The sequence below is a fragment of the Paenibacillus sp. F024 genome (assembly GCF_057814255.1).
The window spans coordinates 1-53043 of sequence record NZ_JBVASZ010000014.1 but is presented as its reverse complement, the minus strand read 5'-3'; the positions used below and the strand labels follow the sequence as shown (position 1 = coordinate 53043).

Annotated in this window: 78 protein-coding genes and 2 pseudogenes (1 of these 80 only partly in view); 70 read left to right on the top strand and 10 right to left on the bottom strand. The window is 47.9% G+C overall.

All coding sequences use genetic code 11. From position 1 onward, the window contains the following. The 11 genes from ACZYR9_RS15795 to ACZYR9_RS15745 all read left to right on the top strand — a co-directional run. On the top strand, positions 1 to 8 hold the 3' end of the coding sequence (locus ACZYR9_RS15795; protein ID WP_488979453.1) for a phage tail tape measure protein. The gene continues 2986 nt to the left of window position 1, outside the view; only the last 8 of its 2994 coding nucleotides appear in the window; the start codon falls outside the window, past its left edge; the stop codon is at positions 6 to 8. Then, entirely contained in the window at positions 5 to 349 is a 345-nt protein-coding gene (locus tag ACZYR9_RS15790) for a hypothetical protein (RefSeq protein ID WP_488979452.1), read from the top strand. Before ACZYR9_RS15795 ends, ACZYR9_RS15790 begins: the two co-directional genes overlap by 4 nt. Before the next feature lie 72 nt (positions 350 to 421). After that, positions 422 to 1273, top strand: coding sequence for a DUF4352 domain-containing protein (locus tag ACZYR9_RS15785; RefSeq protein WP_488979451.1), 852 nt, complete (start codon positions 422 to 424; stop codon positions 1271 to 1273). Positions 1274 to 1324: 51 nt separating this feature from the next. After that, positions 1325 to 3172 (top strand): hypothetical protein, encoded by a 1848-nt coding sequence (locus ACZYR9_RS15780; protein WP_488979450.1) that lies wholly within the window; start codon positions 1325 to 1327, stop codon positions 3170 to 3172. An 11-nt stretch (positions 3173 to 3183) separates the two neighbouring features. Further along, a complete protein-coding gene (locus tag ACZYR9_RS15775; protein WP_488979449.1) occupies positions 3184 to 4542 on the top strand; it encodes a pyocin knob domain-containing protein in 1359 nt (452 codons plus the stop codon). Positions 4543 to 4562: 20 nt separating this feature from the next. Next, the gene (locus ACZYR9_RS15770) at positions 4563 to 4781 is read left to right on the top strand and encodes a hypothetical protein (RefSeq protein WP_488979448.1); all 219 of its coding nucleotides are present in this window, start codon (positions 4563 to 4565) and stop codon (positions 4779 to 4781) included. A 2-nt stretch (positions 4782 to 4783) separates the two neighbouring features. Then, entirely contained in the window at positions 4784 to 5005 is a 222-nt protein-coding gene (locus ACZYR9_RS15765; RefSeq protein WP_488979447.1) for a hypothetical protein, read from the top strand. Positions 5006 to 5053: 48 nt separating this feature from the next. Next, complete coding sequence (locus tag ACZYR9_RS15760) at positions 5054 to 5605, top strand: hypothetical protein (RefSeq protein ID WP_488979446.1); 552 nt, start codon at positions 5054 to 5056, stop codon at positions 5603 to 5605. Positions 5606 to 5609: 4 nt separating this feature from the next. Continuing rightward, complete coding sequence (locus ACZYR9_RS15755; RefSeq protein ID WP_488979445.1) at positions 5610 to 5798, top strand: hypothetical protein; 189 nt, start codon at positions 5610 to 5612, stop codon at positions 5796 to 5798. A gap of 78 nt (positions 5799 to 5876) precedes the next feature. Beyond that, entirely contained in the window at positions 5877 to 6077 is a 201-nt protein-coding gene (locus ACZYR9_RS15750) for a hypothetical protein (protein WP_488979444.1), read from the top strand. 81 nt (positions 6078 to 6158) lie between these two features. After that, positions 6159 to 6530: a hypothetical protein gene (locus ACZYR9_RS15745; protein ID WP_488979443.1), complete on the top strand. Its 372-nt coding sequence runs from the start codon at positions 6159 to 6161 to the stop codon at positions 6528 to 6530. Between the two features lie 192 nt (positions 6531 to 6722). Here the strand turns inward: ACZYR9_RS15745 and ACZYR9_RS15740 are convergent, their stop codons facing one another. Further along, entirely contained in the window at positions 6723 to 6950 is a 228-nt protein-coding gene (locus ACZYR9_RS15740) for a helix-turn-helix domain-containing protein (protein ID WP_488979442.1), read from the bottom strand. 106 nt (positions 6951 to 7056) lie between these two features. On the opposite strand from ACZYR9_RS15740, the gene ACZYR9_RS15735 reads away from it, so the two are divergent. From ACZYR9_RS15735 to ACZYR9_RS15720, 4 genes are all read left to right on the top strand, one after another. Continuing rightward, positions 7057 to 7896 carry a tyrosine-type recombinase/integrase gene (locus ACZYR9_RS15735; RefSeq protein ID WP_488979441.1) on the top strand — a complete coding sequence of 280 codons (840 nt, stop codon included), beginning with the start codon at positions 7057 to 7059 and terminating at the stop codon, positions 7894 to 7896. A gap of 64 nt (positions 7897 to 7960) precedes the next feature. Continuing rightward, the gene (locus tag ACZYR9_RS15730) at positions 7961 to 8422 is read left to right on the top strand and encodes a phage holin family protein (protein ID WP_488979440.1); all 462 of its coding nucleotides are present in this window, start codon (positions 7961 to 7963) and stop codon (positions 8420 to 8422) included. Beyond that, positions 8419 to 9081 (top strand): peptidoglycan recognition protein family protein, encoded by a 663-nt coding sequence (locus tag ACZYR9_RS15725; protein ID WP_488979439.1) that lies wholly within the window; start codon positions 8419 to 8421, stop codon positions 9079 to 9081. Before ACZYR9_RS15730 ends, ACZYR9_RS15725 begins: the two co-directional genes overlap by 4 nt. Before the next feature lie 112 nt (positions 9082 to 9193). Next, positions 9194 to 9538: a YolD-like family protein gene (locus ACZYR9_RS15720; RefSeq protein WP_488979438.1), complete on the top strand. Its 345-nt coding sequence runs from the start codon at positions 9194 to 9196 to the stop codon at positions 9536 to 9538. A gap of 214 nt (positions 9539 to 9752) precedes the next feature. Here ACZYR9_RS15720 and ACZYR9_RS15715 read toward each other — a convergent pair whose 3' ends face one another. Next, entirely contained in the window at positions 9753 to 9974 is a 222-nt protein-coding gene (locus tag ACZYR9_RS15715) for a transcriptional regulator (RefSeq protein WP_488979437.1), read from the bottom strand. A gap of 140 nt (positions 9975 to 10114) precedes the next feature. Here ACZYR9_RS15715 and ACZYR9_RS15710 point away from each other — a divergent pair, with 140 nt between their 5' ends. The 4 genes from ACZYR9_RS15710 (at position 10115) to ACZYR9_RS15695 (ending at position 14048) form a co-directional block, all read left to right on the top strand. Next, positions 10115 to 10384 carry a hypothetical protein gene (locus ACZYR9_RS15710; RefSeq protein WP_488979436.1) on the top strand — a complete coding sequence of 90 codons (270 nt, stop codon included), beginning with the start codon at positions 10115 to 10117 and terminating at the stop codon, positions 10382 to 10384. Between the two features lie 5 nt (positions 10385 to 10389). Continuing rightward, a complete protein-coding gene (locus tag ACZYR9_RS15705; protein ID WP_488979435.1) occupies positions 10390 to 10815 on the top strand; it encodes a hypothetical protein in 426 nt (141 codons plus the stop codon). A gap of 10 nt (positions 10816 to 10825) precedes the next feature. Continuing rightward, entirely contained in the window at positions 10826 to 11479 is a 654-nt protein-coding gene (locus ACZYR9_RS15700) for a M23 family metallopeptidase (RefSeq protein ID WP_488979434.1), read from the top strand. Positions 11480 to 11678: 199 nt separating this feature from the next. Next, positions 11679 to 14048, top strand: a complete 2370-nt coding sequence (locus ACZYR9_RS15695; protein WP_488979433.1) for a type IV secretory system conjugative DNA transfer family protein — start codon at positions 11679 to 11681, stop codon at positions 14046 to 14048. Between the two features lie 52 nt (positions 14049 to 14100). On the opposite strand, the gene ACZYR9_RS15690 is transcribed toward ACZYR9_RS15695, so the two are convergent. After that, complete coding sequence (locus ACZYR9_RS15690) at positions 14101 to 14784, bottom strand: CPBP family intramembrane glutamic endopeptidase (protein WP_488979432.1); 684 nt, start codon at positions 14782 to 14784, stop codon at positions 14101 to 14103. A 126-nt stretch (positions 14785 to 14910) separates the two neighbouring features. Here ACZYR9_RS15690 and ACZYR9_RS15685 point away from each other — a divergent pair, with 126 nt between their 5' ends. Genes ACZYR9_RS15685 through ACZYR9_RS15670 form a run of 4 tightly spaced genes read left to right on the top strand, consistent with a single transcriptional unit; the run spans position 14911 to position 16469 of the window. Further along, positions 14911 to 15075 carry a ribbon-helix-helix domain-containing protein gene (locus ACZYR9_RS15685; protein WP_488979431.1) on the top strand — a complete coding sequence of 55 codons (165 nt, stop codon included), beginning with the start codon at positions 14911 to 14913 and terminating at the stop codon, positions 15073 to 15075. 16 nt (positions 15076 to 15091) lie between these two features. Next, positions 15092 to 15769, top strand: coding sequence for a hypothetical protein (locus tag ACZYR9_RS15680; RefSeq protein ID WP_488979430.1), 678 nt, complete (start codon positions 15092 to 15094; stop codon positions 15767 to 15769). A 9-nt stretch (positions 15770 to 15778) separates the two neighbouring features. Beyond that, complete coding sequence (locus tag ACZYR9_RS15675; RefSeq protein WP_488979429.1) at positions 15779 to 16321, top strand: accessory gene regulator B family protein; 543 nt, start codon at positions 15779 to 15781, stop codon at positions 16319 to 16321. Between the two features lie 22 nt (positions 16322 to 16343). Further along, on the top strand, positions 16344 to 16469 hold the full coding sequence (locus ACZYR9_RS15670) for an AgrD family cyclic lactone autoinducer peptide (RefSeq protein WP_488979428.1): 126 nt from the start codon (positions 16344 to 16346) through the stop codon (positions 16467 to 16469). 48 nt (positions 16470 to 16517) lie between these two features. Here the strand turns inward: ACZYR9_RS15670 and ACZYR9_RS15665 are convergent, their stop codons facing one another. Further along, on the bottom strand, positions 16518 to 16892 hold the full coding sequence (locus ACZYR9_RS15665) for a hypothetical protein (protein WP_488979427.1): 375 nt from the start codon (positions 16890 to 16892) through the stop codon (positions 16518 to 16520). 388 nt (positions 16893 to 17280) lie between these two features. On the opposite strand from ACZYR9_RS15665, the gene ACZYR9_RS15660 reads away from it, so the two are divergent. Beyond that, on the top strand, positions 17281 to 17511 hold the full coding sequence (locus tag ACZYR9_RS15660) for an XRE family transcriptional regulator (RefSeq protein WP_488979426.1): 231 nt from the start codon (positions 17281 to 17283) through the stop codon (positions 17509 to 17511). Between the two features lie 249 nt (positions 17512 to 17760). On the opposite strand, the gene ACZYR9_RS15655 is transcribed toward ACZYR9_RS15660, so the two are convergent. Then, positions 17761 to 18132 carry a helix-turn-helix domain-containing protein gene (locus tag ACZYR9_RS15655; RefSeq protein ID WP_488979425.1) on the bottom strand — a complete coding sequence of 124 codons (372 nt, stop codon included), beginning with the start codon at positions 18130 to 18132 and terminating at the stop codon, positions 17761 to 17763. A 317-nt stretch (positions 18133 to 18449) separates the two neighbouring features. Between ACZYR9_RS15655 and ACZYR9_RS15650 the strand changes: the two genes are divergently transcribed. The 39 genes from ACZYR9_RS15650 to ACZYR9_RS15460 all read left to right on the top strand — a co-directional run bounded on the left by ACZYR9_RS15650 (position 18450) and on the right by ACZYR9_RS15460 (position 39649). Further along, a complete protein-coding gene (locus ACZYR9_RS15650) occupies positions 18450 to 18686 on the top strand; it encodes a helix-turn-helix domain-containing protein (RefSeq protein WP_488979424.1) in 237 nt (78 codons plus the stop codon). Next, positions 18683 to 18901: a hypothetical protein gene (locus ACZYR9_RS15645; protein ID WP_488979423.1), complete on the top strand. Its 219-nt coding sequence runs from the start codon at positions 18683 to 18685 to the stop codon at positions 18899 to 18901. The genes ACZYR9_RS15650 and ACZYR9_RS15645 overlap by 4 nt, the downstream gene beginning before the upstream one ends. Then, positions 18898 to 19647, top strand: a complete 750-nt coding sequence (locus ACZYR9_RS15640; protein WP_488979422.1) for a phage antirepressor KilAC domain-containing protein — start codon at positions 18898 to 18900, stop codon at positions 19645 to 19647. The genes ACZYR9_RS15645 and ACZYR9_RS15640 overlap by 4 nt, the downstream gene beginning before the upstream one ends. A gap of 6 nt (positions 19648 to 19653) precedes the next feature. After that, positions 19654 to 19806, top strand: coding sequence for a hypothetical protein (locus ACZYR9_RS15635; protein ID WP_488979421.1), 153 nt, complete (start codon positions 19654 to 19656; stop codon positions 19804 to 19806). Between the two features lie 90 nt (positions 19807 to 19896). Beyond that, the gene (locus ACZYR9_RS15630) at positions 19897 to 20148 is read left to right on the top strand and encodes a DUF7667 family protein (protein WP_488979420.1); all 252 of its coding nucleotides are present in this window, start codon (positions 19897 to 19899) and stop codon (positions 20146 to 20148) included. 17 nt (positions 20149 to 20165) lie between these two features. Continuing rightward, on the top strand, positions 20166 to 20378 hold the full coding sequence (locus ACZYR9_RS15625) for a hypothetical protein (protein ID WP_488979419.1): 213 nt from the start codon (positions 20166 to 20168) through the stop codon (positions 20376 to 20378). Positions 20379 to 20456: 78 nt separating this feature from the next. Beyond that, positions 20457 to 20699: a helix-turn-helix domain-containing protein gene (locus tag ACZYR9_RS15620; RefSeq protein ID WP_488979418.1), complete on the top strand. Its 243-nt coding sequence runs from the start codon at positions 20457 to 20459 to the stop codon at positions 20697 to 20699. Then, a complete protein-coding gene (locus ACZYR9_RS15615; RefSeq protein WP_488979417.1) occupies positions 20674 to 21207 on the top strand; it encodes a sigma-70 family RNA polymerase sigma factor in 534 nt (177 codons plus the stop codon). The genes ACZYR9_RS15620 and ACZYR9_RS15615 overlap by 26 nt, the downstream gene beginning before the upstream one ends. Before the next feature lie 164 nt (positions 21208 to 21371). Then, positions 21372 to 21569: a hypothetical protein gene (locus ACZYR9_RS15610; RefSeq protein ID WP_488979416.1), complete on the top strand. Its 198-nt coding sequence runs from the start codon at positions 21372 to 21374 to the stop codon at positions 21567 to 21569. 23 nt (positions 21570 to 21592) lie between these two features. Then, on the top strand, positions 21593 to 21859 hold the full coding sequence (locus ACZYR9_RS15605; RefSeq protein WP_488979415.1) for a hypothetical protein: 267 nt from the start codon (positions 21593 to 21595) through the stop codon (positions 21857 to 21859). Between the two features lie 7 nt (positions 21860 to 21866). Beyond that, the gene (locus ACZYR9_RS15600) at positions 21867 to 22388 is read left to right on the top strand and encodes a hypothetical protein (protein WP_488979414.1); all 522 of its coding nucleotides are present in this window, start codon (positions 21867 to 21869) and stop codon (positions 22386 to 22388) included. A gap of 168 nt (positions 22389 to 22556) precedes the next feature. After that, positions 22557 to 22808, top strand: a complete 252-nt coding sequence (locus ACZYR9_RS15595) for an AbrB/MazE/SpoVT family DNA-binding domain-containing protein (RefSeq protein ID WP_488979413.1) — start codon at positions 22557 to 22559, stop codon at positions 22806 to 22808. Then, the gene (locus ACZYR9_RS15590; RefSeq protein ID WP_488979412.1) at positions 22805 to 23062 is read left to right on the top strand and encodes a hypothetical protein; all 258 of its coding nucleotides are present in this window, start codon (positions 22805 to 22807) and stop codon (positions 23060 to 23062) included. Before ACZYR9_RS15595 ends, ACZYR9_RS15590 begins: the two co-directional genes overlap by 4 nt. A gap of 466 nt (positions 23063 to 23528) precedes the next feature. Continuing rightward, positions 23529 to 25100, top strand: a complete 1572-nt coding sequence (locus ACZYR9_RS15585; protein WP_488979411.1) for an AAA family ATPase — start codon at positions 23529 to 23531, stop codon at positions 25098 to 25100. Continuing rightward, on the top strand, positions 25090 to 26040 hold the full coding sequence (locus ACZYR9_RS15580; protein ID WP_488979410.1) for a RecT family recombinase: 951 nt from the start codon (positions 25090 to 25092) through the stop codon (positions 26038 to 26040). The genes ACZYR9_RS15585 and ACZYR9_RS15580 overlap by 11 nt, the downstream gene beginning before the upstream one ends. Positions 26041 to 26260: 220 nt before the next feature. Beyond that, entirely contained in the window at positions 26261 to 26710 is a 450-nt protein-coding gene (locus ACZYR9_RS15575; RefSeq protein WP_488979409.1) for a hypothetical protein, read from the top strand. Further along, positions 26707 to 26955: a hypothetical protein gene (locus ACZYR9_RS15570; RefSeq protein ID WP_488979408.1), complete on the top strand. Its 249-nt coding sequence runs from the start codon at positions 26707 to 26709 to the stop codon at positions 26953 to 26955. The genes ACZYR9_RS15575 and ACZYR9_RS15570 overlap by 4 nt, the downstream gene beginning before the upstream one ends. Then, positions 26952 to 27716 (top strand): MBL fold metallo-hydrolase, encoded by a 765-nt coding sequence (locus tag ACZYR9_RS15565; RefSeq protein WP_488979407.1) that lies wholly within the window; start codon positions 26952 to 26954, stop codon positions 27714 to 27716. The genes ACZYR9_RS15570 and ACZYR9_RS15565 overlap by 4 nt, the downstream gene beginning before the upstream one ends. Beyond that, complete coding sequence (locus ACZYR9_RS15560) at positions 27713 to 28303, top strand: DUF1642 domain-containing protein (RefSeq protein WP_488979406.1); 591 nt, start codon at positions 27713 to 27715, stop codon at positions 28301 to 28303. The genes ACZYR9_RS15565 and ACZYR9_RS15560 overlap by 4 nt, the downstream gene beginning before the upstream one ends. A gap of 14 nt (positions 28304 to 28317) precedes the next feature. Further along, complete coding sequence (locus ACZYR9_RS15555) at positions 28318 to 29256, top strand: conserved phage C-terminal domain-containing protein (protein WP_488979405.1); 939 nt, start codon at positions 28318 to 28320, stop codon at positions 29254 to 29256. Further along, positions 29201 to 29536: a replicative helicase loader/inhibitor gene (locus tag ACZYR9_RS15550; RefSeq protein WP_488979404.1), complete on the top strand. Its 336-nt coding sequence runs from the start codon at positions 29201 to 29203 to the stop codon at positions 29534 to 29536. The genes ACZYR9_RS15555 and ACZYR9_RS15550 overlap by 56 nt, the downstream gene beginning before the upstream one ends. After that, positions 29536 to 30918, top strand: coding sequence for a replicative DNA helicase (dnaB, locus tag ACZYR9_RS15545; protein WP_488979528.1), 1383 nt, complete (start codon positions 29536 to 29538; stop codon positions 30916 to 30918). Before ACZYR9_RS15550 ends, dnaB begins: the two co-directional genes overlap by 1 nt. Further along, positions 30872 to 31459 (top strand): hypothetical protein, encoded by a 588-nt coding sequence (locus tag ACZYR9_RS15540; protein WP_488979403.1) that lies wholly within the window; start codon positions 30872 to 30874, stop codon positions 31457 to 31459. The genes dnaB and ACZYR9_RS15540 overlap by 47 nt, the downstream gene beginning before the upstream one ends. After that, entirely contained in the window at positions 31456 to 31662 is a 207-nt protein-coding gene (locus tag ACZYR9_RS15535; protein WP_488979402.1) for a hypothetical protein, read from the top strand. Before ACZYR9_RS15540 ends, ACZYR9_RS15535 begins: the two co-directional genes overlap by 4 nt. Next, positions 31640 to 31966, top strand: a complete 327-nt coding sequence (locus ACZYR9_RS15530) for a hypothetical protein (protein WP_488979401.1) — start codon at positions 31640 to 31642, stop codon at positions 31964 to 31966. The genes ACZYR9_RS15535 and ACZYR9_RS15530 overlap by 23 nt, the downstream gene beginning before the upstream one ends. A 6-nt stretch (positions 31967 to 31972) precedes the next feature. Further along, positions 31973 to 33073: a DUF5131 family protein gene (locus tag ACZYR9_RS15525; protein WP_488979400.1), complete on the top strand. Its 1101-nt coding sequence runs from the start codon at positions 31973 to 31975 to the stop codon at positions 33071 to 33073. Beyond that, positions 33067 to 33705: a dUTP diphosphatase gene (locus tag ACZYR9_RS15520; protein ID WP_488979399.1), complete on the top strand. Its 639-nt coding sequence runs from the start codon at positions 33067 to 33069 to the stop codon at positions 33703 to 33705. The genes ACZYR9_RS15525 and ACZYR9_RS15520 overlap by 7 nt, the downstream gene beginning before the upstream one ends. Before the next feature lie 13 nt (positions 33706 to 33718). Further along, entirely contained in the window at positions 33719 to 33910 is a 192-nt protein-coding gene (locus tag ACZYR9_RS15515) for a hypothetical protein (protein ID WP_488979398.1), read from the top strand. Then, positions 33907 to 34476 (top strand): hypothetical protein, encoded by a 570-nt coding sequence (locus ACZYR9_RS15510; RefSeq protein WP_488979397.1) that lies wholly within the window; start codon positions 33907 to 33909, stop codon positions 34474 to 34476. The genes ACZYR9_RS15515 and ACZYR9_RS15510 overlap by 4 nt, the downstream gene beginning before the upstream one ends. Positions 34477 to 34568: 92 nt before the next feature. Beyond that, positions 34569 to 34853: a hypothetical protein gene (locus ACZYR9_RS15505; RefSeq protein ID WP_488979396.1), complete on the top strand. Its 285-nt coding sequence runs from the start codon at positions 34569 to 34571 to the stop codon at positions 34851 to 34853. A gap of 372 nt (positions 34854 to 35225) precedes the next feature. Continuing rightward, on the top strand, positions 35226 to 35705 hold the full coding sequence (locus ACZYR9_RS15500) for a hypothetical protein (RefSeq protein ID WP_488979395.1): 480 nt from the start codon (positions 35226 to 35228) through the stop codon (positions 35703 to 35705). A 130-nt stretch (positions 35706 to 35835) separates the two neighbouring features. Then, positions 35836 to 36354, top strand: coding sequence for a hypothetical protein (locus tag ACZYR9_RS15495; RefSeq protein ID WP_488979394.1), 519 nt, complete (start codon positions 35836 to 35838; stop codon positions 36352 to 36354). A 52-nt stretch (positions 36355 to 36406) separates the two neighbouring features. After that, positions 36407 to 36895, top strand: a complete 489-nt coding sequence (locus ACZYR9_RS15490; RefSeq protein WP_488979393.1) for a hypothetical protein — start codon at positions 36407 to 36409, stop codon at positions 36893 to 36895. After that, positions 36852 to 37529: a hypothetical protein gene (locus ACZYR9_RS15485; protein WP_488979392.1), complete on the top strand. Its 678-nt coding sequence runs from the start codon at positions 36852 to 36854 to the stop codon at positions 37527 to 37529. The genes ACZYR9_RS15490 and ACZYR9_RS15485 overlap by 44 nt, the downstream gene beginning before the upstream one ends. Beyond that, a complete protein-coding gene (locus ACZYR9_RS15480; protein WP_488979391.1) occupies positions 37529 to 37921 on the top strand; it encodes a DUF1360 domain-containing protein in 393 nt (130 codons plus the stop codon). The genes ACZYR9_RS15485 and ACZYR9_RS15480 overlap by 1 nt, the downstream gene beginning before the upstream one ends. After that, positions 37918 to 38364: a hypothetical protein gene (locus ACZYR9_RS15475; RefSeq protein WP_488979390.1), complete on the top strand. Its 447-nt coding sequence runs from the start codon at positions 37918 to 37920 to the stop codon at positions 38362 to 38364. The genes ACZYR9_RS15480 and ACZYR9_RS15475 overlap by 4 nt, the downstream gene beginning before the upstream one ends. After that, entirely contained in the window at positions 38342 to 38773 is a 432-nt protein-coding gene (locus ACZYR9_RS15470) for a hypothetical protein (protein WP_488979389.1), read from the top strand. Before ACZYR9_RS15475 ends, ACZYR9_RS15470 begins: the two co-directional genes overlap by 23 nt. A 145-nt stretch (positions 38774 to 38918) precedes the next feature. Continuing rightward, positions 38919 to 39278: a hypothetical protein gene (locus ACZYR9_RS15465; protein ID WP_488979388.1), complete on the top strand. Its 360-nt coding sequence runs from the start codon at positions 38919 to 38921 to the stop codon at positions 39276 to 39278. Between the two features lie 149 nt (positions 39279 to 39427). Beyond that, positions 39428 to 39649: a hypothetical protein gene (locus ACZYR9_RS15460; protein WP_488979387.1), complete on the top strand. Its 222-nt coding sequence runs from the start codon at positions 39428 to 39430 to the stop codon at positions 39647 to 39649. Positions 39650 to 39660: 11 nt separating this feature from the next. Here ACZYR9_RS15460 and ACZYR9_RS15455 read toward each other — a convergent pair whose 3' ends face one another. Then, positions 39661 to 40368 carry a hypothetical protein gene (locus ACZYR9_RS15455; protein ID WP_488979386.1) on the bottom strand — a complete coding sequence of 236 codons (708 nt, stop codon included), beginning with the start codon at positions 40366 to 40368 and terminating at the stop codon, positions 39661 to 39663. 53 nt (positions 40369 to 40421) lie between these two features. On the opposite strand from ACZYR9_RS15455, the pseudogene ACZYR9_RS15450 reads away from it, so the two are divergent. Further along, a pseudogene (locus ACZYR9_RS15450) lies at positions 40422 to 41459 on the top strand (protein prkA); the annotation flags it as partial. 60 nt (positions 41460 to 41519) lie between these two features. Here the strand turns inward: ACZYR9_RS15450 and ACZYR9_RS15445 are convergent. Beyond that, the gene (locus ACZYR9_RS15445) at positions 41520 to 43106 is read right to left on the bottom strand and encodes an ATP-binding protein (RefSeq protein WP_488979385.1); all 1587 of its coding nucleotides are present in this window, start codon (positions 43104 to 43106) and stop codon (positions 41520 to 41522) included. 326 nt (positions 43107 to 43432) lie between these two features. Here ACZYR9_RS15445 and ACZYR9_RS15440 point away from each other — a divergent pair, with 326 nt between their 5' ends. Beyond that, entirely contained in the window at positions 43433 to 44221 is a 789-nt protein-coding gene (locus ACZYR9_RS15440) for a class I SAM-dependent methyltransferase (protein ID WP_488979384.1), read from the top strand. Here ACZYR9_RS15440 and ACZYR9_RS15435 read toward each other — a convergent pair. Next, positions 44205 to 44396: a hypothetical protein gene (locus tag ACZYR9_RS15435; protein ID WP_488979383.1), complete on the bottom strand. Its 192-nt coding sequence runs from the start codon at positions 44394 to 44396 to the stop codon at positions 44205 to 44207. The two genes, ACZYR9_RS15440 and ACZYR9_RS15435, sit on opposite strands and share 17 nt — an antisense overlap. 175 nt (positions 44397 to 44571) lie before the next feature. Here ACZYR9_RS15435 and ACZYR9_RS15430 point away from each other — a divergent pair, with 175 nt between their 5' ends. From ACZYR9_RS15430 to ACZYR9_RS15410, 5 genes are all read left to right on the top strand, one after another. Further along, complete coding sequence (locus ACZYR9_RS15430; RefSeq protein WP_488979382.1) at positions 44572 to 45921, top strand: MATE family efflux transporter; 1350 nt, start codon at positions 44572 to 44574, stop codon at positions 45919 to 45921. Between the two features lie 258 nt (positions 45922 to 46179). Next, entirely contained in the window at positions 46180 to 48291 is a 2112-nt protein-coding gene (locus tag ACZYR9_RS15425) for a sensor histidine kinase (protein WP_488979381.1), read from the top strand. 73 nt (positions 48292 to 48364) lie between these two features. Beyond that, positions 48365 to 49090, top strand: a complete 726-nt coding sequence (locus ACZYR9_RS15420; RefSeq protein WP_488979380.1) for a response regulator transcription factor — start codon at positions 48365 to 48367, stop codon at positions 49088 to 49090. Between the two features lie 108 nt (positions 49091 to 49198). After that, positions 49199 to 49474 carry a hypothetical protein gene (locus ACZYR9_RS15415; RefSeq protein WP_488979379.1) on the top strand — a complete coding sequence of 92 codons (276 nt, stop codon included), beginning with the start codon at positions 49199 to 49201 and terminating at the stop codon, positions 49472 to 49474. A 542-nt stretch (positions 49475 to 50016) separates the two neighbouring features. After that, on the top strand, positions 50017 to 50589 hold the full coding sequence (locus ACZYR9_RS15410; RefSeq protein WP_488979378.1) for a hypothetical protein: 573 nt from the start codon (positions 50017 to 50019) through the stop codon (positions 50587 to 50589). Positions 50590 to 50996: 407 nt separating this feature from the next. Here the strand turns inward: ACZYR9_RS15410 and ACZYR9_RS15405 are convergent, their stop codons facing one another. Then, the gene (locus ACZYR9_RS15405; protein WP_488979377.1) at positions 50997 to 52424 is read right to left on the bottom strand and encodes a SpoVR family protein; all 1428 of its coding nucleotides are present in this window, start codon (positions 52422 to 52424) and stop codon (positions 50997 to 50999) included. Continuing rightward, positions 52421 to 52933: pseudogene (locus ACZYR9_RS15400) on the bottom strand (DUF444 family protein); the annotation flags it as partial. The pseudogene ACZYR9_RS15400 and the gene ACZYR9_RS15405, both read right to left, overlap by 4 nt. Between the last annotated feature and the right edge of the window lie 110 nt (positions 52934 to 53043).

Here is a 53043-nt window from a genome sequence, read left to right as displayed (position 1 = left end):
ACAGATGAGTTTAACCATCGATGGGGTGGCGATCCAGACGCCAAATAAATTTCAAATCAGGCGTTACAACCTAACCAAAGCCGGGCGCGTGGCTTCTGGCAAAATGACCATGGATATCATTGCGCAAAAGAGGGAATTCAATTTCGAGTATTCGACGATCATGGGCACCGAACTTGATAATATCCTTAGCCTCATAATGAACCCGAGTAAACCTTTCTTCACTCTTGCCTACACCGAGAATGGGGTAGCGAAAACGGCCAAGTGCTATGCCGGGGCAATCCCTTCTGATTTATTGCGTTCCGATGTTTGGCAATGGACCGATGTAAATTTTGCTTTAATCGAACAATAAAGATAAGGAAATCCCCCCATATTTTGTGTATATTTATTTTAATGTATCCAGAATGTGGGGGAGGCGTTAGGCTTGGATCTATATATTTGTCCGGTATGTCAAAACAAAAATACCGAAGATCAAAAATATTGCGGGTCTTGCGGTACTTGGCTTTTGAGCGAAAGGTTCCCGGCAAAAAAAGCGAAAAAGCAATTGACTGATAAATTGTATATTTGCTCATTTTGTGACACAGCCAACGAGCCGGGAAGAAACGCTTGTAAAAAGTGCTTCAAGCCTCTTTTCAGCACTGAGTATAAGACGAAGGAAATATCGGTCAAAAAGAGTGGAGGATACCTGATAAAGCTGGTGAAGTTTACGGCATGGACAGTGGCTATTTTTGTGGGCCTGATCATTATTGGTGTTGTGGTGAGCAATAACCAGACCGAATCAACATCAGTCCCGGGTTCCAGCATTCAGTCCGCAGTCGGCACATCGAGAAATAATCCTGCTCCGATCGGAACCCAAGTCAATTCAAGGATCTCTCAATTAAACGAAAACTTTGATGCATCGGTCACCGTAACCAAGGTGATTCGGGGAGACGAGGCTTGGAAGCTTATAAAAAAGGCGAACTCGATAAATCCGGCCCCTAAAGCAGATCTTGAATATATGCTGGCTGAAATTGCTTTGAAAGTGAATAAGAGTGACAAGCCGGATACGCAGCTTGCGATTGGGCCGAATAACTTCACCCTCGTTTCATCGGATGGCAAGGATTATGCAATGGACTTCATTGTTCTGCCGGATCCAAGTATGCAAACGAAATTGTATTCGGGGGCAACGCATACCGGTTGGGTGGCTTTCCAAGTAAGAAAAGATGATCAGAATCCTCTCATCACAGCAGCTCGTGACGTTCAAGGGCGAAACGGTATATGGTTTAAAACAAATTAAGGACGCCAATCAAGGCGTCTTTTTTCTTTTGCAGAAAGGAGGCTGCCCGGGTTGACTGACGTTCACTCCAAGATGAAAGAGGACTCGAGACAGATATTTGCCAAGGTTGAGATATCTTATTCGGACCCCTTTGTCGACACTTCACTTGCCGCCACAGCATCAGAAACGGGGCGGTACACCTATGTTAACCAAATCAAAAACGAACTCAGTGAGCCTGATTATAAGTTTTTCTCACTCCACAACAACCGATTAGACGGGACCTTTCATCCGCTACCAAGTGTGGATGATGAAGTTGAGGTAGGCTGGTGGGGAGCTACTTTATCGGATGCCCAAGGGGTTATGAGCCCAGCGCCGGTCATAGCTATAACTTTCGACCCTCGCCCCGTTTACTCGTTAAAGGTGTTTGGAGACAACAAACTCAATGAGTTTCCGGTCGATTTTACCGTAAAGCTCTATGACTTGAATAATGTTGTAGTTTATACCGAAACCGTCACAGTAAACACGCTCGTACATTGGGAAAAGCCTATCACGAAAATCGGCAGCATCAGAAAAATGGAAGTGACGATTCAAAAAATAAACAAGCCTAATTCCGTCCCGAAAGTCCTTGAGTGCTACACCGGAGTCAAGGAAGAATATGACGGCGAACGGATCATAGAGCTTGGATTACTTGAGGAACAAGTTTTTGACGATCAAACATTACCTATCGGGAATGTTTCAACAAATGAAATTGATATCCGGTTCGATAATTCAGACAAGCACTTTGACCCAAGAAATACTGGGTCACCGCTGTATGGCATGCTGAAGAAGAACCGCCGCGTTAAGGCTTGGCTCGGGGTTGACCTGGATGGGTTGGGGGAGGTCACTTACTACCCACTCGGTGTTTTCTACACTACCGATTGGAACGCCCCGACGAATGAAATTTACGCCGAAACAACCGCCCGGGATCGGTTGGAATTGTTGAAGCAATGGGACTTCACAACCTCCCAAGTTTACGTCAATCAAAACCTGTACCAAATCGCTGATATCCTGCTCCAAGACTTCGGCTTGACCAATCGAGAATACCGCATCGATACGGCCTTACAAAGCGTTATCGTGCCTTATATGTGGTTTGACCGCGTTACCTACCGGGAAGCACTCGCACAAATCGCAGAGGCAGGATTAGCTCGCTTGTATTGCGATAGAAATGGAATTATCCGCCTTGAAGTGCAACGAGCTTCAGGTCCGGCTGTGTTTGAGTTCAAAGAGGACGAAACGATATTTTGGGCCGACTATCCTTTTGCCTCTGGACAAACAGCGAATTACGTCGAAACCGAAACAAGGCCGAGGGCATTGACACCAGCAGACACTATTTTTCAGAGTCAAGAGTCAATTTCTATCCCGGCCAATGGCACAAAGGAAATGACATACAAGTTTAACTTTGTCCCGTGCATGAATGTATCTGCACCGACAATCACGGCGGATGCAAATGTCACGGTTAAATCCTATACCGTCTATGCATGGGGAATGGTTGTCGTGTTCCAAAACACAGCAGCAACTGCTCAAAACGTAACAAGCGTCACGATCACTGGTCAAAAGCTTGAAATCGTCGGCGGTTCGGTGGCGGTTGCTCAAGATGCGCAAAGCATACGGGAGAATGGCAAGCTTTCAAAACTGATTGCAGATGATTTCATCCAGACGATGGACCGAGCACAGCAGATATCCGACACCATCTTAGCCGCTTTCAAAGACCCGAGGCACGACATTGAGCTTGATAATCGTGGGCATGTGGCGCTTCAGCTGGGCGACAAAATAACGGCTCCGGGTTTCAATCTGGGTACGACTACTGATTATTACATTGTCCGACAGGATACCAAGTGGAACGGAGCTTTAAGTGCAAGGATAAAAGGATTCCGGGCGTAAGGAGGGAGAACATGGCATATCCAGCTAAAACAGATTGGAACTCATCCAACGGAGTTGCTGACGCAGATATAAACCGGTGGGAAAAAGGCATTGCCGATGCCGACATTCAACTCCGCAATGTAGAGCTTGAGAATGTTGGGTATGGCGTTAGAAACGGCTTAGGTGTCACTGCTGCAGGAACACCAAACATGACCGTTACTATAGCTGCTGGCGTCATTTATATGCCCGGAGGTGAGCGGTACAGTTTTTCAAACCCGGCATCAGTGACGGTCGTTGCAGCTGACGCAACGAATCCTCGGAAAGACATTATTTTCATTTCATCCACTGGCGTCATGACCTATTTGGCGGGAACGCCAGCAGCGACTCCGGCAGAGCCGGCTTTACCAGCGGGAGCTATGAAACTGTGTGTTATCGACGTCCCAGCAGCAGATACGGCCATCGAACAAGCGCAAATAACGGACTCGCGGATTATGAAGCCTAAGGTTTGGACTTCGGCAAACGGTGGCTCCGGAAGCGGGCTTTTGGCTGATGATTCAGACAAGGTAGATGGTAAGCACTGGACGGATATCCAAAACGAAATTCTCAGCAAATTCGTCAGCGAAGCTACAACGGGAACGCTCGACTGGAACCACGCAACGAACACACAACCCGGAGTGGGGCCAACACTTTTGAAGGGGAACGCAACGAGTGGCCCGGGGCCAGATGCATACTTTCATGCATTGAATATAGAGTATGCGACAAATAACGGGACAGGAAATGTTACTCAGTTGGCTGTTCCTTACGCCCCCTCCGTCAATATAGGGATCTATATGCGTGGTAGATATAATGGCAATTGGACTGCTTGGAGCAGGCTTTGGGATACCTCCCAAATGCGCATTAACACAACAGGCGGTTATCTCGAAGTATTAATAGGAGGGGTGTGGAGACCAGTGGGCGGTATGCAAGTGGGTAGAAAACGCTATACATCGTTAACTTTGGCAAATGCTACTGCTGCAAACACATATGTCACGGTTTTGGATTTAACTAGCGTCCAAGGGAGATTGGATTCGTTGAGAGTTTTAAGTTCGCAGATGGGCGCTACTGGAAATTTAAGGGTAACTATAGATGGCGTGGCTGAAGTTATGCCATTTACCAATGCTGCTAGCGATGGCACTGGAACTAAATATAGTTATCACTATTTCTTGGGCAATCATCAATGGGGAGATGGAGCTGCAAGCACCGTAACGACCGACAAAATATCCAATCATGCCGACGCACCAATTGAATTTTACAGTTCCTTAAAAGTTGAGGTTTCCTTGGGTTCCACCGTTGACTCAGCTTATCCAACAACTGCGACCGCGGCCTATGCGCTTAAGTTAGGTTCGGCATAAGAAAGGGGGAGGTGATAAACATGGCTGTAACCATAACTGAAATAACAGAAAACGGCATACCGTACCGCATTACTGAGGACGCCGAAACCGGACTGTTCATGAAAGAATCTCTGCAAGAACCGCCACCGTTGCCGCCATCTGGGCAGAGCAAAATTGAACTAATGGAAGCCGAAATATCCAGCCTTAACATGCAAAACATAGAATTGTGGGAAATCCTAATCTCTAAAGGAGTGGTCTAATCATGACAATCTATCCATCATTGGTACAAGGCTATGCGAGAGCGATTTACATCGACGGTAAAAGGACATTCGCAAGCATCATTACGGAATACGTTGAGCCTGTTAAGCAATATGCAGCCGCCAACTACACCCTGTTCCAGATCGATAACGCACTGGCTCAGGGATATGTCACGCAACAGGAATACTCTGATACACTTGCATATATCCCGGCCACAACGGCTTAAGATTGACCCGCGGCATAGCGGGATTTTTTTATTTATAGGAGGTGCTTTATGCCAGCAGACTTAAATAATTACGCACATTCAATGTCGATCAATCAGAACGACGGAAAGGTTATGCCCAATGTTGCTGCTCAACTAACGGGGAGTAATGTTCAAGACGCGCAAGCGATCCCCACTAAGTTGCAAGCAAAAGTAATAACACTAGCCAATGCGGTAGCTGTAACTGATACAAACTTACGAATATATGACCTTATTACAAACGGTGGATTAACAGAGGATGAGATCCGCCGTTACAGAAAAATAAAAGTGTCATTAGTAAATACACATAACCAAGCAGCAAATATAAAACTTGCAACTGCTGTTAGTTCTTTGGGCGTTACCGTATACTCGTCTTCTGGTGAAATTTATGTCGAAACTGGAAGTTTGCCAGCTTCACCAGGAAGACTCACGTTACAGTCAAAAGCAGGAGGAACTGGAGCATCGCCACAAGTTAAGGCTGTTCCAGCTTTAGAGGATATTCACTCCAATTTGTTTGTGACAATATCTTTTGGTACAGCACCGACGTCTGGCTCATTTACGATCAAGGTTGAACTAGGAGGTTAAGATCATGCCAAAAGAGACGCAAACAGCAGTTAGTTGGGCATTACAACAGCGATGTGAAATCGAACCTGGAGTAATCATTGCTGTTTCTCCTGATGTACCTTTCACTTTGGTGGATAAAGTGAGGGAATATTTTAACACCAACGCGATTAATTATGGCGAGTTTTCGTTTGATGATTTGACCCAATTCTTATAACGCTAATGAAGTTCGAATGTTTAAGAGTGTATACTCCCGTATACCGATAGTTTAAAATGGTGTACGGGGGTGATCGGAGTGCCGGAGACTTTTCGCCGCGGACGGGTCGCGGAATACATCCAGCGTTTGATCTGGAAAAAGCATGCGCTAACGCAGCAGTTGGATATGCCGGAGCTGGCTGACATGAAACAAATCACGCAGGGACAGATTCAAGCGCTGGACATGGTTATACGGGAAATGATTCAGGAGTTCGATATTCAGGAGGAGGACCTTAAATAGGTTCTCTTTTTATTTTGGGGAGGATGTTGTGAAAATGGAATTGACAATGAGTAACTTGGAATTGTGGCGTGAGGTGTTGAAATGATCGAGATTACATTTTACAGAAACGGTTTCGAGATCAATGGACACGCTGTACCAGAGATATGCTACCAAGTGTCAATTCTGGCTTGGGCCTTTTCTAATCTAATATTGGAAGAAGAGCAGGGCGACTGGTATACAGCCGATTACGATAATTCCAACGCCGGTTATTCCCATTGTGTGTACGCTCCAACTGATGGGAAAGGTAATTTGTTTCTTAAACGATTCAAGGAAATGGTGACGGTTTGGGCTGATCACTATAAGTGGCAAGAAGAGCATCATGTGAAAATAGTCGATAATGTTGGATTATTGGTCATACCGGAAAACTTCAAAGAACTTAAAGGGATTAATCAGAGGGAAGTGCAAAAGCGATGAACAAGCAAAAGATTGAAGTTGATCTTTTGGGTTAATTTGTGCGAAAACCCGATAGTATACAGCAGCATACAAAGCCGAACAGACCGCGACACGGCGGACAATTGGTTCATCGAAGTTCGATAGCGACATAAGGACCATCTCTCGTTAACACCAACGAAATGGTCTTTTTTTTTTCGTAAAAAAATGCCCGGGTTATTCCCTGGGCAAAAGTTTGAGGATGTCTGTAATTTGGCAATCCAGCACCTCACATATTTTTGCGAGGTTATCCAGAGGCAACCGGTTGGTTTGGTTCCGGCACATCTCATTTATAGATGGCTGCCTAATACCAGTTTTTGCGGCCAACTCTCTTTGAGACATACCACGATCTTGCAGCAGCTGTTCCAGTGTAATTATGACTTTCAGACGGATTTCCTCCTTCATTTACCTGATACGTTTAACATATCATTTTCTTGTTGACACGTAAAGCGTATCAGGTATATTATGGTGATACGCAAAACGTATCATATAACGAACAGGAGGAAATATCATGTTGCTCTCGGAAGCTTGGAATGGCTACGAATCGGACAAGCGTCTTGAAGGTTACTCGCCGCACACACTGAAAGCTTATCGTCTGCAATCATCTTTATTAATCCGTCGTGTCGGAGACGTCGAAATCGAAATGGTTAACTTTGAGCAATTGAAAGATCATCTGGCCAAGGATGCCGAGCGTTTGAAGCCTTCCAGCGTCGGCCACCGGGTTCGTTTCCTGAAATCGTTGTTTCGCTGGGCTTTGGATGAAGGGTACATTTCCAAGAATCCTGCGGCCAAGCTGAAAGAGCCAAAGCAGGGGCACCGGATCCCGAAGGCCATGAATGAGGAAGATGTTGAGTTGCTGCGGGAAGCCTGCAGGAGTCCGCTGGAGCATGCTTTGGTTGAGATCTTGTACACGACCGGCTGCCGTATCGGGGAGATCGCCGGGTTGAACCGGAATAGCATCAGCTGGGAGGATCGCTCCATTGTAGTTCGGGGAAAGGGGGATAAGGACCGTGAGGTATATTTTACGATCAAATGCGGAATATGGCTGAAGCAGTACCTGAAAGGCCGCAAGGATACGGATATTGCTCTATTTGTAACCGAGCGAGCGCCGCACCGCATGAGCATCCCGCAAATACGTTACATAATCAAAAGGATAGCCAGGCGGGCCGGAATCACAACAAACGTTTATCCGCATAAATTACGACACAGCTACGCTACACATCTGATGAACAACGGTGCGCCGCTTGAAGCCATACAAACACTCCTCGGTCATGCCAAGATGGACACGACAAGGATTTACGCCCATTTGAGCGGAGAGCGCCGTAGGGAGATATACCGCAAATATTTTTGATGAACTGCCCCGAGCCGATCGGGGTTATTTTTATGCCCGGGGAAAGGGTGGAGAGGGGTCACATATGCAAATAAGACAATTTGGAATGCTTATCTCGACGGCCGCGGTGGGGGAAACCCGGGGTGAAGCTGTACTTGGCGGAATAGCAGCTTTTTTAGGACTTATCGCAAGTGAATATCTGGGTGGATGGGATACGGCGCTGAAGGTATTGGTATTCCTTATGATTGCCGATTATATCAGCGGTCTTCTCGGGGCCATCAAAACAAAGGCGGTTAACAGCGAGGTCATGTTTTGGGGTGGGATCCGAAAAGGTGTGGTGATGGGAGTGATCGCACTAGCCGTACTTCTGGACGAGTTAATAGGAGGAGACGTGCCGGTATTTAGAACGATCGCTCTGTACTTTTATTCTGGTCGTGAGGGATTGTCAGTTGTCGAAAATCTGGGTGTTCTTGGTGTACCATTACCGCCAGCATTCACGAAGTTCCTTGAGCAGCTACAGCAGAAAGGCGAGGAGGCTAAAAGATGAACATTGTAGACGTCCGCGGCCGGCTGCCGGTGCACAAATCTAAGCGTTACGGCAGCCGCCAACCGCAGGACATCCGTTCTATTGCGATTCACCACTCCCTGACTTTCACCGGTAGCGCTCAGGCATTTGCAGAGTACCATGTCAATAAGAACGACTGGCCAGGCATCGGCTATGCCTGCGTTATCGATCGTGACGGAACGATATACTGGTGCTGGGATTGGACGGTGCTTACCTATCATGTGGGCAACTCTAACCGGCAGGCGCTCGGCATTTGCTTGGTCGGAGACTTCCGAAGCCAGCAGCCTACCCATGATCAGCATGCTGCGGCCGTGGAGCTGGTCCGCATGCTGCAGCGGGAGATCCCGACGGCAGCGAAGGTGCTCGGCCATTCGGAGTATCCCGGATATAGCTGGAAGGCGTGTCCGGTTATTGATATGGATGAGTTCAGGAAATCTGTTCAGGAAGGGGTGGAACCTGTGCTTGATCCGGGAGTAGCAAATACGATAATAAATACATGGATCAAACCGGAGTGGAAGGTTGCCGAGGATAAGAAAGCAGGCGCATCCGTTACAACGGTGAAAGCGTTAGCGGATCAACAAAAATATTATAACTGGCTTGCCAATCAGCTTCGAACTGCCTCCGGACAGCAGGCTGAATAGCGCAGGGAAATTTTCCTTACCCACTGGCTACGGCTGGTGGGGTCTTTTTTTTACTTGAAAAAGGGAACAATTGTTCTTATAATGGGTTAAAAACGTACGGAGGATCTGGAACATGAACAATCCCAACAAGCTAACCACGGGTGCCAACGTTATGTGGGAGTCATCCCGTATGATCATCCCTGAGCACAGGGAAGCGATCAATCGCCATCGAAAGGAGTCTGCCCGCAAGCAACGTCCGGCGCTGGATGAGCAGCGGCTGCAGGATCTTGGATATGCGATTGGTGAGGCTATGACTGAGCAGATAGCCGTTACATTGGTCGTTTTCGGCGAGTTCGAAGACCGGGAGATCACAGGGACCATCGAGAAGGTGGATCGCCAGCTGCGGCAGTTGAAGGTAGTCACTGGTCCTGATGAATTCGAATGGGTGAAATTTGTGGATATCGTGAGCGTGAATTAATCATATTTACCCCGCCGCGCACATAAGAATATGCTATACATAAACTTTCGCTGAGAACCGCAGCGCCCCCGGCGCAAGGAAGCGGAAGCAAAAGTTCGACCATGCTTCCCAGGTATCTGTTTACGCGGTGTTTACAAGGAAATGTATACGTGATGTTTACAAATCCCAAACCCGATAGGACCGGACAGAAGGACATACTTCCTGAAGGTCTTTTTTATGGCCAAAAATCATCCTCGATCACAGCTTCATACCCGTTTTTGTTTAACCCCATGATGATTCTCCCCTTGGTGCTTCTGTTAGGCTTGTAGTCATTTTTGTTGCAGAGCTTTGATACTGTGTTCTTATCCACCCCGCAGTGCTTTACAACCCACTCCTGAGACTCATTTCGATCCACCCACTTGCCAAAAGGCGTCCTTTCTTTCCCCAAACCAAACACGTAGTTGTCCCTCCTCTCTTTCTACAAGGATGGACAAAGGAATCTAATTTTATTCAGTGTTTGGTGCATAAAAGTGGAATTTTGGACAAATTTCCGCACATATCTTGGGGATATACAACGGTTTACAGGAGGTAGACACCATGAAAACAGAGGTCATATCGTTCCGGCTGCGTAAGGAGCTGGATGCGGATTTGGCTGAAGCTGTGCGCGATGTCAATAAAGAGGAATTGAAAACCTTATGCCGTAACGGTCTGCGTCTGATGCTAGGTATCCGCACGACAAGAACGGTCGAAGTTCAGGAACGTCCGTTGAGCGTTCCGCAGTCCACCAAAGAGGTTAGGGAGCCCGAGGTAATTAAAACGGCTGTAACGGGAAGTAAACCTGCCGTATACATCCCAAAGAGGAGTTGAACATCATGTCGAAAACACAGGTGATCGGGTGGAATGAGTTTGTGGGCGGTGGAGTGCGGCAGCCGGTTTGTTATGTCGTTGAGTTGAGCAGCATCGGGAAAGACGTTTCTCGTAAGCTTAAGGAAAAGGAGACGGTCATAAAGGTGGCAGGCGTTGCCCTGATCCTGTTTGCCGGACTTCCAGACACATCGTTTGCGGCCGGTACCGGGATTGACGCCGGAGCCAATAAGATTTACCGCAAGCTGATCAATATCGGCAAATGGGTGATTATTGTCAAGGCCGGAGTTGAAACCATCAAGAATGCAGCTGACGGAGATTTTGACACGGTCAAAAAGGGATTCTTGGGCTATGGCGTGACCTATGCGATCCTTTGGGCGCTCCCTTGGATGATGGCTGAGATCGAGAAGCTTTTTGAGGAAATGGGAACGTGAGGTGAACATCATGAAATTTCAACTGATCCCACGCATCACCGCCGGATATGGCGAAATTGATTCTGTTCACAAGACGCCGCATACGGGAGTCGACGTTGGCCTTCCGATCGGCAGCCCGTTGTACGCGCCGGAGGGTGGCATAGTATCGCGTATCGTCGATTACGGCACTGAGAGCCTCGGAAAGGGTGTATTCGTTCGGACACGAGACGGCCATCAATATATACTCGGGCACTTATCTGAGGTCAAGGTAAGGCTTGGGGAGCGTGTCCATGCCGGCGATCTGTTGGCATTGTCCGGGAACACCGGTAACAGCACTGGTCCGCATGTCCATTTGGGCGTCGTCGATAAAGCAGGCGCATTCGTTGACCCTACGTCAATCGTTCCGTACGATCCGGCCAAGGTCGGCCTGCTCGGTCAGATTATCGGGCGTGCCGTCGATAAAGCGCAGCACGGCGTCCAGGAGAGCGCCAGGAGCATGACTTATGACATCGTCATTGGGATAGCAGAAGGTCTGCGGGATCTGGTCGTTGACATGTCGTATTCCATCGCATTGCTTGGGGGTGGGTTGGCGATTATCCTGCATGCCGCAGGATGGGAAAAGGGTACGCGCTGGGCCGGGATGCTGACAGTTGGCTATGTATTGATCAAGTACTTACTGGGGTGAGCGAAATGGATAGGGAATTCAATAGCACGGTTGGTCCTCACGATACCCTGAATAGCATCATGAAGCGGATCAAGTCCAATTTTCCGAAAAGTACAGATCTGCAACGTATAGCAAGCTACGCGGCAGCCGAGTATATGATCCCGATCCATACCGCGCTGTGCGAATTGGTGAATATATCAGTAAAGGAGCGGTGGAGCGAATGAAATCCATATCCCTCCGTGAAGCAATCCGCATCGTCCGTCCGGAATACGTCTTTCTCCGCCTGAAACCGAACAATTCTATCCGCAACAACAACACGCACAAGCTCGCCCGAACCATCGCGTCACTTTATAAAAACGTGACGGAAGCCGTTAAGCGGGAGGAGGTGAAGGCCGCTCGCGTGCTCGGCCGCCAATGGTTCGTACCGACTCGCCTATCTTTTGAAATACCCTCCAAAGTGGCGTATTTCATTTACCTTGAGAAAAAGAAAGTTGAGTTTTACTTCATTGTCCCGCGCTCTCAGCTCAGCGTCATCAAGGAGAAAATGGGTGATGTTTGGACGAATATTACGATCGATGAAGTACAGGAGCTGCCGGAGTTCGGCCGTGAGGCGATGAAGTACCAGCTCAGCTATGTGAAGGAGGATGCCTTAAGCCTAGCAACCGATCGGAGGAACAACGACCTGCTGCATTCGACTCTGAATGTTATCGATGTGATGGAGGATGGCGATCGTGCCGGAGTCTTTTTTAACTTCATCCCGACGTCACAGTTTACCTGGCGCAGCACGTACAAGAATACGATCGATAAGGTCCGCAAAAACATACCGGTTGACCGCGATAAGACGGGAACAAGCTACCTCTTCAAACGCGCCGTCACGCTGCTCGCAGGCACGCTGGACCTTTTTACAGGCGCTCTATCGGATAAGAAGCATGGTGCCACAGCGAGCCCATTAGAGACTTTTCTTGAGCGTTTGAACGGCGGCAAGAAGATCAGCGAGAGCACGCAGCGAAAGGCCTCCGCTGCAGTCCTGAATACGCAGATCGTAGTAATGAGCGAGAGTGCAGATGCTCTCCGGCAAAGGAATAGCGCCCGTAGCTTGGCACAGAGTTTTGATACGATATCAGAGGATAATGCGCTTGTCCCGCGACCGTACCGGAGAACGTTCAAGTATATTGATTATTCCCTGCCTTCCGCCGCCGTGAATAAGATAGGGGATGAAGAATGCCAGTCTCTTATTGCTCTGGCCGGGCGCGAAGTCCTGGAGCGGTACAATTTTATCGAGAAGGTGGAGACCCAGGAGACGGAGGTGCCGGAAGATTTGCGGCAAGGCACGATGAGAATCGGAGTGAACATTTTCAGAGGGAAAGAGGAGGCGGCCTATTTGAGTAATGATAAAGAATACAAGAATCTCACGCTCGTCTTAATCGGTCCGACCCGGGCGGGCAAGTCCACTTTGATCGGTAACCTTAGTCATGACGCAATCCAAGCCAGCGAGTGTGTAATTATCTTTGACTATATCGGCAGCTGCCAGCTGAGCTCTGAAGTGGCCGCATTATTTCCGAAAGAAAAGAGGCTACTCATTGATTGCGGTGACCCGGCAACCCTGCAGGGGCTTGGTTATAATGAAGTCGGTGTGAGTGTGGACCCGTTTCTTCGGTACGATAATGCAAAGAAACAAACGACGCAGCTTATGGCCTTGGTAAATTCGATAAATTCCGATGACACCCGGCTAAGCGCCAAGATGGAGCGTTATTTGACCAGTGCGGCCTTGGTGGTGTTTGTTACCGGCGGCAGTATCCGGGATGTGTTCGGCGTCCTGCAGGATCACAAGGCGCGTCACGATTTTATAAAGAGGGTCCCAAAGAGCCAAGATGAGAACCTGGGCGAGTATGTGGACAATCTCTATGAGCTGGACGATTACAAGGACGTCAAGGTAGGAGAGGGCAAAGAAAAGCGGACTGTCTCGGAGCTGGTTGGAACAAAGGATCATCTGATAACGGGCGTCATCGATCGGCTGAATAAGCTGAAGGCCAATACCTATATGGAGGCAATGCTTAAGAAGTCCACGGCGGGAAACATCGATCTTGTAAAAGAGTTGCAGAAGCCGCAGCTTATCTGCTTAAAGATGCCAGAAACCATGTTCGGTACCGACGGTGAGAGGGACGTCTATACGACCTATTGGATGACAAAGCTCTGGATGGCCTTGCAGATCCGGGAGCAGCGGATAGGGGACCGCAGTAAGTTGACCAAAGTAAACATTGTCTTTGACGAGCTCTATCAGGTAGAAAATACGCAGAAGTTCCTTTCAGACAAATTAAGCCGGCTGGCCAAGTTCGGCGCCAAACCTATCATCAGCTGCCACTACATGAACCAGATCAAGCATATCCGGGATGAGCTGCGGAGCGCTAATGCCAGCTATATGCTGATTAGCGGCTGTGATAAGAAGAACTTTGATGAACTCAAGGATGAGCTTTACCCGTTTACAGTGGAAGACTTATTGAATCTTCCAAGGTACCACAGCATGAACCTTATGAAGCATAGTGATGGATATGCAAGGTTTATAACAAAGCTTCCGAAACCAATAAATTAACAAAAAAGGCCTGCAAAGAGGAAAACTCTCGCAGGCCTTTTTGCTTTTATTCCTAATCTGCCTTGTGTCTCTTAATTATCCAGGTAAACATGACAATCTTAAGGTCGTATAGGATATGAAAAATAATCGGAAGCAGCAGGCTGCCACTCTTTATGTATAGGTGACTCATAGCGAATCCCAGGAGCATTGTGTCAATGATAGCTGACCTGCCCTGGTGAAAGTGCAGTAGGCCGAAAATCACATTGATGACTACAAAGCTCAGCAGGGCCGTAAATCCCCATTCCTCTTGAAAGTAGGCATATAAGTACCCCCGGAAGAAAATCTCCTCAGAAATGCCGACGACGAAGGCGAGAATGGCGAACATGACCATACTCTTTTTTGATTGAGGAAACATGTGCTCCTTGTTTTTGTATTCGGCAGCTACGGCATTCCTCATACTCTTTTTAAAAATGATCAAGACGGTAGGAACGATCAACATAAACACATGGTAAACCACGATGCTCCAGAGGATGAGATTAAGCAGGTGAGGCAGCGTGAAGGCTGTGTCCGGCATGTAGATGCTGAAGAAATCGATGTTGAATAGTATGATTGCCAATGCGGACCCGTACCAGATATACATGCGCAGGTAGGCTGATTCTTTGGTTCTGTCGCTGATGTCAGACTTAAGTCTTCTTGTTTCAAAATATCCGATTATAGGCAGTACAATTAATACGATTATCGCCAACAAATGAGGCATTATTAATCCACATCCTTTTTTATTATTGACATCCAGAACCGCTCTAAATATAATCAAATCATATCAATAAATTCACGTACAATAAACGTACAAATACCGTACAAAAATCAAGGGAGGAATTAACGAATGCCGCGTGTTGAAACCCAAAGAATAGACATTAGAATCCCAAAAAGCTTGCTTGAGGAAATTGAAAAGTACCAGGAAGAGCACTCTATACCAAATAGAACAACGGCGCTGTTAGAACTAGTAAGAGTAGGGTTAAATCAAAGTAAGAAATCTAAGCCAAGATGAGGGGATGGTTAATGCCGTGCAAGAAAGTGTATTTATCCAATTGATCGTGGCAATTATATTTTGGGCTTCATTAGTCATCGTAAGTTTTTCTATGTTCCGGATCCCGATAAGAGAAAACCATAGGCAGATTGCTCTTTTATCTGTAGTTGTCGGCGGGCTTAACTTCTATACAAAATTCATTCTCCAGTCTCCCTATGCGCTGATTTTTCAAATCATCGCGTATATCATCCTACTGATGATCATTAGGCGGTACCCTATCTTCTATTCTTTTATTATCTGCATAACCGGCTTTATTGTCGTTGCCCTGATCGATGCAATCACGACAATAACAGCCCTAAGGCTAGGATTGAGCACAATGGAGTTAATGACGAATAATACAGTTCATTTTGTTGTTATGCACTCCATTGTAACATGTGTTATTGTATTAGTAGCCTATATTTTGTACAGATTTAATTTAGGATTCTCTTTCGTCAAAAGAAGATTCTCAGGGAAGCACACACTTAAGCCGCACAATTTTATCTGGGCAATCATCTTAGCAGCAAGCTTTTCCTTCTTGCAATTCTCCACACAGAGCTTTGATAAATTTTCGTTACACCCATACATAATTGTTTTGTTTACGATCGGACTAATGGCCAGCGTCATCTATGCTTATATCCTTAACAAGAAAGTATTAAAAGACCGTGAAGGACGGTGATTGAATATAATGTTCAAGATCGAAAGCATCGCCGATTATTTAGCAAATTCCATACGTAAAAATGACCCCAACGCTTCTTCTGTTGGGGTTTTGCGGTATGGACTTATATCGATAATCAACTTAATGATTACTGTCAGTACAGTCCTTATTATAGCTGCATTTACAGGCGATTTGCTGCCGGCATTATTGGCAGCCGCGGGATTTCCGATATTGCGTTATGTCACCGGTGGGCTTCACTTGAAGTCATCCCATTTGTGTAACGTTGTGACAGCCTCATTTATGCTAATTGCGATATACACGCCTATTGAATATTGGTATAATGGATTTGTACTCAATGTTGCTGCAGCGACAATTGTAATGATTTATGCTCCGTCAGGGATTAAGAAAAGTACGCTTGATCCCAAGCAGTACCCTGTTTTAAAGTGGGTCGGCGTGTGTATCGTATCGCTAAACTTTATCTTTCAGTCCCACGTGCTGGCCCTCGCTTTTTTCATCCAAGCCCTGACAACTACGAAATTTTTTAATAGGTTGGTTGCAAAGCTCGATTTGTAACGGAAGGGGGTGAATTCGAAGGATGAAGACTCTGATCGCTAAAGCTGCTAACACAGTTTCTACTTGGTTTGCGAAAAGAATGGCTACGACTGGTTGCCTTGTTGGCTGCCACGCTCCGGAAGCTCCGGAAGAATTGTTCAGCAAATAATAACTGCCTAATATAAAAGCGGCCCTTTCGGGGGCCGCTTCTTTACGTTTATTTTGATTCCTGAGCATTTGTATTTGTTATGAATCCAAGGAAAGTCTCGGCTGCTCTCTTGAGAAACTTCCTCTCTACCCGCTCAGATCGCTCGTACATTTTGATATCGAGCTTGTTCAGCGAAAGACCTATTCCTGGGTGGCTCTTATGGTGCTTTACCATCAGGTAGCAGGTCGTTTCCTGAGTTTCGATATCGAAGCTGCAGTTAAGTACGATGATGGGAGTTCCGTCTGGCCCCACTTGATATATCCCGCACAACTTATCGAAAAGATCCCACTTATATAATTTAATTCCGATGTGCTTGGCAACTTTATAAGGACAGTGTTCCCCAACTTCTGCATAAAGGGATTCGAGTTTTTCATCGATATTCAAATATACCAACCCCGATCGTATAGGATTATTAGCTGCGAGTAGTCATGATGTATGTAACGCTCAATAAATCTTTTTATTTTGTTCGTACTTTGTTCGCTTTAATTTTGGGTCTATAAAACATACAATAGGCATGTGAATAATTTTCAGAGATACTCCGTACAGTGCGCATATCAAGGGGATCAGCCTTGGCGCCTATCGTATGGAGTATTTTTTTTCTGCATAAGACACCACCTCCTTCATGGAATTCTGGATTTAATAGATGAATTTTTAGAAAACTAATTATTTACCCATAGAATAGCTGGGACTATTTACCTGATTTGTGTTTCACTTATTTACCGTAATCTGGTAAGATAAGGGTCAGGAATTTAATAAGGAGACAGCGCCGCCGATGAGGTATAAGCTCGGTCGCTGCTTTCTGCCTGAGCTGTTGAAAGAGATCGGCTGGACACCGCAAGATCTTGCAGAGCGTATGGGCTGGACACGTCAACGGGCGCATGATGTTATATCCGGTCGAAAGAAGATGGGAACCGCGCTGACCTTTTCCGTAGCGGACACTATGGGAGTCAGTGAGCGGCGAATCTATGAGCTCGTACCGGTTAAGACATCGAGCAGGAAGTAGCCTAACGAAGGGATTGATTTTCGATCTCTTCTCGGCAAGTTGTCAACCTTTTGGAGTACAAATTATGTAACAAGTGACCCCATAACCACTTTCCGATGCATGCTCTAAGGTGAAATGGGGTTTTTGTAAGGACATTATAGCACGATAAAACGAACGGATTTTATTCTAAAGAATTATTTATCGGTATCGACATCTGAACACCTGTATCGACAAAATTTGTCGGAAACACGACCTCTGCCAGACCTCGCTTTAATCCTTCTTACGGACAATAAACTCCATGAATGTTTTGATGTTGTTTAGTTCTGCCTCGGACAGATCGGCTTTTTCTCGGACTAGGGCTTCGGTCTCTTTTAGGAATTTTTCTATTTTTGCCTCTTCCTCGGACGTAATCTTAGTTTTATCGAAATGGTGCTTTTCGGCGTTTTCACGGCCTAGGAGATAGTCGGTGGTTACGTTGAACACATCAGCGATTTTTAACAGAGCCTCATAGTCCGGGAAAGCTTTTCCGTTTTGATACTTAGAAATGCTCACCCTACTGACCCCTAAAATATCCGCCAATTCAGGCTGGGACATATTCCTTTTTGTCATCAAATCTTTAAGTACTTCACTAAATTCGGCCACTTAATACCCACTCCTTGGAAAAAATAATTCCAGTAACTGAAAATTACTATTGCGTACTTCAAAGTTACATGTTAATATACGTACATAGCAAACAAGCTACACCAGTCTACCAAACATAACGAGTGCCAACATGATGAAGTTGATTGCGGCTTTTATTTATCATTCACAACAATTATTTACACAATTAGTATACAACGTAACTAAAAGTTACGCAAGGGTAAAGTTTTCTGACGACATCAGAAGTTTATTTACTATGCCCTAAATGTTCAATATGGTTACGTTGTTGTAACTAAAAATTAATATAAGGTGGTGATTTCGTGAAAATACAGCTTAAAGATTTAGACCAGTTCAACGAAATTTTGATCAGGAAAGGTTTGTCAAAAGCTGACTATAGCAAAGAAGTTGGACTCTCCCGCGCAGCAGGTACAAGACTTTGTAATGGGCAAACCCCTTACTTCTCTCCATCTGTAGCAGCTAGGACTGTTGAGAAGCTAAATATTGAGTTTGACGACATATTTGAAATCGTCAAAGAAGAGAGGAGGGTCGGTTCGTGAAATCAACCAAGCAGTACATGGAAACGCTGATTGGCGCTCTGAGACACGAAGCCAAGAAGGGCTTGGACTCAGGCACGAGCTCAGAAGCAATAAACGATCTGCTTTCAGACCTTGTAGCAAATGCAATCATACTTGATAAAGAGAATCTGGAAATGGTTTATGTTCTGATGCTAGTGCTGAATTCATTTTTGAAAGAAAAGAGGGATGCTAAATGAGACTCACGCTCATTAATCAAAACGGACAGTTGCTCGTCGATAGTCGGGACGTAGCAGAAATGACGAATGTTCGCCACGCTGATCTGCTCGAAAAAATCACTGGCTACATCCAGCACTTACTCAACGGAAATTTCCGTTCAGTAGATTTCTTCATCGAAAGTACTTATCAGGACAGCACCGGACGCAACTTGAAGTGTTACCTTCTCACTCGCAAAGGCTGCGACATGGTGGCGAACAAGATGACCGGCGAGAAGGGTGTTCTCTTCACAGCGGCATACGTAACTCAATTTGAGGAAATGGAACGGCAGCTTGCTATACCAAAGACTCTCCCAGAAGCTCTACGACTGGCTGCTGACTTAGCGGAAAAGAACGAGACGCTCGCTCTCCAGAATGCTCAGAAAGAACAAATCATCAATGAGCTGAAGCCCAAGGCTACATATTACGATCTGGTGCTTCAAAATAAATCCCTTATGGCCATCTCTAAAATCGCTAAGGATTACGGGTTATCCGGCCAAGCAATGAACACGATACTTCACGAACTCGGTATTCAATACAAACAAGGCGATTGCTGGTTGCTGTATCAAAAGCACGCTGACAAGGGTTACACCCAGAGCAAAACTCAGGTGCTGGATGAAGAAAAGAGCAAGCTTCATACCTATTGGACTCAGAAAGGCCGGCTTTTTATCTACGAGCTTTTGAAACGCGAGCGCGATTTACTGCCTATTATTGAGCGCAACGAGAGGTGACCACCCATGAAACAACCAGTCTATAAATTCTTCTACACCGTAGACAACCGCATCAAAGCGGTCCGCGTGACCGAAGAAGAGCCTGCTGCCGAAAGCGGAGCCTGGTTCATAATCGCTGCGGGAGCTACAGCCTGCTTCATCTGGTGGTTCTTATGGTAGAAATCATCATCGGCCTAATCGTAGTCGGTATCGTCTGGTTCGCAAAAGAGCTGTACAATGCACCCCTAATTGATGAGGAGGAACGATAGTATGGCAGCCATCCATCCAGTTCATCGGAAGTTAGCGGAAATTGTGTTTATGAACACTGATAAGAACGGGAACCTGATCCTGGGGAATGCAGAACTGCAATTGATCCTTAAGGAACTCCGCAAAAACATGGAGCTTGTATCTCGAAATGACGAACTCAAGCAGCTTTCGTTTTTGGCCTATGTGGCTGGCGATACGGAGTGGCATCAAGATATTTGCCGTCAGCTCGAAGAACTCGAAGCTCAATGCCTATGAAGGAGGTGACAAACCCAATGGATACCCAGGAAATTCAAGTGATGAACATGCTTCTTACCAAGGTTGCGAAATTCCAAGAACAAGCGTATGCGGTCCTTAGCAAAAAGGAGCTTCAGGAAACGATCTTAGTAATCGATGATCTGAGCCAGCGGATCCAAGCTTTAGAGCAATCGAACACCTTATTGAGTATCTTAAAACCCGAAAAAGGTGATGTTCATGCGGCGAATTGACGTAATCAAAAATTGCTTCTACGGCATATCGATCCTCTTCTACATGTTCTTATTCATTTGTTTCGTGGGGATGTTCAGATGATGCAGCCAGCGCTTCAAACGTTTGGTCGTCGGTTGGTTGAGCTCAGAGAGTCAAGAAGCCTTACTCAGCAGCAACTATCGGATAGGTTAGATATCACACGGTCGGCTCTATCGCATTACGAGAAAGGCCGTAGAGATCCAGCTTTGCAAACAATGGTGAAGCTAGCAGACTTCTTTAAAATCAGCATGGATGAATTGATTGGAAGAGAGGTGGATGATTGTGCAAAAAGAGCATTCTGATTTGGCTGCGGAAAATTTCTACCTGGCCAAGTTCATTGCTAACAAGTTCCGGTGGACCGGAATGGAGATTGAGGATCTGGTAGGGATTTGTGGCTATGCACTCTGTAGGGCTGCTGAAAGTTTCGATGAATCGCGCGGCATCAAGTTCTCGACCTATGCTGGTCAGGCCATGCGCCTTTCAGTCATAAGAGAGCATCTAAGAAATAAGCATCAGAAATTCATTCAGAAATACGGCTCGCTTAGGTCTATTGACGACAGGATAAACGAAGTCGAAAATCTAACGCTTGCTGATACGCTGGGAAAGAACGATGCACGCTTGGAATTAACGGATTATATCGATCAATTCTCAGATTTAGATCGACAGTGGTTACGATTAAAGATCCTATATCACGTCCACGGATACAACCAGCAAGAGTTGGCCGAGGTTATCGGCGTGAGCCAAGTACAAGTTTCTAGGCTGTTGAACAAGGCTCCAAATTCAGGAAAGCGAAAGGCGAGAGGTGCATGAAGGTAAAAATCGAGGGCACATACTTAACCCCGGATCAGCGCCGTCAGTTTTACGGACAAAAGAAAAGCACTCGCCGGCCAGGGCAAGTGCAGGGACAAGAACGCTCATTCAAAAACATTCTTTCCGCTATTTTACATAAGAAGTAGCTGGGAGGCAAGGGGAAGATGGAACACCTTACTCAAAAGGCAAAGTCTATTTGCGAAGCGCATTACGACTTTCATAACAAGAAGAATCCCGGCTGCGGCAAATGTCCAATCAAAGAACCTTGCCACGGCAGCGTAATGAGAACATTCCGGCTGGGTACGTATGACGGGCTTAACGGTTGGAGAAAGGCCGTGAACGAGGCTGCGGAAAAAGTATGAACTGATAGGGAGGTATTAAAAGCATGCGTTATGACTTCAATACGGCAAGAAAGAGGCGTGAAAAGCTTGTCGGTATGTATCGGGCCCTAAAGCGCCAGAACGAGGAAGAGGGTACCTGGGCATGGTGGATAATGGCTCAGATCGATGAGATTGATCGGGAGATTGAAGAAGCGCATTGGTCACAAGACGGAAAGATGACCACTATAGCAAGCAACGGCCATCCGGTAATGCAACTTGAAAATATACTCACCCCGATTGTACCTGCATGGGGAACGGAGAGCAGGGGGTGAGTAATCCGTGAAAGGACATTGGTTTTATGTCACGCCTGAGGAATACGAAAGAGCCGCAGCGATCGGTGTCGATAACCAAACTTTAGACCGTCGTATTCGGGAGTTGGGTTGGAACAAAGAACGGGCTATAACCACACCGATTCGGGCGATCAATAAGGACCGCGCATATTGGCGTCGGTTGGCCGAAAAAAACGGCATCAATTTTCGAGCGTTTCATTCTAGGATCGCGTTAGGTTGGAGCGATGAAGTAGCGGCCACAAAGCCGTTACAGACGCCGGAGGAAAGACGTTTGAATGCACTCCGAGCAACGGATAAGGTCCGTAAAATACCGCGCAAGTATATCGAAATTGCCTCTCAGAACGGTATATCTCTTGCAACGCTCCATGTGAGGATAAAGAAGCAAAAACTGAGCTTTGAAGTGGCTGCGACAAGGCCGCTTAAGACGAAACAGGAAAGCGGCAGGCTTGGTGCGCGGTCGCTGCGCGAAAGAGAAGGCGATTGGGCGGCACAAATTTTTGGAAAAAGGTGATTAGAATCATGTCCTCTAGCGATGAATGCCCAGTATGCTTTGGCCGCCGTGGATGGTGGACCGGTGCCGAAGATATAACCGGTGAGTATTGCCCGGAGTGGGAACAGTGCGACGGATGCGGCGGTACTGGAAATTCCAAAAACAAAAACTCAAAGGAGAATGATAAAAATGAAAGCAACCGGAATTGTTAGAAGCGTGGACCACCTTGGAAGGATCGTAATTCCGAAGGAATTGAGAAAAACATTTGACATTGGACCTCTTGATTCTCTCGAAATTTTCGTTGATGGCGAAAGGATCATCCTTCGCAAATACGCTCCCGGCTGCACGTTCTGCGGCAATACTGAGAAGGTGATTCCCTACAAAGAAAAGCTGATTTGCTCTGGATGCCGTCAAGACATCACGAAAGGCGGCGCTCATTGATCAAATGGCTCAAGCGATTGTTTACCAAGCTACGAACGGGCGCAGCGTTTAAACCAGAGGGCTTCAATGCCCGGATGCGCCGGATCGGATACAAGGGCAGGTTCGGACTGAAAATGGTAAGGGCTGCTGTGCGGCGGGAGCGCGGGTATAAGCCGGGGGCGTTGGGATCATCGAGGTTTGCTGAGAAGCGATTACCCCCTAGACGATACCGCCGGCGATATGCGTTCAGATTCAAACCGCATTACAACTTTTAAAGCAAGGTGCAGCTGATCGGCTTCGGTCGCTGCATCGAGGTTAGGAACTGCGAACCGAAGATTCGAACACCTGAATGGATGACAATCATCCGGTCGATGAGCGGTCAAGCGTCTTGCAATCCTGGACAGATGGGCACGGGCGCAGCCGTAAAGATAATGAGCAGGTTTAATTCGAATCGAGGTTCACACCCGGGGGTTTCTAACTTCGATGGTGCGACTGAAGCGCCAATACATAGGGAAGGAGGGCGAACAATGAAAAAGATTGCACAGTGTTCGAACGTTACTTGCAAATGGCCGATTTATCCTGGGGATAAGGTTTGGAAATGGGGCGAAAAAATTTTTTGCCATATACAGTGCTGCCTAAGCTCATTAAACAGAAAATGACCCGCTGGCAGGCGGGCCTTAACAAAACTATCTCACCGCAAGCGTAACATCGTTCTTTGAAAAATTCAATAGGGAGGAAGCTATGAAGACTATTCGCTTCAAACAATTGCGGCTGCAGAATTATAAAGCGCACCGCTCCCTGACGCTTGACTACGGCGATATCACCAAGCTGAGTGGAAAAAACGGCGAGGGCAAGTCATCGATCGGCGAGGCGCCGGGATGGATCCTTTTCGGTACAGACTTGCACGGCGGCTCTAAGTACAACCCGACACCAACCAATTACGAATTCGATATTGTGCATGCGTCCCTGCTGTTGTCCGTTGACGGCGCTGACTACCTGCTTACCCGGGAGATCGTGAAAGGCGCTAATAAATACTATCTCAACGAGGTACCGGTCAAGGAGGGTGAGTACAGCGATTTTATCAAGTCTCTATTCGACAAGGAGACATTCCTTTCACTCTACTATCCGCTGTACTTCTTCACGCTCCACAAAGATAAACAGAGGGAGCTGCTACTGAAAAACCTGCTTCCACCGGCTAATGCAGAAGTACTGGCGGAAATGTCCCGGAAGAGCCCGGAGCAGAAGCTCAAGGAAATCGAGCTTAACCCGCAGGCGGCCCGCTTGGCCGAAGCCCTTAAAAAACACTCGATTGATCAACTGGTAAGCATGCACACGGACCTGAAGAATAAGAACGATAAGCTCCATGTTCAGTCCCAAGGCAGCGTAAAGACGTTGACAGCACAGCTGCAGGCGATGGGAGAGGCCCAGGCGATAGACCGGGAAGCAATCACGGCCGAACTGGATTCCTTAAAGAACAAGATCGCTTCATTCGATGCTGATCGGCAAAAGGTCATTGCCCGGAACAATGAAATCCGGACGCTGCAGCTTAAAATCGATGGCCTGACCCGGCAGATCGAAGCGGGCAAAAAGGATTACGATGCAGCAGCAGCTCTTGAGATCGAACAAGAGTGCCGTACATGCGGCCAGCCACTAACCGAGACGGCCAAGGAGAAAGCGGAGCAGGCTAAGAAAGACAACGTCAAGCATCATGCGGATAAGGTGAATCCATTAATCCGGGAACGTAAAGCGCTACGGGAGCAGCTGGCCTCACTCCAACCGCTTCCGGAGCCGGATTACTCCGTTGCTGATCTTGTTGCTCGGACAAACGAATTGAACGCTTTATTACAAGCCGATGCGAACCGCTCCAAAGCCGAGAAAGAACTGGCCGAGGCGAAGGCAAATGAGGTCGCTTATCTTCAAGCCAAAAACGAATCGATTTTCATCTTGGACGCCATTAAAGCCTTCAAAGCTAAAGAGGCCGAGATCCAAACGCAGAAGGTTCAGTCACTGTTCACTACGCTGTCCGTCCGGCTGTTCAAATACGTGAAGACGAATAATGAGTACGTTTCGGACTTTATGATTCAGATGGACGGCAAGGATTACGTGGCGCTGTCGGTCGGAGAGAAGATTACGGCTGGTCTGGAGTTGACCGAAGTGCTGTTCAAGCAGACGGAACTAATTGTCCCATGCTTCATTGACGGAATTAGCGAGTATACCGGTAAGGTTGCTGTTTATGGCCAATTGATTACCGCCCGGGCGGTTGAAGGACAAAAATTGAAAATTGAAACGGAGGAAATCACACATGTCCAATAACAAACAAAACCAAATCATGCCGATCGGAAATTTCAGCATCGAAGAAGTCGAGACTATGCGCCACACTTTGGCAAAGGATGCTTCCCCTGAGCAATTTACTCTGTTCGTCCGTACAGCGGCCGCAGCCGGCCTTAACCCTTTCCTTAATCACATTTACTGCATCGTTTACGGCGGCAAGATGTCCATCCAGATCAGCGTAGAGGGCATCATGTTTCTTGCTAAAAGGGTTGAGGGCTATCAGGGCATGGACACTCAGCTCGTTCATGAGCATGACGTTTTCAAAGCCAAGAAAGCGAAGGATGAGCAAGGTAGGGACGTTTGGGAAATTGTACAGCACGATATTGAATTCCCGCGGGGAAAGGTTGTCGGGTGCTATTCTATCGCGTATCGTGAGGGCTTCCGACCAGTTACGGAGTTTATGGAAGTAGATGAAGTACAGCATCACCTTTCCGGAAACAATGCTGCGAACTGGAAAAAATACTTCAATGATTTCTTTAAAAAGACGGTCGCAAAAAGGGCGGCCAAGCGTCAATACGGCATCGAGGTGGCCGAGGACGATACGCCAGAAGCTGGTGGAAGCATCCCTGCTTATCAGGCACCGCCGGAACGCCGGGACATCACCGCTGAGGCAGAGCAGATGTCAACCGAGAAGCAGCAGCAACCCGAGGCGGCTCAGCAAAAGGAAGAATCTGCATTAACAGCCGCTCGCCAGCAAATGGCGGAGAAATTCAAAGAGCTTGAGATTACGGAAAAAGATAAGATGGGCGAGTACATTGCCGAACACGCTAAGCCAAAAGGACAAAAGCCAACGCTTGCTGAAATGAAGGCCCTCCTGAAGATTATGGATATGCATATCGAAGAGAAGAAAGCACAGGAAGCTTCAGTTAACAACAGCGACGACGATCTTCTTGATGATGAACTCGCTGACATGATCAAATAATGGACGCCGCCTACCAGCTCGACCTATTTGCTGACATAAACCCGGAACCGGTAGCTGCTAAGGCGGCTCCGGACGGTCCGGTGCTTAACGGAATGTATTACGAACGAGCCACCGACAAATTTGTCTCCTTTGCCCAAGGGCGGCGGTATTACGAGGAACCAGCCAAAGGATGTGGGCATTTGAAGGAGTGGCAGGACAGAATTAAGAAGGGACGTGCGATATGAGGGATATCACACCGCATCACTTAGCCTTTGTTGAAGAGGCAGCACGAGTATTTGAAGAAAATCCGCGTCGTGAAACACACTGGAACAAAGAACAGGACCTGGTCGCTTTTCGCTTTGGTATAGATCGAGATTGCGTTATTGTGTACGAACTCGGTGATTACATCGGAAATTTCGTCCAGCAGGTGGATAAGCGGGTCCCTGCTGTTCGGAAAGAAGTCGATTGGTTTGCTCGACAAATGGAGCAGCAATTACAGGCTAATGAGCATAAAGGCGGCTGGGAGAATTGCGCTTATGATTTTTTGATAGGCGAATTAGATAAGAATCTCCGAAAGCTATCAACTTGTGTCTCACACTCTGTATTTAGACGAAAATGCGCAAACATCGCTAATTTTGCAATGATGCTCTCGGATAATGATCGACGGGAAGAGAAGGAGCGTGCGATATGAATTTCAACTTTATTGAACCGCCACCAACCATGAATATTTACGCTCAAAAAGGCGATAAAGTGAGATTTTTAAACACGAATGGGCATGACTGGGAGCCCGAAGAAGCTTGCATAGCCGGACTGGTTGAAGGTGAGGTTTACACGGTCGAAAAGACAGAAGTAGGTGGTTGGCGTACTGACGTATATCTGCAAGAGTTTCCTACAAAGGCATTCAATTCTGTAATGTTTGAGGATTACAGACGATGAAAGTCACCATTCTTGCATCGGGTTCCGCAGGGAATTGCATACATTTGCAAAGCGGCAGCATCGGCGTCCTAATTGATGCCGGAGTAGCCAAAACAAAGATCGAGAAGCGCATGATCGAGGCCGGAATTAACCCGGCTATGGATATCCAAGCAATATTCATAACCCATAGCCACGGTGATCACGTCAAAGGGCTCCCGCTGGCGAACAAATATCGTATTCCGGTCTACGCTACGCACGGAGAGTGGCAGGGTATTTCAAAGGTGGACGACGAGCTCCGACGGACGCTGGAGACACTGCACGGCAGGTACGAAATGGTTGAGCTCGGCGGATTGCATATCTATCCCTTCAAAATCCATCATGACGCTTACGAGCCTGTCGGATACGCCATAGAGGATGATCAAGGCAACCGCTGCTGCGTGGTGTTCGATACCGGGCACATCGATGCTGAAATGCTCCAAATGATGGAAGGCAATATCTACATCGTCGAAGCAAACTATGATGAAGACATGCTCCAGGACGGCCCATATGCGGCTCACTTGAAAGAGCGGATTATGAGCAAGGACCGCGGGCATCTGAGCAACGAGCAGACGGCCGCAGCGCTGAAAAAGCTGATCAAGGGTACCGGCGAGCACATTTACCTAACGCACCTTTCGAGCAATAACAACATGCCAGCGCTGGCCGAGGGGACGGTAAAGCGAGCGCTGCGGCAAAAGGGATTCGAAGCAGGCAAACATTACTTTTTGGAGGTGCAGTCCGAGTGAATGCTATAACAATCAATGAAATAAGAGAAACATGTAAGTCCGGCTGCGATGTGCGGTTTTCCGGTGCTACCGTATTGGGCATCATCAATTACTACGAAAAGCAGATATTAACGATGGCACAACGGGAAAAGTCCAATTATAAGGATTACCTCGTACACGTCCAAGAGCTTGAAGAGGAAAAACGGGTGCTCCTGCAGCAGATCGAGCGGGCTATCGAGGATCAGAACAAGCAACTGCCGGTTATTCCGCTGGAAGTGGCGGAGGCGATTATATATGCCCGAAATGCATGGCAGCATTTAGAGGAAGACATCGATCGGCACTTTCTGAACACACATCGATTTGATTCGAGCAAGCATGGTGCTGTTTTGAAAAATTTCGCGGAGGCGAATCCACGGACTTACATGAAAGCTATTGCCGATGGATACACCGTCGAGCAGGTACCGGAGGAGCCTACACATGATGAACAACTGCAGGCGTGCATTGAGGATGCGATTAAGGATTGGCAAACGTCCCCTATTTATCAACCCAAGCTTTCAACCGTCATTGCTAATCGGGTAACAGAGTTTTTGGCCGAACAAAACACATGAGAAGGTGAGGTGAGATGCAGGGCTATATAAAGGATCATCGGAAAGAGCTTGTAAGCGACATATGGCACATGCCTCCTTTATATCACCGCGTTTGGCAATGGCTCAAATACCAAGTCAACCATTCGGATAACGAGATTCCCATGAGGGACGGAAGTCGAATGCTAATAAAAAGAGGGCAGCGGTTAACATCCGTACGGGAAATCGCAAAAGAGATTGGGTGGTACGAGAGAAGGAGGTGGAAAGAGCCAAATCCGAAGACAATTTCCTCGATTCTTGATTGGATGGAGAAAACTTCAATGATCTCCATAGAACGCGGTAATGGTAACAAGGAGTACACATTGATAACCCTTATAAACTACGGAATTTACAATGAAAATGAGGGTCATGGTAACAGTAAAGTAACAGTTGACGGAGAAGGTAGTAAACAGCAAGCGGATATAAACAATAATGATAAGAATGTAAAGAAAAAAGATCTTAAAAGATATAGTTCTTTTTCTTCTAAAAAGAACGCTCGTCCTAAGAAAAAAGATCCTGATGAAAGTGAGGGGAAATCGGTGTCTAAAGATAACACTGCAATCATTGAACAGGTTATTCAATATTTTAATGCCAAGCTTGATACAAAATATCGCGCATCGACGAAATCGATCAAAGAAATGATCAATGGCCGGCTGAATGAAGGGTACGGGCTGGATGACTTCAAGTACGTCATCGACGTAAAGGCTGCCGAGTGGCTTGGGAATCCGAATATGGAAAAGTACCTCCGGCCGTCCACTTTGTTTAGACCAACGAATTTCGCGGAATATCGCAACCAGAAGATGCCGGTTGCGGTAGGAGGTGGATCCGGGCTTTCAAAAGAGAACGAACGGCTGCTGAAAAAAATTCAAGAGGAGAAGGCCAATGAACAAATCGGAGCTTCTTCAGATCTTCGCAGTAATCCGAAACAGCTACAATAATTTTCAAATCGATGATTTCAAAGAGGCGCTTTGGTTCGATTTACTTAAGGACCTACCGGACGGAGTAGGGCTGGCAAATGTTAGGCAGCACGTCATGACGAACAAATACCCGCCGACCATCGCTGATATCCGCCAGGCTTCCGAGGTCAATCACTATGACCAGTTACGCTTGCAGACGGCAGAACGCTTTGCAGAAATAGAGCGATGGAAACAGGAGGCCGTGCCGCTGCCGGACCGTTTGAAACCAAAGAGCATCAAGAGCGGTGATGATGATTCGTGATGAACCTTCAACTTGAAGCCGAACGTTACGTTCTCGGATCGATTCTTCAGGAGCCCGACCTTATCGATGAGTGTTACCTTCAGCCGGCTGAATTCATACAAGACGACGATGGCCGTCACAAGCTCGTTATGGAATTCATGCGTTACCTGCATGATGACGAGGGAGTTCCTCTGGATGTTATCTCCGTGGCGCAGGCGGCCGGAGACAAGTTGCCTAAGCTTGGCGGGCTATCGTATCTCTTCGAACTGAAAGATGCTGTTCCATCGGTGGCCAACTTCGATTACTACCAAAGCATCGTCCGGCAGGCGTACGTCAAGCATAAATCGGTCGGCACATTGGGTATGCTGCATGATTTGGGTAAGCGGCAGGAGATGGGCGCTAAAGAGCTCGTAGGAAAGGCTCAGGAGGCTTTTGAGGAGCTGGCCGAACTTACCGTCACTAACCATCAATCTGACGTCGTCAAGATGTCCAGCGTGCTCAAGGACCACCATAAAACGATCCGAGAGCGCCAGCATAAGCAGGGCATCACCGGAGCCAAGACAGCAAGTACAGACCTAGATCAATTGACAGGCGGGCACCAAGATGGAGACCTCGAAATAGTCGCGGCACGCCCTAGCATTGGCAAAACGGCCTACATCGTGGATGACATGAAAAAGACCGCACAAGCAGGGCGCCCAGCCGTTCTGTTCTCGCTGGAAATGACGGCAAAACAAATCGCAGAGCGGTTCATATGCAATATCGGAAACATCGATAATGCCAAGCTTCGAACGGGACATTTATCCGAAACGGATTGGGAGCGTTGGAGCTATGCGATGGAGGAACTTGATCGGCTGCCAATATTCATCGACGATACCCCGGGGATGACGCTGCAGGACATACAGCGCAAGGTTAAGCAGTTGAAAAAGCAGTACCAGCGCATAGTGGTGTACGTCGACTTTCTGCAGATTGTTAGTCCTGGTAAAAGGTTCACCAAAGAACATGAGGGTGTCGCTTACGTCTCGAAGGGACTTAAACAAATCGCTCGTAAGTATGAATGTCCGGTAATCGCCATTTCCGCCGTCAGCCGGAAGTGTGAGGAGCGGCAGGATAAACGGCCGATGATGTCAGACCTTAGGGAGTCTGGATCCATTGAATCCGATGCCGATATCATCATCTTTCTTTACCGGGACGACTACTACAACAAAGATTCGGCGAAAAAGTCCATATTAGAGCTTATCGTCGCAAAGGGTCGTAATGTCGGAACAGGGACAATCGAGGTTGTTTTTGACAAAAAGACCGGCAAAATACTTGATCTTGACCGAAGTCATCATGATGAAAACAAAGGTGGTGATAGCGGTGGCGGAGCTCAAAATCGAAAACGAGGAGCAGGCGGTAAAGGCTGAGAAACAGCGAGCCGATTTTCTGAAAAAAGCAAAGAACCCGCTGCTGGATGAAGCGGAGAGCGCTAAGCTCAAAAAAATGGCCGACCGCCTGACCCAGGTCATCGATGCTTACCGCAAAGATCATCCGGCGCCGGCTGAACCTGTTCCGCCCCCGCCCGGAGCTATCGTTTTACAAAAAGCTGCACCGCCTACACAGGACCCGCGTCCGGACCTAAAAGAAGATGCGCACCTCTGGGTCGATCTGCTGCATATGGCTTACGAGAACGACCGTGAGAAAACCCGAATATATGGAGAGGTCGATACACTATGCGGCGTGCTTAACGGCTTCAGATGCGGCGGTACGAGGCTGAGATCAGGTAAGAGCATGTGGGTTATGAAGCCGGATATCGACCCATCAGGGATAGCGGCATGGGAATCGCAGGCCGAATATGACGACTTCAAAGCGCGATACCTGCAGCCATGGGGCAGCGAGGTTGTCGGGGAGCTGCTGCGGGAGTTGACCAAGCGGCATCCGCTGCCGGCGAAGGAGGCTGGACCATGAATCGATGGCACGTCTATGAATGGCTTAAAGAGTCGTACATGTTCTCCGGCGTCGTCCCGACAATTCACGCTGTTCGCGCCCACTTCTTCGGTCAGATCGATCGAGAGGAATTGCTCGAGGGCATCATGGAGTTCCAACTTACAACAGGAGTGCAAATGCCGGCAGAAAGGGGTGAACAGCATGTCGGAAACGTTCAACTTTAGTATTCGGAACAAAAAAGAATCCAACGATCCGCCATATGAGGTCGATATCGATCAAAGCATCCTAGAGCTGCGAAACGTGTACCACTCGATGACGGATGTGGAATTCACGAGGATGTATCAGAAGCGCTACAGGGTGCCCGCAAGCCGCATTAGTACGGTGCTCCATGTAAAGGATGAGGTGCTTAAGGTGCGCCCAGATTATCCGTATTTGTCGCAGGCTGAGTTTGTGGACATGTTTAGCAAGCAGCAGCGCATTAAGCCGGCATTGGTTCGTACGGTACTTGAGATATGTGGGAAGGGGTGAGGTCTTATGGGTGATACAAAAATTGAATGGGCCACAAAGACATGGAACCCACTGAGAGGCTGCAGCAAGGTTTCCGAGGGCTGCCGTAACTGCTATGCCATCCGGCAGGCGCATCGCTTCGCTGGAAAGGGACAGCCATATGAAGGATTGACTCAATCGGGTTCGGCAGGACCTAACTGGACGGGAAAGATTACGCTTGTTCCAGACATGTTGATGGAGCCGCTGAAATGGCGCAAGCCGCAGCGCATATTCGTTAATAGCATGAGCGATCTGTTCCATCCGGAGGTACCGGACGACTTTATTGATCAAGTATTTGCAGTAATGGCACTCTGTCCGCAGCATACGTTTAAGGTGCTGACTAAGCGGCCGGAGAGGATGCGAAAGTATCTCCACGAACGACGAGAAAATATTTGCGAATCACTGGCGTTCCATTATCCCGGAGATACACCGGAGGCCATAGAAAGGCTTGGCGGCCGCTGGATTCCTCCACAGTACGGCGAGTTTGGCCGCATTGAACTGCAAGGATATTTTGACGGTGTGGACATACCGTGGCCACTCCCGAATGTTTGGCTCGGTGTCAGCGTAGAGAACCAGGAGGCGGCGGACGAGAGAATCCCGTTATTGGTTCAAACACCGGCTGCTTTACGGTTCTTGAGTTGCGAGCCGCTGCTGGGGCCAGTCGATCTGTGGATATGGCATAAGTTCAAACCGGGAGATCCGGTTTTCGGGTGGGAAAATCAATGTTCCGTCGGCACTCCGGACGGAATGCGTCACTGTGGGTATGAGCCGCAACATCACACGGTCGGCATTGACTGGGTCATCGTAGGCGGAGAGAGCGGCCCCGGAGCTCGCCCGATGCACCCGGAGTGGGCAAGAAGCCTGCGGGATCAGTGTCAGGAAGCGCACGTGCCGTTCTACTTCAAACAGTGGGGAGAATGGCGAGAAGCTATTCCCGACGTTCCGTTTTACGGAAACCTTAAAACAACAATAGTAAGAGGTCAATCAATGAATGTCGGTTTATTCAAATTTGGTAAGAAGGAAGCTGGCCGCCTACTGGATGGCAGAACATGGGACGAGTTCCCGGAAACGGAGATGAGCAAATGTTAACACTTTCTGATCTGTATGAAAAACAAAAAGAACTTGATGCTCGCATTATCAAAGAAAAGGGGCTGGAAGGTGTCGATCTGCTGCCGAATACGGTGCTGGCTCTGCAGGTGGAGATTGCGGAGCTCGCGAACGAGTGGCGCGGATTTAAACACTGGAGCAATAACCGGGAGCCTCGGCGGGAAGTGAAGTGTCATGCCTGCCGTGGCAGAGGTTATTTTGAATTCGGTGCAGATGCAGATAAAGAACATTGCATGTATTGCGAGGGTTCAGGCGTTCAAGAGAAAGATCCACTGCTTGAAGAATACGTCGATTGTCTGCATTTTTTTCTAAGTATCGCCCGGCAGCTTGATTTGCCGGAGGATGATCTATATATCACTGACGACATGGTGGAGGGCGAAACTGTGGTTTTGTTCACCGAACTTCTTCACAACGTCGGTATGATCAATGGGTATTTATTCTTGTATCACAAGCCCGAAAACGTCAGGGCGCATCAGCGCGAGCATTTCCGTGGAGCACTTGCTTGTTTCTACGGGCTTGGAGAACAACGACTCGGCTTTACCTTTGAACAAATCGTCGAAGCTTACATGGCCAAGAACGCCGTGAATCACGCACGTCAGTCCAACGGCTACTAAGGCGGTGCAGATCATGAGCAAAAGAGTGATCCCGGCCGAAGAGGTGCTGCGTGTCATCGACGATTTTGAAGCGAAGGCAGAAACAGAAAAGAAGATTCTACAAGCGTACGAAAAAGCCGGCGGATTTATCCGGCACCAGATGAAGCATAAAGCTGCAACCGAAGCTTACGAATATGCGGTGAAGGAGTTGAAAAAGCTGCTATGAGGTTTGTTGGCATCGATCCAGCTACAAAAACAGGCTTCTGCGCCTTAGATGAGCGCGGTAACGTTCTGGTGGAGAAAGAACTGATCGGGGAAGGTAAAAAGGAGCCCGGTGGCATATCGATTGAGCAGTTGGTGTCGCTTGAGGATTCGCTATACAAGCACCTGAAGCCGGGGGATGAAATTGTAATCGAACAGCCGGCTATGGGTACTCAGAAGGGCGTCACGACGGGCATGGTTCACGGCGGCTTGCGGACGATGATCAGGCGAAAGGACTTGGCTTTTAACGAGTGTAACCCGACCTGGACGAAGAAATACGTCGGGGTAACCGGGTGGGTAGGCGAGCCGGGAAACAAGCGGCGCCTGCAGGATAAAGAGAAGAAAGCTGCGGTGAAGGCAGCAGTGCTTGAGCTTTTCGGTTACACGCACAAAAGCGACAACGTAGTGGATGCCTACATAATCGCCCGAATCGCACTGAACCTGTGCCGCTGCCGGGAGTTTATGCCGCTGCTGGACACGCTTCCGTATCAGTTGGAAGTTGTGCAGGACATTTTAAACCCTAAAAAATAAAGGCTACTCGGATCAGTGTGTCTATATTTTCAAAACAACTTTAATTAATGCTGTGAATTAGACTGAAAATGCGACAGAAAGGGTGAGTGAATTTGAAACGAATTATAGACGGAAAAATCTATGACACCGACAAGTCCGAGCTGGTCGTAAAGTTCAAAAGAATCGTTACTGTAACAAGTATTTTGGTTGGTGAACTTGAGGACTGGGTTGAGTGCGAATTATACAGGACCACGAAAGGTGCGTGGTTTGAAGTTGTGGGAACCAATACGAGAGTACCACAAATGAATGCAATAACGCCTGAACGAGCGAAAAGCATCATCAAGGTTGATCCTGTTAAGTTTTGCGAGATGTACCCAGGAGAAGTTGAAGAAGCATAGTATCGTAGTTCGAACAACCGACTGATTATGCGAAATAAAGGAGTTGAGCAACACTTGGATAAAGATTGTTTCGTGAAAATAAAATCTGATTTGGTGAAAGCTGAATTTATGGGAGTTTTTCAATATTCACGCGTTCTAGAACCTTCTCCAATGATAGGCGGGCATTCGGGTGGAGTGATCGCTTACCCGATAGCGCTAGTAAAGCTAAATGGGAAATTACAAGAGGTAAAAACTTCGGATATAACTTTCCAAAGGTGAATTATGTCGCACTACGAACAAAATGCTCAAAAATCTTCTGGAAATCGAAACGAATGATGATTTTCATCATGAAATCCGAATACCAAAAATAAATTAAAGGATGCGTGATCAAATATGACAAATACCATTTTAACAACCGCCTCAATGAAGAAAATTACAAGCAGCAAGGGTACTGAAATCGTACTGGTCATCCCGTCAAACGTAAGCTTGGATTCTTTAAAGGCATTGAAAGCGCGGGACGAATTTTTCATTGCTCTTGGAACATCCCAAGCAGAGGTTACAGATTATTTCGAAGAGCCTCGCAAAGGATTATTGGTTAAAACGGATGCTTCCGGGATCGTGGAGTCGGTTTCAGGTGCGGCGGAAGATGAAGAGGGTCAGATGGACATTGATCAGGTTGAAGGTACAGATGCGGACGAAGAGGTCGTAGATCAGGCGGATGACGGCGAAGAGGATGAAGAGGCCAATGCTCCAGAAGATGAACAAAATGATGAGGTCAGCGAATCAGACGATCTTGCCGAGGAAACCGAAGAACAACATGAAGAATCAGACGATACGCCGAAGATGCCGGACGATGAAGACTTGCCTTATTGATCCTAGCTTGCTTTCCCATGCCCATAAGGTAACGAAAATTAACAATGACGTAAATAAACGTTACGTAGGGGCGGAGAAATCCGCTCCCCAATGAATTATCACCCCCGGAACATCCTGGGGGATGTAGGGGGTGGAGGAAATAGCAGCTGAAAAAAAATCGGAGGCACAGCTGGTCATGGCCGAGCAGCTGGAATTATTTCCTTCGATTACGGAGCAAGACGTCGAGCGAGCACTGTTCCTTCTCGATAAGTATGTGTACATGAAGATGTTTGTTAAAGATTTTGAGGAGTATGAAGACGATCTGTACCAAACAGACATCGAGGGTGAAACGGCCCGACGCTTATCGGAACAAGACACATATGCGGACAAAACCTCCAACGCAGTGATCTATCACCAAAAGCGCAAATGGATCTATAACGAGTACAAAATCGCAGTAACAAGCATTGATCGTGCTCATCGGTTGATAAGGGATGAAGAATCAGTCAAGGCCGTACATTATCGCTATATCGAAGGCCATAAGTTCATGATCGCTTTGAAATTCACTTTTATGAGCAAGTCGACGTTTCAAAGAAAGCTGAATGCAGGCGTAGCTGCGATAACCGATACGCTGAAGCTAATGGGCGTGCTCTCACGTGATTGGAAGTATTAATGGGGGCTCTCCGGGGCCCCTGCTTATACCATGGGAAAGGCAGGTTGTTTCTATGGGCAAGAACAGGCAGCAGAAGCTTCTGGAGCGTAAGAAGCGGCAGCGTATGGAGGAACGGAAAGCTAAGAAGCGGATGGATGCTGTGGATTTCGTCGTGACATTTGTTTATGACAAGCTGTTTGAAACAGTGCTGCTTCCCTTTATCCAGAAAGAATTCAAGTTCGACGATGCAAAGCTTCAGCTCTATCTGCAGAAGTTGGCAGAGCACGAAATGTACAACGAAATGTACCGGACCAGCGAGCCGGTAGACGTAGAAAAGGTAAAGAAGTGGCGCCCGAACGATAAGGGGTACCGGATGATCGTGGAGTACACGGTTGAGAAGGCCCGGGAAACCCTCTGGTTCATCGGGTACACGCCGAAGCAGTTGGAAAAGAAGTTTGATGCCAAGCTGCCGCCGTTCCCGGAGTGGGATGAGCTGTTTGAGGAGGAGATGAAGCCGATTGAAAGAAACGGACCTGTTCCCGCCGCTAAAGCAATGGCTTGAAGAACGTGGATACGATGTTTTCGCAGAAGTCGAATCCAGATATACCGGAGGCCGGGCTGATATTGTGGCCGTATCCGGACCCGCGGTAACCGTGGTGGAAATGAAACTCACGCTTTCGCTTGATTTGATCGCCCAAGCGGTACGCTGGAAGCCGTTTGCGAATTACGTCTATGTTGCAGTGCCGCAGAGCCGTCACAGAAAGATGCACGGATACGCAAACATTTTCTTGCAGCGGGAAGGGATTGGTTTGCTAGAAGTAAGGGATTGTGGCCGTTTCTCAGAAGTCGGAGCACGGAGCCGAGCGCGATTCAACCGCCGTGTAAATGACCACATACGCAATTCGCTTGTTCCGCAACATAAAGAACTACCAGGCGGGCATGCCGGCGGTGGGTACGTTACGCCTTACAAGATTACGATCGATCGGGTGAAGGATTTTCTTAACTCATGGGCGGTTCGGACTAACAAAAATGATCGATGGGTGACGATCAAAGAGATTTTGGACCACTGCGAAACGCATTACGCGGTTCCTAAGCCCAGCTTATCAAAAGCGTTACGGGAATTTGAACATGAGTGGTGCGAGACAAAGATAGAAGGCGGTCGGCTGCATTTCCGTATGAAAGAGGTGTCGATGTGATGAGCCATTTAAACATGACGGACTTCATCATTATCAGCTTGGCCGCGTATCGCCTCACCCACCTGCTGGTGTTCGATAAAATCACCGAACCAGTTCGTGGCCTGTTCGTGAAAAGGTTCCTTCACATCGATGGAGATGAAAAGGTTGTTGGGTTCTACTCTTTGCAGGGAGGGGCGGCGCGGCGATTTATCGGCAAAGTGCTTATCTGTCACTGGTGCACCGGTATATGGGCATCAGCGGTGCTCGTAACGGGTGTATGGCTGGCATACGGCGTTGTGATGTGGGTTTGCTTGGCATTAGCTGCGGCAGCAGTGCTGAGCTTGATTGAAACGGCTTGGATGAAGTTTGTCGGGTATCCGGAGCTAGTTGAAAAAGAGGAGGAATCGAAATGAAAGTATTCATCGATGCTGTGTTCAAAGACGAATCTGAAAAATGGCTCCGTTTCCTCCTCTCCGAACTGGAACGTGTTTCAGAAATCAGTCAGGAATTGAACAACGAAATGTTTGGACTCAACATGATGCTGGAAAGCGAACGTGAGGAAAACCAAAGACTGAACGGAAATCGACTGTTTTTGATCGAAGAAAACCGGAAGCTGCGGGAGGAACGGGACTATTGGAAAGGATACGGTGAAGAAGGAATTGAGCGGGAAAAGGAATTGCTTGGGCGACTCCAATCCGCACATCAAGAAATCGATCGGTTAAAGAAGGCGCTGGAAGCCGTGAAGGAAGTCTGCAAAAACTCAGAAGCTTATACCGATGGGGCAAAGGCCTACTTTATAGCGCATAAGGCGCTGGAGGTGTACAGAGGCAAAGATGAGGGAATCAGTCAATTTTGAGCACTATATTACACCGACTGAATATGAGCAAGCGGCCAATAATGGCGTATCTGCTAAGACCTTAAATCAACGTATTCGGATGTATGGTTGGAGCAAGCAAAGAGCGATCAATACTCCTATCAGAAAAAGCAACAATGAATACCTCGAACTAGCTCGGTCGAATGGGATAAGTGAAGCAACCTTTAATAAGCGCGTTTCAAAATTGAAATGGTCGAAGGAAGAAGCAGCAACAATTCCTATTCAAAAGGCGGGAAGCGAATGGAAAATAATAGCGGAATTGAACGGAATATCTGCGAACACTTTCTATCAAAGGATCAACAGGTACGGATGGGAAGCCTCAAAGGCCGCGACATTTCCAAGTGTTCCCCACGGAAAACGAAAAATGGCGGCCAAAGGGAGAAACATTTAAGAATTGACCCGTATTTTCAAGACGTTCCTTGGGAGATCATTTGCGACGATAAAGGCCGCGTGATCGGCGAGGTCTTCACGATCCCCCTGCTGCGGAAGCAGCCAAAGAATAATGGGAAGAAGAAAAAAGCGAAGGTGGCTCGTAAATGCTCACGCCCACGTACATCGCATTAGGTAGGCGCAAGGTCTGCCAATGTAAAGAGAAATGCGCTACCGGGATCGAGTACCGTGATGTCTCTGGAGAGGTAGAAATCACACTTTGCGCAAATGCGGCGCGGCAGCTGGCTATCGATACTATTGATGCCTTGATTAAAACGCCGTCCTTACCCCCACTGATCAAGAAGCTCAAGACATGGTCCCAGGAAGAGGAGGCGACGATAGTCAGGATGCTCAAAGACAAGTGCTCTCAGGGACAGATCGGATTGGAGCTAGGCCGCACTACATCAGTTGTCAGGAAGAAGATTGCTCATATGAGGAAGCAAGGGAAGCTGCAAGTATCTGAATGAAGGCGACATTTTAAGACTACCGGGTTATTACTACATCGGCAGAGTAATTAATGTAATCGAGCGCGAACCGATAAACGAAGATTGAATAGGTCATGAAAAATTAACTTCAAAAATACAATAAGACTACTCACAACATTGGAGGGGGTTGCATGGGTTGTAACGAATACGACGGAATTGAAAAGAAAGTCGCCTTATGGATCGAAGGAAAGAACAGCAGAATCGGAATCATACTACCTGAAAAAAGCACCACTGCAGAAGACATGACTGATTTGCATCGAACGATCGCCGAGATCGCCATAAGAACGGAGCAGAGGAAGCATAAGAAAGATGAGAACCCGCCAGAAAATAATGAAGCCGCTACATCTGCGTAGCGGCTTTTTCTTTATTCACTTTCGGATACTTTCCGTTCCTCTGGATCTAAAGGAAACCGTATTTCAATTTCCGTCTGATTACCCAACAACTGAAGACAGTGACTTCCATAGGATTCTGAATACCGATGCTGCGTATCTCCATGTTTCCAATCCGTCCCTTCCGCTACTGACGAAAGAAACCTTACTGCAGCTTCTTTAGAAACGTGAGGGTTTATACTGGGGATGAACGTGTACTTCGATACTTCTACCTTGGCTTGTATATTCACACCTGCGTCTACCCCATAAAGGTCTCGAATGAGCGAACGAATTGAAAATATTGCGCGAGTAACATTACTGTGCTTTTTTGTTGGCTTAGGTATGGAAGTTGGGCGCCGTACCTTTTCGCCATCTGTCTTATAAATCGTAACCTCTAATCCCTTATTTATTCCTAGTCCTGATACACAAAAAAACGTCAATGTACGATTCCCGTCTTTGCCAATGTAGGCGTTAGGGACTGATCTAACTTCGGTTTTCCATCCTTCAGCTCCGTTTGTCATATCTTTTATCGCCAATGTTGCAAGTCTGGGTGTTGAAGGCCAGCCGTGAATGTTTATTTTTATATCTACGTCAATCCCATGCTCTTCCTTGATTATTTCTCTAAGAGTAACGAGCGCTCCAGCTACCGATCCGACCGAAGGAGTTTGGACCTTGGTTTTGCGATTTGCATTCAACATACTCATGTATAAACAGCCTCCCTTAACTCATATAGTTTTAGTGTTAACAGTATATAACTAATGAGCTCATCGTTGCCCATACGAATGAATCCGAGTATAAGTCGTTCATCTCCAACAAAAAGAACGAAGCGCTGCAGTCGCGGATGATCGTGATGCCGATTCCTTACAATCTGAAGGTATCGGAGGAGGAGAAGATTTATGGCAAGCTGATTAAGCAAAGCGACATGAAGCATATTCACATCGCGCCCCATTCCTTCCGCGCGGCGGCGATCTTCTCCATTCTCACCCGCCTTAAGGAATCCAAAAAGCAGGGCATGGATCTCGTAAAAAAGATGCGGATGTACGACGGCGAGGAGGTAGAGGGCTACAAGGATGCGGATCTTAAGGAGATGCAGAACGAATATTTGGAAGAAGGCATGACCGGCATCGATCCGCGCTACGTCATCAACCGGATATCCAGTGCGCTGATCCGTCATGATCTGGAGTTTATCAATGCGCTGGATGTGCTTCGTGCGCTGAAGGATGGGCTCGACCAGCATCCTTCCATTACGAAGGAGGAGCGGGAGAGGTACCTTAACTTTATCTCGATCGCACGCAAGGAATACGACGAGCTGGCTAAAAAAGAGGTGCAGAAGGCGTTCGTTTACTCCTTCGACGAGTCGGCCAAAACGCTGTTCAACAACTATCTGGACAACATAGAAGCGTATTGCAATTGGACGAAAATCAAGGACCCGCTAACCGGAGAAGAGATGGATCCCGACGAAAGGCTGATGCGTTCCATTGAAGAGCAGATCGGGATTTCGGAGAATGCGAAAAAAGCGTTCCGGGAGGAAATTTTGATCCGTATGTCTTCCTACTCGCGCAAAGGCAAACGGTTTGATTACAGCAGTCACGAGCGTCTGCGCGAGGCGATTGAAAAGAAGCTGTTTACCGACCTGAAGGATATCGTCAAAATTACGACATCTACGAAAACACCGGATGAGAACCAGTTAAAGCGCATCAATGAAGTGATTAAGCGTCTGGTGGAAGAGCACGGCTATACGACAGCCTCGGCCAACGAGCTGCTGCGCTATGTCGGCAGCCTGCTGAACCGTTAAACAAACCAAACAGCCTCCCGTTTCCGATCGGACCCGGGAGGCTGTTTAGGCATGTAAAGCTCAGTTGAATGAGCTTGTTTTAGGCTCGGACTCTTCCCCTGGAAGAAGGGCCGCTTGGAGGGCAGGCATGAAAATTTCCACCGTCGTTCCTTTACCTAGCTCGCTGGTTATTTTCATTTTGCCCGCATGATTTTCAATGATCTTGAAGGTGACCATAAGGCCGAGTCCCGTACCTTTTTCCTTGGTAGTGTAGAACGGCTCTCCTAATCGCGCGATCCGATCCTGTGGGATGCCGCAGCCTTGATCTGTAAACCGGATAAGAAGCTTTCCGTCATCGGTCATGGTCAAATCGATGTGAATTTCTCCGCCTTCTGACATCGAATCAATGGAGTTGTTCAATATATTGATAAATACTTGCTTGATTTGATTTTCATCACAGTTGATTTTTGGAAGGTCCGGATCGGCATGAACCATAATCTCTACGTTATGTATGATGGCTTGAGAGCTGAGCAGCAGGATCGTACTTTGAAGGATGGTTTCCGGATCTTTGGGTTGAAACTGAACCGATTGAGGCTTGGCAATAACCAAAAATTCGCTGACGATAAAATTGATTCGGTCGAGTTCCTCCAGCATAATGCTGAAATAGTGATCGTAGCCGCTGACTTTGGTTTGCATCAGCTGCACAAAGCCTTTAAGTGAAGTGAGCGGGTTGCGTATCTCATGGGCCACGCCTGCGGCCAATTGACCGACAACGGATAGCTTCTCGGAGCGGATAATCATCTCTTCCGCGCGTTTGCGCTCGCTGATGTCTTGTCCGATCATATAGACCCCTGCAATTTGCTTGCCTACGAAGATAGGGAAATTCAAGACGCTGAGCTCGATCGGCTTCCCGTCCTTGCTGTGGAACGAAATCTCATAATGCGGAGTGGAGCCGTTGAGCGTTTCCTTGAAATATTGTTCCCACCGGGCAGCGTGATCCTGAGGAATGAATGGATGGATTGCCTTTTGCAGCAGCTCCTTCTCCGTATATCCGGAAACCTCGTGCATGGCTGGATTGACGCTGGTGATCAAGCCGTTCAAATTGAAAGAGATGATAGGATCGGGGTTATGCTCGAACAACGATTTATATCGCAATTCGCTTTCCTCTAGAGAAATTTCCGCCTTTTTCTTATCATAAAGCGCTTTGATCATGGCATAGGAACGGGCAAACCGGTGATCTTCCTCCTGAGCGAGAATCGTTTCAAAGATATCGTCTTCTTCGTTGCTTTGAGTCATGCCGCGATCAAGCTCTTTCATCTTGAGGATCAGGCTCATGATGTTGGTGATGTGATTTCCGTGAATCCATGCAGCCGAAGCGGTCTTGTAACGATTGGTATTGTCGGAGCGCAGGGTGACGCTTCCCTTGCGGGGCAGATATTCACTTACATGGTTCATATTCACCAGATTCATCTGGTCAATTAAACGAAACCCGTCCTCGTAAAGCAGTTCTTCAAATGCTTCCAGTGAAGCGGCCCAGTAATAGGTATCGGATATCGTATGAATAATAATTTCTTTATTCCGAATGCACTCAATCTTCACAATGTCATCGGAAGAGATGAGGCTGATGTCAGAGCTTTTTTTGTTGCGTATGACTGGAATTTTTTGCATGGTTTGAAATCACCTACCTGTCGCATACGGTACATTATATCATGGATGCTTGGATAGAAACAAAGCACGATATAAGGATATAAGGCAAGATATTGTTGCTATTACCATGGCCTTTGAAAGATACTCTATTATATCGCTTCCTAAAATAGTAAGTAAATAAGCAATAGAAGCAATGATGAAATTTGTAAATTTAAAGCAGTGAATTGGCGTAAGGTCATTTTGCTCTCACGGTTAAATTATAGTTATAAACAATAGAATTAATTGAACTTATATATTGGATTAATAAGCAGCGATCCTGGATAATGAGAACCAAAGGAGCTGATAACATGAAGGAGAATGAAACGCAGCAGCGGTGGGACGCTGAACATTATGACCGGCGGATCGGGTTTGTGTCCCGGTTAGGTCAGAGCCTGGTCGGTCTGCTCGAGCCGAAGCCGGGGGAACGCATACTGGATTTGGGCTGCGGGACGGGTGACCTGACACATCAGATCAGCCTGAGCGGTGCCGTCGTTACCGGTTTGGACCGTTCGAAGGAGATGATCGTTAAAGCGAAGGGAAAATATCCGGGGCTGCGCTTTGAAGAAGCGGACGGGGAGACGTTCCGCTTGAAGGAAAGTGATGTTCCGTACGATGCCGTATTTTCCAATGCGGCGCTGCACTGGATGCTTCAGCCGGAGAAAGCGGCTGAATCGGTGTGGCTGTCTCTGCGGCCGGGAGGGCGGTTTGCTGCCGAGTTCGGCGGCTTCGGGAATGTAGGCGCCATCGTTCAAGCCTTAACCGCAGCCATAGGGAGCTGTGGCATTCCGGTTGAGAAACGGTACCCTTGGTATTTTCCCGGCATCGGCGAGTACGCCTCTCTATTGGAAAAGCAGGGGTTTGACGTTGGCTATGCGGAGCTGTACGACCGTCCTACGCCGCTCGATGACGGAGAACGGGGACTGCGCCATTGGTTTGCTGCTTTCGCGGGCACTTTTTTTGCCGGATTATCCGAAGCGGAGAAAGAAGAAGTCTGCCTCCGGTGCGAAGCCGTCTTGAGGCCGAAGCTGTTTGACGGGAAGCAATGGATAGCGGATTACCGCAGAATTCGCATCAAGGCCGTTAAACCATTCGGATAGGCTGGCTCATCGGGGCCGGCAGGGCAATCGCGATAGTGCGATGCTCTAACAAACCTACCTTCTTCTCGATGCGGGACAGTTTTTGCTCAAGCCGGTCAAAGCTGCTGTGTATATGGGAATAGCGTCTTTCGATCGACTCCATCTCTTTTATAATTGATTGCAGTTCGTTATCCATCCGGGTATGCCCCTTTCCATCGTAATTATGCTCAAAGGGTTCGGGTTCGTCCCTCCTTTTCGGTCCGTTGCAGGGGGGAAGGAAATCCTGGAACGCTTCCGCTTGTTTGCAGACTTGATTTCGGTCACAATAGTATCATGTCTTTATACTATGAAAGGATTCGGGATCTGCAATCATGAACAAAAGGCTGGTTGAATTTACCAAGCATTGGAAGCTGATTCTCGGGCTGGCGCTTCCTTCTATCGTCTCTTTCGCATCCGGTACGCTCACAAGTACGATTAATTTAATCATGGTGGGTCCGATGGGCGCATTGGTCATTGCGATTGTCGGCGTTTCGAATATCATTGCATACAATGCCTGGGCGCTCTGCTCCGGATTTGGCTATTCGGTCAATTATTTAGTGGCGCAAAACTACGGAGCCGGGCAGATGGAGCGGGCGGTGAGGAGAACGTATATCGCTCTTTACGTCGGCACGGCTGTAGCGCTGCTTGTCGTGATGACGGGCTGGCTGCTGCCGGCATTGATCCTGAAGCTGATGGGCGGCTCCGCGGAGCTTGTCGCGGCCGGGTCCGACTATTTGAAATACCGGATGTTTGCCATCGCCTGCTTTACCATCAGCTTCGTGTTCCACGGCTTTTTCCGCGGCATCGGGGATACTCGGACGCCGATGCTCATGACAATTACAGCCAACGTGGCTATGATCTTTTTTACTTACACATTGACTTACGGCAATCTGGGCTTTCCCGAGCTGGGATTGTCGGGAGCGGGTATTGCGGTGTTGATCGGTGAAGCACTCGGTCTCATCGGCAGTGCGTATGTATACTTCTTTCGTCTTCATCGCCGCTATGGCACCCGCCGCCGAATAGCCGTAGATTCGTCGGAGTTCCGCCTGATTACAGGCGAAAGCGCGAAGCTTGGCGTGCAGGAGCTCGCCATGAGCGGAGCTATGTTTATATTTACGATGTTTGTCACAAGCTTGGGGACGGAGGCTTTAGCCGCCAATGAGATCGCCCTTAACGTGATGGCCTTGGGATATATGCCGGCCTTTGCCTTCGGTGCGACCGCGACTATTCTGGTAGGACAGGAAATCGGCCGCGGCAAGCCTTACCTCGCCAGGCGGCTTGGCACGGATGTCGCCGTGCTTGGCAGTCTGTTTCTGCTCTTATTGGGAGTTGTGGAATTTGTTTTTCCCGAGCCGGCGGCTCGTCTGTATTCGAGTGAGCCGGCCGTTTACACGCTTGCCGGCAAGCTGATTATGATTTCGGCATTCCTGCAGCTGTTTGACGGTCTGCTTAATGTGTATTCCGGGGCCTTGCGCGGGTTGGGCGATACTTCGTTTCTCGTCCGCGTCTCGCTCGCTCTCAACTGGCTGGTGTTTATCCCGTTGGCGTATGCATTAACGTTTATGGCAGGGCTTGGAAGCACAGGGGCGTGGATTTCTCTTTACCTGTTTCTGGGCTTGTTTGCCATCGTGGTATGCATACGTTTCTATCGTACGGATTGGAACGCTGCGCGTTTAAAGTGAAGGCTGCTGTTCCTCCTGAGCCCTCGCAAGCATGGGTTTACTTTGACCTTGCTGCGGGGGCTTTGTTTTGCTATAGAGAGGAAGGATTTTGGACGAATTAAGCGAATTAACAGTTAACCCTATTGTTACATATTAAGAACGGCAGCTGGAAATCTTTTAGACTGCACAAAAAGGGCTTTCTTTACTACGAGGCGGGCTTGAATTCGGTCTGAATCACGCCGAATGCGTCATCAGTCCCGGGAAAGAGAAATGAAGGGCATGTTCAGCGAAAGTATGTTTCCCCGATTAACCGCGTTCTTCTTAATGCTGCTTATTCTAGTCATGGTTCTCTTCTCGGAGGGAAGCCGGCTCATCTCCTCCATCTCTCAAGACACCGTTGCCAAACAAGGTCTCCTGGATTTGCAAAGCTGGGATTGGAAGGATGAAGCTGTGTCCCTGAACGGAGAGTGGGAATTTTATTGGAACCGGCTGCTCCCTCCTGAAGCGTTTGCGGGAAATTCAGAGCCGCAAGCCCTGCAGTATTTTTCGCTTCCCGGCGCTTGGAATCATATGATGATGGGAGACCGGCTGCTCTCGAGCGAAGGCACGGTCACATATAGGCTCAGGGTCCTTCTGCCGGAGCTGACGGATGACAAGCTTATGCTTTGGATTCCGAGGATCAATACCTCTTACAGGCTGTGGGCGAACGGACAAGAAGTTGCGGCGGCGGGTATCGTCGGGTCATCGAAGCAGAATTCCAAGCCTCAGTATATCACGCAAATCGCTGTAGCGAACGTACGGGATTCCCAATTGGATCTGGTGCTTCAAGTCTCTAATTTTTTCCATCAAAGAGGCGGAGTTCTTAAACCGATGAAATTAGGAACGATCGAGACGGTCACTCGCTCCAAAGAGCTGTGCGTCGGATTCGATACGCTGCTGATCGGCAGTCTGCTGATTATGGGGCTTTATCATATGGGAGTGTTTGCCGTAAGAAGCCGAGAGCAGTCGATGCTGTACTTCGGGTTGTTCTGCCTGATGGTCAGCTTACGGGCGGCATTGCTCGGAGAAACGGTCTTGACCAAAGTATTTCCCGATTTCAATTGGCTGCTTATGCTGAAATTGGAGTACTTGACCGTTTCCTTGGGCGTACCTTTATTCGTGCTATTTTTCTCGAAGCTGTACCCGTGCGAAAGCTCCCGGAAGGCCGATTTCGTGTTATGCGCATCCATGCTGATCTATTCTTTATTTGTCGCTGTCACACCCGCGACGGTATTCACTCCCATGCTGATCGTATTGCAATTGTTTGTCGCCGCTTGCATTGTTTATTTCATGAGCCTCATTACGCTCGCTTTCATGCATAAGCGGGAAGGCAGCGGCATTGTTCTTGCAGCGTGCTCCATTTTTTCCTTGACGATTGTCAATGACATGCTCTACGCGCATGAGCTTGTACGTACGACAGACCAAATGTCCGGATACGGCCTGCTCATCTTCGTTTTTTCCCAATCGCTGCTGTTGTCGATCAAGCTGTCCCGGGCATATAAGAACGAGGAAAGGCTCTCGGCCGCACTCACCGATTTGAACAACGGACTGCATGATATTATCAAATCACGCACCTTCGCTCTTGAACAAGCGAATGAAGCGTTAAAACGGAAAAATGAAGAGCTCTCCCGTTTGGAGAATTCCCGGAGTCATTTGCTCAGCAATGTATCACACGATCTTGGAACGCCGCTGACTACCATTCAAGGCTATTTGGAAGCGATTATGGATGGCATAGTGGATACGGAAGAGCAGAAAAACCATTATCTTCACATTATCCACAGCAAGGTGATCGGGATGGACAGGCTGATTGAGGACTTGTTTCACCTCTCCCAATTGGAAGCAAGACAGGCCGTCTTTAAAATGCAGAGGATGCGGACGCATCTTTTGATGAAACGGCTTTATACAAGATATGAACTGGATGTCAGAAAAGCAGGGCTTCATTATTCGTTTGATATGAAAGGGGAAGCTGTTGAACAGGGGAAGTTCTCTACGGTTGAGGTAGATGTGGAGCGGCTGCATCAGGTGTTCGGGAATTTGATCCATAATGCCATAAAGTTTACGCCTGAAGGCGGCTCGATCGGGGTGGAGCTGGTCGATGACGGACAAGACATGCTGTGCCGAATCCGTGACAGCGGCAGCGGAATCCATCCGGAAGACTTACCCTATGTGTTCGACCGGTTCTACACCAACAATAAATCGCGCAATGCCAAGAACGGAGGTACAGGGCTCGGATTATCGATTGCTAAAGAAATCGTGGAGGTTCACGGCGGACGGATCTGGGTAGAGAGATCAGATCATCAGAAGGGTGCGGCCATCTGCTTTTCCATACCTTTGGCCCAAACGCAGGAGTAACAGCCGGTCCTTCGACTTACGCCAATATCGATTCAGAGGCATTTTGAAAACATGGACTGGGGGGCAATAAGGAATGACAGTTCAAACCATCATGGTCGTTGAAGATGACATCGAGATCAGGAACGTCATCCGATTGTATTTGGAGAAAAACAACTATCGCGTGGTTTGCACGGAAAATGGAGAGAGTGCGCTCTTTTTGGCCGCAGAAGAGAAGCCGGATCTCATTATTCTTGACGTGCTGCTTCCTGACCGAAGCGGGTTTGAGGTGTGCGGTGAAATTCGGAATATCTCAAGTATGCCGATCTTGTTTTTGAGCTGCAAGAAGGACGATGCGGACAAAATTAAGGGGCTGGACGCAGGGGGCGACGATTACATTACAAAGCCCTTCAGCCCCAATGAACTGGTTGCCCGGGTACGGGCCAACCTGCGCAGACCGCATATGGCATCCGAAGGCCCGGAGCAGCGCAAGCCCTCCCAGCTGCATATCGGATCGCTCCACATCGACATCCACAGCCGTGTGGTGAAGGTGGATGGGCAGGAGGTGGCTTTATCGCGCAAGGAATTTGATCTGCTGTGCTTTCTGGCCTGCCGTCCGGAGCAGGCGTTGAGTCATGAGTATTTGTTTCGGGAAATATGGGAGCAGGAATGCTTTAACGATACCCGGACGATTATAGTACATGTGAGCAATCTCCGCAAAAAGATTGAGCCGGATCCTTCCAACCCCCAGTACATCATTAATGTGCATGGGGTAGGCTATAAGTTTGTCAAGGTGGCTCGCGAGCTTCAGCGTGACGTTTAACAATCGGATTCCAGCCGGCAGCACAGATGCCGGCCGGTTATGATATACTGTGGGGACAGGGCTGAACCAAGAGCTTTCGGCTCATAGGAAGAAGGAGGATCAAACGGGATGAACATCGATATCGTTAAATCCGACATGACGTACAGCAAAGAGGACGGGTATGTCGGGCATGTACAATTTACGTGTGAGGGGCATCAGGCTCCATATGAAATTACTTTTCACAGCAAGAAAGCCAAAGACTGGATGTACAGCTTGAATTTTGCCAATGTTTCGGGTCCCGAAGAGGAGATTCTTTCGCTGGAGGAAATCCTTGAGGAAGACGACGAGCTGTTCGATCAGCTGGTGGAAGAAGCCATGGGAAAGCTCGAATCCAACCCGAGCTGACCCTATAGCGTCGAAGTGATCCGGAAAATAAACGCCTATGAACTGCAAAAATCAACAACGCCTGCTGGTTCTGAAACCACCTGAAGACGTGATGGCTATAGCGCCTGAGGCAGCGAAACAGGGTGAGCCGGGCGGGCTGAGGTGGCTCGCATACCCCAAGAAAACGGCGAAGAAAATACAAGGCGGATATTTCAAGGGATGAGGGCTGGCAGCCGATTACAGATCTAGGCTTCGATGGCGTGCGCCTGATTGCGATTGACGGCCGATTGGTCGGCCATGCGTTTCCGTGGCGTGAAATCACATTTGATCATTGGAATAGAAAAATGACCATTTTCTGAGGAAGATGGTCATTTTGTGTTACCTGTTTATTTCCTAATGTTTAGAAACTCTTTTAAGCATAAAAAAGCTGCAGCGTACTGAAAAATTCGAAACGGCTGGAACTTCCTCATCTTCCGATTGGCATGAACTTGCAACATATGGAAACGTTGGCTCGTTTTGATATTGAGTTGTTTATGTTAACGGAGTTAGAAGGGGGATCTATAATGAGAAAAATAAGGCGATCGATTTTGCTGACTAGTTTTGTTTTAAGTATCATGCCGTTCCTTTTCATACCTTCCACTGTCTATGCTTGTTCATGTGCTCAACCCCAAACGGTCGAAGCGGAATTCAGTCGTTCCGAAGCGGTTTTTGCCGGTCGTGTCCTTGAAGTGAAGGAACAAAAAAGCCTGAACGGAAGGTTGACGAAAGCCGCACTATTCGAAGTAGGCCGTATATGGAAAGGCGGACCTGAATCTCAAGCCATTATTCACACGGGACTCGGTGGAGGGGACTGCGGTTTTCATTTTGAAGAAGGCAAGGAATATTTAGTGTATGCCCACCCGTCTGCCATGTATGGAGACAAAGAGCTTCTGACAACCATAATTTGTAACCGGACGAATGGATTAGTTCAAGCCCAAGAGGATCTAGCGATCTTGGGTGAAGGAGAAGTACCGACGAAACATGTTAATCTTGAAGGTGAACTCTACCGTGCAGATCCCTATGTTTGGGTTGCAATGATTGGAATTGCAGGAATAGGCATGATGATTTTCTTTGTTTGGCGACAAGGGAGAAAGTAACTATAAACTAATGAATCGCACAAGTTACTCGATATAGAGTCGCCGTCGGAGCCGCATAGTTACAGTACCCGAAAGAAAACAGAATAAACAACGGATGAACTGGAAAAGCTCCTGCTCCTATTGCCCCTATGCAGGCTGTGGGAACCTTTTGCGGGAAAACCCATGTTAAGCTTTTGAAAAACGTTTGCTGCATAGGTAACAAGCTGAATTACAGGGGGAAATTCCAGTTAAGTCTGACACGAACCTCCTGGAAGATAGCTTAGAGTGAGCTTTTCCCGTTAGTTGATGCGAGAAAACATATGTGCTGCTTCTCTTCCCCATAAAAGCACCCCATAAAAAAATGCACCCTAATGGTTAGACCGTGTCTAATCATTGGGGTGCGGTTCATGGTGCCGCGGCTTCGGTATTCACAGAAACTTCCGGTTATGCTTCCTGCCGTCATAGGTAAACAGCACGGGCTTTGATTCGATTACGCTTTCCAGATGTACGGTTTTTCCCCAGAGCCGATGGATATAAGGCATGGTGCGCTCCACATACTTCAAGTCCAGCTCCATCCCTTCATACATGTGCTTCAGATAGAGCTCGCCGTTACGTTCGTAGTCGCCGTTCTCCACGGCAATGTAAGGGAAGCCGCCGTTCACACGGGAATAGACCAGCTGATCGCGCACGTTTTCCCATGATTTATCGGTGATTCTCCATTCCGGCCCTTTTTTCTCAAACACGTACAGGTCCAGCTCATCACACAGCTTCTTGGTCATGTAGTTGCGGACAAATGAGATGTCGGAGTCAAATTCCCGGACCTCGAATATTTTTTGCCGGCCTTCGCCGCCTTTGCGACCGAAGCGTTCGCGCTCCTCTTTGGAAGGATTTTCCCAGCGCTTCTCGATATCTTCAAAAATTTTCAGCCCCAGATAATATGGATTCAAGCTGTGCCGCGACGGAATGACGACCGACGAATTGAGCTTGGCGTATTCGATCGTTTCATCTTCGGTCAGATCGAGCTCGCGCAGGATGCGCTGATGCCAGTACGACGCCCAGCCTTCGTTCATGATCTTGGTTTCAAGCTGCGGCCAGAAATAGAGCATTTCGTCGCGCAGCATCGTCATAATGTCGCGCTGCCAGTCCTTCATATACGGCGCATGCTCTTCGATGAAGAGCATGACGTCCTTTTGCCGGACCGGAGGAAATTTTGTTTTTTCCTGAGGCTTCTCGGCTTCAGACTTGCCGCGTTTGTCCAAATCCCACAGATCCTCGTATCCGAACTGACGTTGCACAGGCTCTTTCATGGTGATGAGTTTGGGGTCACGTTCCTCGCGCTGCCGATGGTACGGTTTGACAAGCAGCGGATCCACGTGCTCTTGAATGGCCAATACGGCATCAATAAACTTTTCCACCTCATCCATGCCATACTCGATCTCGTATTGACGGATACGCTCCGCGGTTGCGGACATACTCTCGACCATGTTGCGGTTGGTTTTGGAGAAACGGACGTTGTTTTTGAAAAAGTCGCAGTGCGCCAGCACATGCGCCACGATCAGCTTGTTTTGGATTAATGAATTGCCGTCGAGCAGGAAGGCGTAACACGGATCGGAATTAATCACGAGCTCATATATTTTGCTGAGCCCGAAATCATACTGCATTTTCATTTTATGAAAGGTTTTTCCAAAACTCCAATGGCTGTAACGGGTCGGCATCCCGTAAGCTCCAAAGGTATAAATAATATCGGCTGGACAAATCTCGTAACGCATCGGATAAAAATCCAGACCAAAGCCTTTGGCGATCTCCGTAATTTCGGCTATGGCATATTCAAGCTGCTTGATGTCATCGGCGTTCATCTGGCCACCTTCCCTTCGATCCCTTTGGGGAAAAAGGTTTTGAGCGCTTTATAGACCTCGCCCTTTTCGCGAATGACATAATGAACAAACTTCGGATCGTGCAGGTTGCGGTAAGCGGACATCAGAGTGCTGCTGCGGTTGTATTGGTTTACTTCGCCGTAGCCGAACAGATTGCAGCGTTTGATCAGCTCGTGGATCAGCTTCACGCACCGTTCATTGTCGGAGGTCAGGTTGTCGCCGTCGGAGAAATGGAAAGGATAAATGTTAAAGCGCGATGATGGATAGGAGCGATCGATCAAATCCACTGCGAGCTGATAGGCCGAGGAACATATGGTTCCGCCGCTCTCTCCCTTGGTGAAGAATTCCTCCTCTGGGACCACCTTCGCTTCCGTATGGTGGGCAATAAACACGATCTCCACGTGCTCGTATTTCGTACGCAGAAAGCGTGTCATCCAGAAAAAGAAGCTGCGTGCGATATATTTTTCAAAGGAACCCATGGATTTGGGGGTGGCATAATTAGACTGGTTAGTAATGAGGAGTGTGGCGGGAAGGGATCCTCGTATATTTGAGCGAAAAGTAAAAATATTATCTATTGACTGAATATTGGGAACGCTTTATT

Excerpts from the sequence above, each read along its gene's own strand:
- ACZYR9_RS15790 (WP_488979452.1), top strand. The coding sequence starts at position 5 with ATGAGTTTAACCATCGATGGGGTGGCGATCCAGACGCCAAATAAATTT.
- ACZYR9_RS15775 (WP_488979449.1), top strand. The coding sequence starts at position 3,184 with ATGGCATATCCAGCTAAAACAGATTGGAACTCATCCAACGGAGTTGCT.
- ACZYR9_RS15770 (WP_488979448.1), top strand. The coding sequence starts at position 4,563 with ATGGCTGTAACCATAACTGAAATAACAGAAAACGGCATACCGTACCGC.
- ACZYR9_RS15765 (WP_488979447.1), top strand. The coding sequence starts at position 4,784 with ATGACAATCTATCCATCATTGGTACAAGGCTATGCGAGAGCGATTTAC.
- ACZYR9_RS15760 (WP_488979446.1), top strand. The coding sequence starts at position 5,054 with ATGCCAGCAGACTTAAATAATTACGCACATTCAATGTCGATCAATCAG.
- ACZYR9_RS15755 (WP_488979445.1), top strand. The coding sequence starts at position 5,610 with ATGCCAAAAGAGACGCAAACAGCAGTTAGTTGGGCATTACAACAGCGA.
- ACZYR9_RS15745 (WP_488979443.1), top strand. The coding sequence starts at position 6,159 with ATGATCGAGATTACATTTTACAGAAACGGTTTCGAGATCAATGGACAC.
- ACZYR9_RS15740 (WP_488979442.1), bottom strand. The coding sequence starts at position 6,950 with ATGAAGGAGGAAATCCGTCTGAAAGTCATAATTACACTGGAACAGCTG.
- ACZYR9_RS15735 (WP_488979441.1), top strand. The coding sequence starts at position 7,057 with ATGTTGCTCTCGGAAGCTTGGAATGGCTACGAATCGGACAAGCGTCTT.
- ACZYR9_RS15730 (WP_488979440.1), top strand. The coding sequence starts at position 7,961 with ATGCAAATAAGACAATTTGGAATGCTTATCTCGACGGCCGCGGTGGGG.
- ACZYR9_RS15725 (WP_488979439.1), top strand. The coding sequence starts at position 8,419 with ATGAACATTGTAGACGTCCGCGGCCGGCTGCCGGTGCACAAATCTAAG.
- ACZYR9_RS15720 (WP_488979438.1), top strand. The coding sequence starts at position 9,194 with ATGAACAATCCCAACAAGCTAACCACGGGTGCCAACGTTATGTGGGAG.
- ACZYR9_RS15710 (WP_488979436.1), top strand. The coding sequence starts at position 10,115 with ATGAAAACAGAGGTCATATCGTTCCGGCTGCGTAAGGAGCTGGATGCG.
- ACZYR9_RS15705 (WP_488979435.1), top strand. The coding sequence starts at position 10,390 with ATGTCGAAAACACAGGTGATCGGGTGGAATGAGTTTGTGGGCGGTGGA.
- ACZYR9_RS15700 (WP_488979434.1), top strand. The coding sequence starts at position 10,826 with ATGAAATTTCAACTGATCCCACGCATCACCGCCGGATATGGCGAAATT.
- ACZYR9_RS15695 (WP_488979433.1), top strand. The coding sequence starts at position 11,679 with ATGAAATCCATATCCCTCCGTGAAGCAATCCGCATCGTCCGTCCGGAA.
- ACZYR9_RS15690 (WP_488979432.1), bottom strand. The coding sequence starts at position 14,784 with ATGCCTCATTTGTTGGCGATAATCGTATTAATTGTACTGCCTATAATC.
- ACZYR9_RS15685 (WP_488979431.1), top strand. The coding sequence starts at position 14,911 with ATGCCGCGTGTTGAAACCCAAAGAATAGACATTAGAATCCCAAAAAGC.
- ACZYR9_RS15675 (WP_488979429.1), top strand. The coding sequence starts at position 15,779 with ATGTTCAAGATCGAAAGCATCGCCGATTATTTAGCAAATTCCATACGT.
- ACZYR9_RS15670 (WP_488979428.1), top strand. The coding sequence starts at position 16,344 with ATGAAGACTCTGATCGCTAAAGCTGCTAACACAGTTTCTACTTGGTTT.
- ACZYR9_RS15660 (WP_488979426.1), top strand. The coding sequence starts at position 17,281 with ATGAGGTATAAGCTCGGTCGCTGCTTTCTGCCTGAGCTGTTGAAAGAG.
- ACZYR9_RS15640 (WP_488979422.1), top strand. The coding sequence starts at position 18,898 with ATGAGACTCACGCTCATTAATCAAAACGGACAGTTGCTCGTCGATAGT.
- ACZYR9_RS15635 (WP_488979421.1), top strand. The coding sequence starts at position 19,654 with ATGAAACAACCAGTCTATAAATTCTTCTACACCGTAGACAACCGCATC.
- ACZYR9_RS15630 (WP_488979420.1), top strand. The coding sequence starts at position 19,897 with ATGGCAGCCATCCATCCAGTTCATCGGAAGTTAGCGGAAATTGTGTTT.
- ACZYR9_RS15625 (WP_488979419.1), top strand. The coding sequence starts at position 20,166 with ATGGATACCCAGGAAATTCAAGTGATGAACATGCTTCTTACCAAGGTT.
- ACZYR9_RS15620 (WP_488979418.1), top strand. The coding sequence starts at position 20,457 with ATGATGCAGCCAGCGCTTCAAACGTTTGGTCGTCGGTTGGTTGAGCTC.
- ACZYR9_RS15615 (WP_488979417.1), top strand. The coding sequence starts at position 20,674 with ATGATTGTGCAAAAAGAGCATTCTGATTTGGCTGCGGAAAATTTCTAC.
- ACZYR9_RS15610 (WP_488979416.1), top strand. The coding sequence starts at position 21,372 with ATGGAACACCTTACTCAAAAGGCAAAGTCTATTTGCGAAGCGCATTAC.
- ACZYR9_RS15605 (WP_488979415.1), top strand. The coding sequence starts at position 21,593 with ATGCGTTATGACTTCAATACGGCAAGAAAGAGGCGTGAAAAGCTTGTC.
- ACZYR9_RS15595 (WP_488979413.1), top strand. The coding sequence starts at position 22,557 with ATGAAAGCAACCGGAATTGTTAGAAGCGTGGACCACCTTGGAAGGATC.
- ACZYR9_RS15585 (WP_488979411.1), top strand. The coding sequence starts at position 23,529 with ATGAAGACTATTCGCTTCAAACAATTGCGGCTGCAGAATTATAAAGCG.
- ACZYR9_RS15580 (WP_488979410.1), top strand. The coding sequence starts at position 25,090 with ATGTCCAATAACAAACAAAACCAAATCATGCCGATCGGAAATTTCAGC.
- ACZYR9_RS15575 (WP_488979409.1), top strand. The coding sequence starts at position 26,261 with ATGAGGGATATCACACCGCATCACTTAGCCTTTGTTGAAGAGGCAGCA.
- ACZYR9_RS15570 (WP_488979408.1), top strand. The coding sequence starts at position 26,707 with ATGAATTTCAACTTTATTGAACCGCCACCAACCATGAATATTTACGCT.
- ACZYR9_RS15565 (WP_488979407.1), top strand. The coding sequence starts at position 26,952 with ATGAAAGTCACCATTCTTGCATCGGGTTCCGCAGGGAATTGCATACAT.
- ACZYR9_RS15555 (WP_488979405.1), top strand. The coding sequence starts at position 28,318 with ATGCAGGGCTATATAAAGGATCATCGGAAAGAGCTTGTAAGCGACATA.
- ACZYR9_RS15550 (WP_488979404.1), top strand. The coding sequence starts at position 29,201 with ATGAACAAATCGGAGCTTCTTCAGATCTTCGCAGTAATCCGAAACAGC.
- dnaB (WP_488979528.1), top strand. The coding sequence starts at position 29,536 with ATGAACCTTCAACTTGAAGCCGAACGTTACGTTCTCGGATCGATTCTT.
- ACZYR9_RS15535 (WP_488979402.1), top strand. The coding sequence starts at position 31,456 with ATGAATCGATGGCACGTCTATGAATGGCTTAAAGAGTCGTACATGTTC.
- ACZYR9_RS15530 (WP_488979401.1), top strand. The coding sequence starts at position 31,640 with ATGTCGGAAACGTTCAACTTTAGTATTCGGAACAAAAAAGAATCCAAC.
- ACZYR9_RS15525 (WP_488979400.1), top strand. The coding sequence starts at position 31,973 with ATGGGTGATACAAAAATTGAATGGGCCACAAAGACATGGAACCCACTG.
- ACZYR9_RS15520 (WP_488979399.1), top strand. The coding sequence starts at position 33,067 with ATGTTAACACTTTCTGATCTGTATGAAAAACAAAAAGAACTTGATGCT.
- ACZYR9_RS15515 (WP_488979398.1), top strand. The coding sequence starts at position 33,719 with ATGAGCAAAAGAGTGATCCCGGCCGAAGAGGTGCTGCGTGTCATCGAC.
- ACZYR9_RS15510 (WP_488979397.1), top strand. The coding sequence starts at position 33,907 with ATGAGGTTTGTTGGCATCGATCCAGCTACAAAAACAGGCTTCTGCGCC.
- ACZYR9_RS15500 (WP_488979395.1), top strand. The coding sequence starts at position 35,226 with ATGACAAATACCATTTTAACAACCGCCTCAATGAAGAAAATTACAAGC.
- ACZYR9_RS15490 (WP_488979393.1), top strand. The coding sequence starts at position 36,407 with ATGGGCAAGAACAGGCAGCAGAAGCTTCTGGAGCGTAAGAAGCGGCAG.
- ACZYR9_RS15480 (WP_488979391.1), top strand. The coding sequence starts at position 37,529 with ATGAGCCATTTAAACATGACGGACTTCATCATTATCAGCTTGGCCGCG.
- ACZYR9_RS15475 (WP_488979390.1), top strand. The coding sequence starts at position 37,918 with ATGAAAGTATTCATCGATGCTGTGTTCAAAGACGAATCTGAAAAATGG.
- ACZYR9_RS15470 (WP_488979389.1), top strand. The coding sequence starts at position 38,342 with ATGAGGGAATCAGTCAATTTTGAGCACTATATTACACCGACTGAATAT.
- ACZYR9_RS15465 (WP_488979388.1), top strand. The coding sequence starts at position 38,919 with ATGCTCACGCCCACGTACATCGCATTAGGTAGGCGCAAGGTCTGCCAA.
- ACZYR9_RS15460 (WP_488979387.1), top strand. The coding sequence starts at position 39,428 with ATGGGTTGTAACGAATACGACGGAATTGAAAAGAAAGTCGCCTTATGG.
- ACZYR9_RS15455 (WP_488979386.1), bottom strand. The coding sequence starts at position 40,368 with ATGAGTATGTTGAATGCAAATCGCAAAACCAAGGTCCAAACTCCTTCG.
- ACZYR9_RS15445 (WP_488979385.1), bottom strand. The coding sequence starts at position 43,106 with ATGCAAAAAATTCCAGTCATACGCAACAAAAAAAGCTCTGACATCAGC.
- ACZYR9_RS15440 (WP_488979384.1), top strand. The coding sequence starts at position 43,433 with ATGAAGGAGAATGAAACGCAGCAGCGGTGGGACGCTGAACATTATGAC.
- ACZYR9_RS15435 (WP_488979383.1), bottom strand. The coding sequence starts at position 44,396 with ATGGATAACGAACTGCAATCAATTATAAAAGAGATGGAGTCGATCGAA.
- ACZYR9_RS15430 (WP_488979382.1), top strand. The coding sequence starts at position 44,572 with ATGAACAAAAGGCTGGTTGAATTTACCAAGCATTGGAAGCTGATTCTC.
- ACZYR9_RS15425 (WP_488979381.1), top strand. The coding sequence starts at position 46,180 with ATGTTCAGCGAAAGTATGTTTCCCCGATTAACCGCGTTCTTCTTAATG.
- ACZYR9_RS15420 (WP_488979380.1), top strand. The coding sequence starts at position 48,365 with ATGACAGTTCAAACCATCATGGTCGTTGAAGATGACATCGAGATCAGG.
- ACZYR9_RS15415 (WP_488979379.1), top strand. The coding sequence starts at position 49,199 with ATGAACATCGATATCGTTAAATCCGACATGACGTACAGCAAAGAGGAC.
- ACZYR9_RS15410 (WP_488979378.1), top strand. The coding sequence starts at position 50,017 with ATGAGAAAAATAAGGCGATCGATTTTGCTGACTAGTTTTGTTTTAAGT.
- ACZYR9_RS15405 (WP_488979377.1), bottom strand. The coding sequence starts at position 52,424 with ATGAACGCCGATGACATCAAGCAGCTTGAATATGCCATAGCCGAAATT.